Source organism: Corynebacterium sp. 5QC2CO (assembly GCF_024580435.1).
Taxonomy (GTDB): Bacteria; Actinomycetota; Actinomycetes; order Mycobacteriales; family Mycobacteriaceae; genus Corynebacterium; species Corynebacterium jeikeium_D.
The window spans coordinates 1-57,671 of sequence record NZ_JANIKI010000007.1; the positions used below are offsets into that span (position 1 = coordinate 1).

Here is a 57,671-nt window from a genome sequence, read left to right on the forward strand (position 1 = left end):
CAGGACGACCAGCCCTCTACGACAACGCTATCGACACCGACTACACCCACTCAATCGGCATCCAGAAAGGCCAAATCTAACCCCCGCGCGACACGCCGAGCCAGACACACATTTTGTCGTTTAACCCAAAAAAACCAAAGAACCCCAGGGCAGAAAACTTCCTGACCTGGGGATTTAGAGCCGGAAACGGGACTCGAACCCGTAACCTACTGATTACAAATCAGTTGCGCTACCAATTGCGCCATCCCGGCAACTTTAAAGCGACCCTTTTGGCGTTAGCCGTCGCTGGCTCGAAAGAATCAGAGTCAACCTGAGAATCGAACTCAGCTGTGCCGCTGACAGGCGATTGTACAGGTTGGCAAGCAGAAGTTAAAAACGACACCACAGGAATACTGCAACCGTACTTCTTGAACACTTTTCTGCACACTAAAAGCCCCGCTCAGATAGGTAAATTCACCGCACCGAAAACGAATTGAGATTCTCCGTCACCGACGGGGTAGTGTGACTATCGCTAAACCACTGGGAGCTATGCGTCAGCAGCGTCTCTAGAACTCGTCTTTGCAATATCGTTGCAACGCACCCCAGGCAGTATCGGGGAAAGGAAGTGTCGACATGCCATTCGATGGCGGCAACAAATCCAACGCCGAAGAAAACTCCGCCGCGAAGGATGATGCCTACGATGCCGAAGCCACTATCGCTTACGACGCTGACCCCACTGTCGCCTACGACGACACTCCGCAGACCCAGTTTCCTGCAATCGAAGGTCAGTCCACCTTCAAGCAGCGCGTGATTGATTTCGTTTCCGGCCCAACGGCAACTGTCGACCTAGTGCACTCGACTACTACCCCGCTGCCGCTGGCACCGATCGATTATTCCGACCCGAGTCAGGTCACGGCCGTACTCGATCTCGCTGCTCGCATCGGCGGACTGTTGCTGGCATGTGGCTCGGGCAACCGCGATACCGAGCTGCAAATTAAGGCCGTGACCTCAGCCTATGGCCTCACCCAGATTCAGGTCGATATCACGTTGACCTCTGTGACGGTCTACCACCTCATCGGCGCGCGCCGTACCCCTATTACCGCGATGCGCGTTGTCACCGCACCAGTGCCCGACTTCGAGCGCTTGCGTCACACCGACCGTGTCATCCGCCGAATTCGCGCGGGCCACCTGAGCTTGGAGGAGGCTATTGAGGCTATCGACAAGGTCGAGCATGAGCCCGCAAAATATCGCCTCCGCGTCATCTACGCTGGCTGGGCATTGCTGGCCTCATCCGTGACAGTGCTGCTCGGTTCGAGTTTCGAGGTCGCCCTCATCGCGGCTGCCGTCACACTGGCCATCGTCATCGTGATTGGTGAACTCGCTGCCCGCGAGTTGCCCACATTCTTCCAGAACGCAGTCGGCGGTCTCATCGCCACACTCTCCGCTGCTGTACTCAATGCGGCGCAGGCGTATCTCCCCTTTGAGATGCAGCCATCCAGGCTGATCGCCTCGGGAATTATCGTGATGCTCGCCGGCCTAACCCTCGTGCAAGCACTGCAAGACGGCATCACCGGCGCACCTGTGACTGGCTCCGCGCGCTTCTTCGACACCATGTTGTTGACCGGCGGAATCGTCGCTGGCATCGCAATGGGCATCGAGTTTTCCGGAATGCTGGGCATTCCGCTTCCCGACGTCATCGCGGGCTCCGACCTCAACCTGGCACAGGCGACAGTGAGGGTGATAGCGGGAACTACCGCCTCAATCGCATTTGCGTTGGCCTCGAATGCTGGGTTCACCGCGCTGTCGGTGTCCGGAACGGTCGCCCTGCTGGGGTCGATGACCTACTACTACGTGTTGACTCCACTGGGAGTTCATCCGGTGACCAGCGCAGGTGCGGCAGCAACACTGATTGGCCTCATCGGTGGCCTGCTGGCACGACGTTGGTCCATCCCGCCGCTGATTACGGCAGTGGCAGGCGTAACCCCGCTGCTTCCGGGTATGACGATCTACCGCGGTATGCACGCACTGCTGCACGACCACCCGACCAAGGGGTTTACGGCGCTGGCCTCAGCGCTAGGCATTGCGACGGCACTAGCTGCGGGTATTGTCCTCGGTGAATGGATGGCGCGCAGACTCCGTCGCCCTCGCGCACTGCGCGAAGACAGTGGCCTGACCCGTCCAATCCGGGCTGGTATGCGTCGCATCCGTCCTGTGAATCCGCGGAACAAGCCTCGCCGTCCACGCAACTACCGCTTCAAGGGCGGTATGAACCCGCGCGTGGACTAGCCGCTGCGTGAACTGGTCGCTTCCGGAACCAGGTTGTCCACGCCGCGCGACCTATCAACAACGTGGTAGAATTAGGTTTTTGAATTGTAAGTAGCGCTTAAAGCTGAAACTGCGTCATCACAATCCCATTCCTTCTCCACTGAACTCCGTTGAGCTCAGTGACGGGAGCGTGTGGTGAGATGGCTGGCAGAAGTAGGTGTATTGGGCGCAATTAAGGCCATGCTTGCCAGGAGGATTCGTGCCACCGAAGGTCACAGACACTCGCACTGCTCAGAACGAGGCTCTTCACAAGGTCGAAGAAAAGACCGCTGCTGGCGCACGGCGAATTGTGGCTACCTTCGCCGAGGATTTCTACGATGCCGTCACTCTGATGTGCATGCTCGGAGTGGAGAAGGAAGGCCTGAGCTTCAAGAAGGTTCACGAGGAGTACGAGAAGGAAAACGCTCCGAAGACCGCAAAGCGCACACGCAAGTCCACTAAGAAGACTGCGAAGAAGTCGGCCAAGAAGGCAGCAAAGAAGACCACTCGTAAGACGGCAAAGAAGGCTACAAAGAAGGCCGCCAAGAAGACGACGAAGAAGGCTGCTAAGAAGACCACCAAGAAGGCAGCTAACTAACGGGGTCACGCAGCATGGGTCTGAGCGGGAAAAAGGCGGTTGCCGCAGTAGCTGTCGTTGCGGCAGTGTCCATGACGGCTACCGCATGCCAGGCAAAGCCGGCAGCGGAGATCGTCGGCAAGCAATGGCAGATAACCGCGATTTTTGATGACCCAAACCTGCCCCACGGTGTGCCGGACGGAACTCAGGCACCGACTATTACGCTGGGGCAGACAACATATACCTTCGCTGATTCCTGTGGCAACGGCTCTGGTTCGCTGCAGTGGAAGGGCGAGGCGGTCGAATTCGGCGCCCCGGAGCAGACTCGCAGTTTGGACTGCTCAGACCAGGCGCAGACCTATTCGGAGCGTTTCCACAAGATTGTTGCGGGCGAATTCGTCTACACGCAGGACAACAATGGTCTGCGCATGCGAGAGATGAAAGACACCAAGCCAGGCGAGGATCGCCGTGGCTGGACTGCGACAACCTCGGGTTACACCGAGGGGCGCTGACGCCACTTCTGATCAACAGGCGCATCGGTGCCGGGGTGAGAAACCCGTGCGTAAGAACCGCGGTGGTAAATGAGCGGATTGATTTCTTCACGCTTGCCGATAGCCGCAATATCCGCCGTCACAATCCAGTGATCGCCGCCTTCGTAAACATCGACGACGGTGCAATCAATCCACACGGAGCAGCCGTGCAGTAGTGGATTGCCCAGCTCAGAGCGGGCCCACTTCCCCGTCTTGAACTTTTCGCCATTACTGCGGCCGAAGGCTGCCGAGATATCCTCCTGATCCTCAGCCAACACATTGACGGAGAAGCGTCCAGCGTTCCGTATATGCGGCCAGGACCGCGAGGTCTTCATGACAGTAAACAGAACCATCGGTGGAGTGAGGCTCAGGGAGGAGAAAGACTGGCAGGCAAAACCGTACGCCTCGCCTTCATCCTCGGTGGCGATAATGGTCACGCCAGTGGTGAACTCACTCATCGCGCCACGGATAGACATTTCATCCAATTCGACGGGGCCACCAAGTTCGACATGGTCGTCGCGGGTACCTTCCGGACTATTGAGAGCCGCAGCTGATTGGTCGGTGCTCGAATTTGTTGAATCTGTCATGTAATAGACCTTAATCTGAATCCGAACACAGTAAAGACGAGGTGGGGTTTACCACCCCAAGAGCCCCCGATAGCGCCACGATGTTGTTACCCTCGTCGGCCCGCTACCCGGCTGACGGTGCCGACGGCGCTGCGGTTGTCGATCCAACGACAAACTCAGTCTCCAACAAGACGCAAGGAGCGCGACCGCGGTCCTCGCGTGCGGCCTCAAGTTCCTCGGCCAGCGCGCGGCCGACGGCAATGCCCTTCTGCCTATTCGGCTGAATTACAGTGGTCAGCTTGTGGAAGAGGGCGCGCTCGATTCCGTCAAAGCCTGTGATGGACAGGTCCTCCGGAACACGAATTCCGTTCTCCTTGGCATATTCCAAGACCGCAATTGCCTGAGTATCCGTGGTACAGACCACCGCCGTGAGATCCGGGTTGTCGGTCAGCAGCTGGCGAGCCGCATCGCGGTTGTTCTCGCGGTCATTGAGGTGACGCTCGATGATAGGCACATCTGCCTGCTGAATACCGGCCTCGGCAAGCGCTTCCAGCGCACCTTCGACGCGGTTCTTCTGCACCTGGTGATGAGCTTCTGCCAGCCGCTTCTCCGTGACATATCCCGAGTTCGGGGTACGCGACAATCGCACTGACAAGATTCCCACCTTGCGATGTCCCAGTTCAGTCAGGTGTCGCACCGCGGGCTTGATGGCCTCACGGTCATCGATGCCCACAAACGGTAGAGCCACCGCATCTGCAGGCTGGTCGCACACGACCGTCGGCAAGCCACGGGCGCGCACGGCAGCGAGGAACGGGTCGTTGTCCGCGACGGAGTAGACCACGAAACCGTCGACCACCGCTTGCCGAATCAGATTGAGATCTACGTCCCCGCCCTCCTCGGAGGAAGCTGGAATGACCAACATGGAGTCGCCCATTTCGCCGAGCTCCTCTGCGAGGCCGGCGAGAAAATCCACCGACGCAGGGTCTTCAAAAGCGAACGGGAGGTGCTCGGTGAACAGCACGCCGATGGCGCCAACCCGGCGCATGCGCAGACCCCGAGCCATTGGGTCCGGCCCCGGATAGCCAAGCCGCTCCGCAGTTTCCAGGATGTGCTCGCGCAACTTCTCCGAGAGCTGGTCAGGACGGTTGTAAGCATTGGACACAGTCGTGCGCGAGACCCCAAGTTCTGCTGCGATGGAAGCCAAGGTGCCACGACGACGCCGACTTTGCACGGAATACCGACCCTTCTTGAAAAACCAACAGTGACTGCCCGCTCAGATATCTTGGCTCAGCTACCTCAGGTAGAAAACCTCAGTTTTATGGAAAAGAACTGCAACGAGCATTACACGCATCTAATCGCGGACAACTTTACCCAACGAATGTGCGCGACTGTCATTTCCGCCACTCCGGCAGAGGTCCGCCTTGTGACTGGGTCTCCGCAGCCCCTACTATGTTCTTTGAACTAAAAGACAACTGTTTTCAATAGCAGTTAATGCTCAGGAGCTGAATAAAAGGAATAATTCAGCCCGCAACAGGATTGGATACATATATGAAGGCACGCTTTTCCACGCGCATCGCGGCGCTAGTCGCCAGCGCCGGCCTCGTCGCAGGTCTCGGCGCATGCTCCAGCAATGATGACAGCGCTACGTCCGCGGGCAAGTCCGAAGACACCATTAAGGTGGTCACCTCCACCAAGGTCTGGGCAGACGTCGCCGACGCAGTCACCGATGACGAGAAGGTCTCCATCGACCCGATTATCGCGTCCAACGACATCGATCCTCACTCCTACGAACCGGCCGCAGCCGACATGGCAAAGGTAGAGGACGCCGATATTCTCGTCGCAGGTGGCGGGCATTACGACGCATGGCTAACCTCCTCTCTGCGTGACGCAAAGGACAAGGTCATCATCTCTGCGCTGCCGCAGGAAGAGGGCCACGACCACGATCATGACCATGAGGGCCACAATGACCACGACCATGGCGACCACGAAGGTCACGAGCACCACCACGATGGCGAGGCCAACGAGCACGTCTGGTACGACACCGATGCGGTTGAAGAAACTGCAGAGCAGCTCGCCGAAGCTCTGACCAAGCGAGGTGCCAAGGCCGACACCAAGGCTGTCGACAAGGAAATCAAGGACATCGAAGAGGCCAAGAGTAAGCTCAAGGCCGCTAAGGTTGCTCAGGTTCACCCGCTGGCCGATGACATCTTGAAGGACACGAAGGTCGAGGACATCACCCCGAAGGGCTACCGTCAGTCCACGCTGAATGAGTCCGAGCCGTCGGCAAGCGATGTCAATGAAATGCTGAAGCTGATCGAGTCCGGCGAGCTCGACTACCTCATCGACGCACCGCAGACCCACGACCAGGTCTCGCAGCGACTCGTCGAGGCAGCCAAGGCAGAGGGCGTTAAAATCGTCGATGTTTTTGAGTCGCCGAGCGGTGACCAGTCGTTCTTTGACCTCTACAAGCAAACTCTTTCCGATATGGAGTCCGCATAACTTTGCCCACACTGACTTTTACTGACGCAGCCGTTGAGCCGCTGTGGTCCGGTCTGAATTTGGATATCGAACCCGGCGAGTTCTTGGCCATTCTGGGGCCGAACGGCGTCGGCAAATCCACGCTGCTGACCACCGCCCTTGGCATGCGGCGGCTGACTCACGGTTCAGTAAAAGTCGACGGGAACCTGGGCTACATTCCGCAGCAGCGGATGTTCGAGCCCTCGCTGCCCATTCGGGTTCGCGACCTCGTCGAGCTGGCGGCCGGCAAGAACCGCTCCGCCACCGACGAGATGCTGGAGTTTGTCGGCGCAGCGGGTATTGCGGACCGTCGTGTCGGCACGCTCTCTGGCGGGCAGCAGCAGCTTGTCCGCCAGGCGCAGGCGCTCGTTTCGGCGCCGGATTTTTTGCTTTGCGACGAGCCTCTGCTCTCCCTCGACCCTGCGGCACAACGGACCACGGTCGAGCGCCTGGACCGGCATCGCCGGGAAAATGACACGGCAGTCGTCTTTGTCACCCACGACATCAACCCTATCCTGGGTGTCTGTGACCGGGTGCTCTACCTGACGCCGCATGGACATGCGATCGGATCGGTCGAGGAAATTATCACTTCAGAGACGCTCTCGGAGCTCTACCAAACCAAAATTGTGGTTGCCCGTGTCGAGGGAAAGTTGGTTATCGCCTAATGACCCTACTGGCTCAGTATTTCTCCGACACCGCTGTCCTACTCCAGGTCGGATTCGTCCACAATGCCCTCATTGCAGCGGCACTGCTTGGGCTGATTTCCGGCATCATCTCGCCCCTGATCGTCATGCGGCAGATGAGCTTCACGGTCCACGGCACTAGTGAGCTGGCACTCATGGGCGCATCCGCAGCTCTGCTACTTGGTGTCAGCGTCAGCAGCGGTGCCATCATCGGCTCGGTGCTCATCGCAATAGTCCTGGCGGCACTGTCGCTTCGAGGGCGCCAAGATGCGGTTGTGGGCGTGGTCTTGAGCTTCGGTATGGGCTTATCGGTGCTGTTTATCCACCTCTACCCCGGCCGCACAAGTACCGCGTTTTCACTGCTCACCGGCCAGATCATTGGTCTGACTGACACTTCTCTATGGACAATGGCCATTGTTGCAGTCATCGTCGTCGGCGGCGTTGCCTGGAAATGGCGGCCGCTGCTATTCGCCTCCGCCGACCCCATCATGGCCGCCGCCAGTGGTGTCAACGTGAAGGCGCTATCGATCTACTTCGCGATTCTCACCGGTCTTGTCGCCGCCCAGGGCGTGCAAATCGTCGGCTCCCTGCTCGTCATCGCCCTAATCATCACCCCTGGTGCCGCGGCCGCATTCGTTACTGCCTCGCCGGTGAAGGCCATCATTTTGTCAACCATTTTCGCCGAGGTCGCGGCTGTCGGCGGCATTGTTCTCTCACTCGCACCAGGCATCCCGGTCAGCGTTCTAGTGACGACAATCGCGTTTGCCATCTACCTGATCTGCTACGCCATCGGAACGGTGCAGTCACGCAAGGCAACGCGTGACGACGTCCAAGCTGCCAAGTGGAGCAAATAGACACATACGCTTTTCGGAGTTTCATCGCTTTTCGGAGTGGCTTTTAAAATAACAAAAACATCGGGCAGCCCCTCGAGTGACGATTGCGGAGAAGATGCGTCCACCTTCCCTCTCGCCACCGAGGGGCTGCCCGTATTTTTGCTGGATTCTCTAAAAGCAGACTCCAATACCCCCAGCTCTTTTAAGACTGCGAGACTGCCGAAATGGGGTGACCCGGCAGACAGAAAAACTAACGCTGAGGATGTCGTGGTCTGACATCTCAGTGACCCAAAGCTAGCTGTACAAGCCACCGCTAGGTCCGTGCGCTTCCCTAAACTACGGCCAATTACGCCCCTATTTCTAGGAGCATGATTTGCCCGCCCTCCCCTTCGGGAAACTACGGATAATTTTCTGTTGGAAGTGATAATAACGCTGTTATTTCTGCAGCGCACGCCGGAAATAGAATTATCTTTAAAGCGCTGAACTACTGGGGGTAGCCATAAGTACCGGCCGCAATTTAGAACCCAAAATACCCCACGTAAACGCCATTACTATAACGAATTGGCAATGGCGCCTACGGGGGTATCAAATGCGCTACTGACTACTCTTTGCCCGGCGCTGGCGGGCAAACTCACTCAGAGTCACACCGGCAGCAACGGAAGCATTGAGCGACTCCACCCAACCGGTCATCGGAATGGACATGATGGTGTCACAGGTATCGCGCACCAGGCGCGAAAGCCCCTTGCCCTCGGAGCCGACAACCACAACTACCGGGGTGGTGCCGTCGTAAGTATCCAGAGTGTGGTCGCCACCAGCATCCAGTCCAACGACCTGGTAGCCAGCCTTCTGGAACTGCTTGAGTGAACGCACCATATTGGTCGCCCGCGCAACAGGCAGACGTGCAGCTGTACCTGCAGAGGTACGCCAGGCCACACCGGTGATAGCAGCCGAGCGACGCTCCGGAATCACCACACCGTGACCGCCGAAGGCCGCCACCGAGCGAATGACCGCCCCCAGGTTACGAGGGTCGGTGATGTTATCCAGGCAGACGATAAGGCCCGGCTCCCCGGTCTTGGCCACCGAATCAATCAGATCTTCGACCGACGAGTACTTGTACGGCGGAATCTGCAAGCCGATGCCCTGGTGCATGGTATTGCCAGTCATGGTGTCCAGCTCGTGGCGGGGCACCTCGCGAATTGGGATACCACGGGAGTTAGCAATACGCACTGACTCCTGCAGGCGCTCGTCATTGTCGGTGCCCAACGCCACAATCAGCGCTGCCGCTGGCACCTTCGCATGCAGGCACTCCACGACCGGGTTACGGCCAACTACCAGCTCGGAGCCATCCCCCTTGCGCTCATGACGCCCAGAGTCACGGCGGCGCTTCTCATTCGCCCGCTTATGAGCTGCGTGATAAACGCGGTCCTCTGCCTTCGGGGTCGGCCCCTTGCCACGCAGGCCCCGCTTCTGGCCGCCGGAGCCGCCGACGTTCTTCTTGCTTGCCTTGCGCACTGCGCCACGACGACCGTTGCCTGCCATAGCTACCTGCTTCCTGTTGTTAATAGTTTTCTTTAGCTTTAGTCAGCGACAGACCATGCCGGACCGTCCGCGGTATCAGTTACCTCGATACCCGCTTCCTTCAGACGGTCGCGCACAGCATCAGCCGTAGCCCAGTCCTTCTCTGCACGAGCCCGGGTGCGTTCCTCCAACTGGTGCTCAACCAGCACACCGAGCGCATGCATTGCTGCATCAGAACCGGAATCGGAGGTTGCCCACTGCTCATTCAGCGGATCGAACCCAAGGACTGCGGCCATAGCGCGGACAGCACCGGCAATCTCCTTAGCCTTGGTCTCGTCGCCGTCGGCAAGCGCCTGATTGCCTCCACGAACAGCGTTGTGGATTTCCGCGAGCGCGCGTGGGACGGCGAGGTCGTCGTCGAGCGCGGCTTCGAACGCCGGCGTCCACTCACCGATTTCGATATCGCCGAGCTTATCGACGGCACGGTGCATAAACGCCTCGATACGACGGTAGCCCGCTGCCGCTTCCTGCAGAGCCTCCTCGGAGTACTCCAGCACAGAGCGGTAGTGCGCACTACCGAGGTAGTAACGCAGCTCAACCGGACGAACCATGGTCAAGATATGCGGCACGGACAACACGTTGCCGAGCGACTTCGACATTTTTTCGCCGGCCATTGTGACCCAGTGGTTGTGCATCCAGTAGCGAGCAAAGCCGTCACCGGCTGCGTGCGACTGCGCAATCTCGTTTTCATGGTGCGGGAACTGCAGGTCGAGACCGCCACAGTGGATGTCGAACTCCGAGCCCAAGTAGTAGGTGGCCATGGCGGAGCACTCCAGGTGCCAGCCCGGGCGGCCATTGCCCCACGGCGTCGGCCACGAGGGCTCGCCCGGCTTGGCAGCCTTCCACAGTGCGAAATCGTGCGCACCGCGCTTGCCCGGAGTGTTGGTCTCGCCCTGCTCCATCTCATCGACGCGGTTGCCGGACAAGCTGCCGTAGTCACTACCTTCAGCCTTGGACCACGCATCCACATCGAAATAGACACTGCCATCGACAGCGTAGGCGAAGCCGTTATCCATCAGACGCTGCATGTACTCCACCATCTGAGTGACATGCCCGGTAGCGCGCGGCTCAACGCTCGGCGGGAGAACACCGAGCTGGTTGTAAGCCCAGGTAAATTCGCGCTCAAAGCGGGAGACCCACTCCCACCAAGGGCGGCCGTGCTCTGCAGCCTTGTTCAAAATCTTGTCATCGATATCGGTGACGTTGCGCACAAAGGCGACGTCATACCCCTTGGCGATCAGCCAACGGCGCAAGATATCAAAGGCCACGCCAGAACGAACATGGCCAATGTGCGGCTGAGCCTGCGGGGTCGCACCGCACAGGTAAATGGAGGCATGCCCCTCGCGGAGAGGCTCAAAATCCTTCAGTTGGCGGGTTGCGGTATCGAAGATTTGAAAAGTCACAGCCCCGAGCATAGCGGGGAAATAGATACGGGTGAAAAAGAGAAAACGGCTAGCGCACACGGGCAATGTGTGTGCGCTAGCCGTTAACCGGAAAAGTGCAGAAAATCCCTACTGGAAGGAACCGGGGAAGGGAAACGACTTATGCGTCAGCGTCCAGGTCCACCGGCCTATCGTCGGCCTCGTCCTTCTTCTCACCGGCGGCACCTTCCTGTGCCAGCGCGCGGTGACGCTCGATAGTGGCATCGACGCGGGCAAAAACTTCCTCGACCTTGGCCTCATCAACGCCGTCGGCAAGCGCGAGCTCACCAACGAGAACCTGGCGAGCCTTGCTCAACATACGCTTTTCGCCGGCGGACAGACCGCGGTCCTGATCGCGGCGCCACAGGTCACGAACTACCTCAGCGACCTTGTTAATGTCGCCCGAACCCAGGCGCTCCTGGTTGGCCTTGTAGCGACGAGACCAGTTGCCGGCCTCTTCCACGTCGGTCTCACGCAGAACGGAGAAGACCTTCAGCAGCCCCTCTTCACCGACAACGTCGCGGACACCGACCAGCTCGGCATTCTTTGCGGGCACCTGGATATTCAGATCACTCTGCAGAATCTGCAGTACGAGGTACTGAACGGTCTCACCGTTAAGCTCTCGTTCAATGATGTTTTCGATTTTCGCAGCTCCGTGGTGCGGATAAACTACGGTATCGCCAATGCTGAATTCCATGTAATGCACACGCCCTTTCCAACGGCCTTCCACCCTATCATGTCCCCCCATGATTTTACGGGTAGTATGAGAACATCTTAGGAAGACACTAAGGTGTTCTTTAAATACTGAAAATCCTATCGCCCATCCTCAAGCTACTGGAGGAAATCTAGTCATGGCCTTCAAGTCCGTACTCCGCCGCAGCGCCCTCATCACCGTCTCCGCAGCATCCGCAGTTGCACTTGCTGCTTGTGGCGCCGGTCAGATTTCGCAGACCGCAAATCAGCACCCGGCTGTAGACGGTGCGATGAACGGCGGCGAAGATGCTGCCGGCAAGGGTGCTGAGAACACCAACTCGGCTCTTGGCTTCGTCAACATCCGCGACGCTCACATCTTGGTTGACCCGGAGGCTGGTACCGCTGGTCTGAAGTTCTCCGCCAGCAACCAGCAGCGCGCTACCGAGTCGGTCTACAAGCTGAAGTCCGTCACCGTTGAAGGTATCGGCGAGGTTGAGCTGAAGAAGGTCGCTGAGACCCCTTCCTTCGCTAAGGCTGCCAAGGGCGAGAACTCCCTGCCGCGTGAGTGCCAGATCGTTGCCGGCCCGAAGTCCGTCATCGATCCGCTGGCTAAGACCGCCAAGGACAGCACCGGCTGCATCGCGTACTACACCAACGAGCTGGACCCAGCCACCCTGGTTGGAGGCAAGAGCAGCGCTGCCGGCCAGAACCGCGAGGCCACCTTCGAGTTCACTGACCCGCAGGGCCAGACCAACACCTACGACCTGGACATCACCATCTCCGCTGACATTCTGGAAGCTGGCGCACCGAACCGCGGTGCTGACGGCATGATTGAATCCAAGTAAACGCAGCACAGTGGTGTTCCTGCGCTGTTCGCGCGCAGCGCACTTTTAGGCGCTGGTACAGCGCAGTCCTGTCCCGCAAATAACGCGAGGCGCTTCATCGAGCGGGCATGGGCGATTGGTCGCTTGATACGGGTCACGGCAGTACAGTCATCCTTGACACAAGTCATTGACACTGCCCTGGCCCGCTCTCGCGTATCTGGGGTAAATTTTCTCGCGACATTCACCGCATACCGCACAACACACGTTGTGGAGTCTGTCGTGTCCCCTCTCTTGAAGCAAAGGTAGTTGCACCGTGGCCAAGACCAAAGACGAAGCCTACGAATGCTCAGCATGCGGCTGGCAGGTGTCGAAATGGGTTGGCCAATGTCCCAACTGCAAAGAGTGGGGCACGCTAGAGAAGGTCACTATCCGCTCCAGCGGTGGGAAGTCCGCCTCCACACTGGAGGACAAAATTGCCGCACGGGCAGCCAAGCAACGTCGCCGTAGCGCTGCCGCAACGGAGCCCGGCGCGCGGGGTGGTCGTCGTAAAGCATCTTCCACTTCCGTTGCGGCTGAAAGCCAGCGTCTAGCACAGCGCGCGCTTGACGACGAGGCGGAGGAACGTTTCCTCGCCGAGACCTCCGCAACAGATCGAATCCCCACCTCATCCTCCGAGTTGACCGCGATTACGGGGATTTCCGCCAAGGCTGCGCACGCGGTGCGCACGGGCATCGGTGAGCTGGATCGAGTGCTCGGTTCCGGTATTGTGCCGGGTTCGTTGGTGCTCTTGGCGGGCGAGCCGGGAGTTGGTAAGTCGACGCTGCTACTTGAAGTGGCCTACCGCTGCGCGGACGGCGATTTGGGGCCGACGCTTTACGTCACCGGTGAGGAATCAGTCGGCCAGGTGCGGCTGCGTGCCGAGCGCACTGGCGCGCTGTCGGACTCTCTGTACCTGTCGGCGGTGTCGAATATCGAGGACGTCATCGACCTGACGCTGGAGCTCTCCCCCGGTCTGCTCATTGTGGACTCCGTGCAGACGATGCGTGCCGACGTCGAAGGTGCTCGCGGTGGCGTTGCCCAGGCTCGCGCCGTAACCTCTGCTCTGGCGGCGTTGGCAAAGGAGACCGGGACTGCGATTTTCTTGGTAGGGCACGTGACCAAGGACGGCAATGTGGCCGGCCCGCGCACAATGGAGCACCTGGTTGATGTGGTGCTCAACTTCGAGGGCGATAGGCATTCGGGGCTACGCTTCTTGCGCGGCCTGAAAAACCGCTTCGGCAGCACTGATGAAGTGGGCTGCTTCGAGCAGACCGCGGGCGGTATTGCGGAAGTTGAGGATCCCTCGGGGCTGTTTTTGCATCATCGAACGCCGACCTCGGGAACTGCAATCACCGTGGCTATGGATGGCCGCAGACCGCTGCTGGCGGAGGTGCAGGGCCTGGTTATCAATACCGAGGCCCATAATCCCCGACGCAATGTCTCCGGTCTCGACCCGCGCCGCGTGCCGATGGTCGCGGCCGTGCTGACTGAACACGGTAACTTCAAGCAGTTGGCTCGCATGGAGATGTACGTGTCCACCGTCGGCGGTATGACGCTGTCGGAGCCTGCCGCGGACCTGGCAATCGCGCTGGCGCTGGCCTCATCCATGACCAAGCGGACCTTCCAGGATAAAACCATTGCACTCGGCGAACTGGGGTTGGCCGGCGAAGTGCGCCGAGTGACCGATTTGGAGTGGCGGCTTAAGGAAGCTCATCGAATGGGCTTCGACACGGCAATTGTGCCCAGAGGCGCAAAAGGCCCGGCGGGGATGCGGCTGCTGGAAGCAGGCACCGTTGCCGAGGCCATTGAACTTGGGTTGGGAACTAAGCGCTAGCGCATGTTGAACGTGTAGGCGTCAGAGTTGTTGTCACCAATCACGCCGTAGAAGATGTACGACCCGGAGGGCGCTGGGACGCGGTCTTCTTCGGAGCACTTGTTCGGCGCCGAGGTCAAGCGCGACCAGGTGGCGGCATAGTTGACTTCCTCGCCCGGTGCCAATACCAGTTCACCGTGGCCTTCGGAGTCATTGCAGTCCACATCCGACCAGACGCGCTCGTACGTTGCCAGGTCGTACACCTCGAAGCGCAACTGATGCTCATCGAGGTTCACACGGCATTCGCCACCGGTGGGATTGTGGACGGTGATCGCCAGAGTCGGCTGCTCATCGCCGTAGTTCGGCTGATCCGAGGTAGCTGTCACCTGCAGGTCTGCAAGGGTACAGTCCTTTTTGTTCGCAAGCGCCGCCTGAGCGTCATCCTTCGCGGAATCCCCGTCTTCCTTGTCGCCCTTCTTGGCGTCCGACTTGGCATCCTTGTCAGACTTGTCGTTCTTCGAGCCCTGGTCAGACTTAGGCGCGTAAGGTTCCTTAGGCTGTTCCGGAGGGGTCACTTCTTTCCCGTCATCCCTGGTGACATTCACCGGTTCAGAATCCTCGCTGTCCCGGTTTACCAGTGCGGAAATACCCCAGCCCAGGAGAACGAGGATGATAACGAGCAACACCGCCGCGGCGATACGCCGACGCCGGTAGATTTCTGGAGGCAGCTTATTGGTCACACATTTAGGTTAGCGGGTTCTCGCTGACTCCATGGGTAACGACGGTCTCAGCGCGTCCGTCCTCCAAGCGGTACCGCATACCGACAACGCCCACCTCGCCGGTCACCAAGCGCGATGAAATCTCTGGCGAGCGATCAATAATATGATTAACAATCTCGCGCACGTGGCGCCGCTCAAATTCGTCGATTTCCGTCTCGCCATCTTTGCGAGCCGCCAACAGCGACGGGGTGACTTTCTCAATCAGCACACGCTGGAAACCACCCGGCAGTTCGCCACCGTCCAGTGCATTCTTCGCCGCAGCCACAGCGCCGCAGGACTCGTGGCCGAGAACAATCACCAGCGGAACTCCCAGACCATCAACTGCGAATTCCAGCGAAGCCAGCACCGACAGGTCGGTGATCTCACCGGCAGTACGAATCACGAATACATCGCCCAGGCCCTGATCGAAGATAATCTCCACCGGTGCACGGGAATCCGAGCAAGCCAGCACAACGGCCTTCGGCTTCTGCCCCTGCGTCAGCTGCTTACGACGAACCAAGTCCTGACGGGGATGCGCAGTCTTGCTCTCACAGAAGCGGAGGTTTCCGCGCACCATCGATTGCCATACACTCTCAGGAGTCCTCTCAGAATTGCTCATAGCTATATTGTGCAACGACTCCGCTGTTTATGGGAAAGCGAGAATGTAGATTGACCTCTGCAATTAACCAATCCGACGACTTCGACGAACACGTCGATGCCGCCTTACGTGATTGGTATCGCGCCAACATGCGGCCACTTCCCTGGCGCGAAGAAGGCACTTCACCATGGGCTGTGCTCGTCAGCGAAGTGATGAGTCAACAGACTCCCGTCGCCCGGGTAATCCCCTCGTGGCGCGCCTGGCTGGAAAAATGGCCCACCCCAGCCGATCTGGCAGTCGCCCCCAAAGATGAAGTCCTGCGTATGTGGGGAAAACTCGGCTATCCCCGACGTGCACTCCGGCTGCGTGAATGCGCAGAAAAGATCGTCGAAAAGCACGACGGCGAAGTGCCGAGCGACGTGGACACGCTGTTAGCCCTTCCGGGGGTAGGAGACTACACCGCTCGGGCGGTAGCGGCGTTTGCCTTTGGCGCGCGCACGCCGGTGGTGGACATCAACGTGCGCCGCGTACTCCGGCGACACCGCCAGGGCACGTACTTACCCGGCATCGCCAAACGCGCCGACATGGCGCTCGTCGAAGAGTTCCTACCGCTCGACCCCACGACTGCAGCCGAGACTTCCGTCGCGCTCATGGAACTCGGCGCTACCGTCTGCCGAACGACACCCGAGTGCGAGGCCTGCCCCATCGCCACCAGTTGCGCCTGGATTGCCGCCGGTCGCCCCGAACCCGAAGACCACGAAATCGCCGCTGCTAAACGGCGTGTGCAGAAGTTCGAAGGCACCGACCGCCAAGTCCGGGGCTTGCTTCTCGACGTGCTCCGCGCCGCCGACTCCCCCGTCGAACAGGCCGCTCTCGATGCGGTCTGGGATGATGCACACCAACGTTCCCGAGCACTGTTTTCCCTGCTTGACGACGGACTTGCGGAGCAAACCCCCGATGGCCGCTTCCAGTTGCCCCGTTAAACCCGAGGCAATGCTCCAGTAAAGACCAGATTCGAACAAGTGCGTTGCCTAGAATTGGGAACATGAATGCCTCGCTCCATCAATCTCAGCGCCAACGCTGTCTCTTTGGGGCTAGTAAGCGCAGAATTGCGCTGAGCATGGTGCTCGGAATTTCTCTGATTGGCACTAGCGCGGGCGGGCTCAGTGGTTGCTCAGCGGTGGATGGGCTAGGTTCGATCGACTTCGGCTCCTCGGATTCTGACTCTTCTGCGGTGAAGCGATTGCCTCCGGGGCAGGTAATTACGCAGACACCATTTCCGGTCAATGCGCCCGCACGCGCACAGCGGGTCGTGTTTTCCTCCACAGGTGCACGCGACCACCGCCAAACAGCGGTGTCTGGTACCGTATTGCAGCCCTATGCCCGCTGGTCGGAGAAGTCCCCACGGCCTCTGGCGGTGATTGCGCCGGGGACTCTCGGGATGGCTGATAACTGTGCCAGTTCGGTTGCGCTGCGCTACGAAGCACCTCCGACGCCTCCGGCACCTCAGTTGCTGGCACAGGGATGGAATGTTGCCATCGTGGATTACCAGGGGCTCGGCACGCCCGGGGTACATCCGTATCTCAACCGTGAGGTTGCCGGGAATAACACGCTCGATATGGCGCGAGCGGCTATTGAAACTTTACAACTACCTGCAGATACTCCCATTGCGCTGTTCGGCTACTCACAGGGCGGAGGTGCCACCGCTGCAGCCGCCGAGCTAGCCGATGAGTACGCCTCGGAGCTGAACATCCGCGCTGTTTACGCCGGGGCTATTCCGGCCGATCTCACCGACACTGCGCTGCATATTCGCGGCTCGGCGCTGGCGGGGCTCGTCGGTTACTTCATGAACGGCTTGATTGCAGAGTACCCAGAGACAAAAGAACCAATCGAGCGCATGCTGAGCCCGCTCGGGCAGGACTTCCTGAAGCTCACAGCCGATGAATGCATTGGCGCCACTGTCGAACGTTGGCCTCGCAATGACACCAAGGCATTTACGGCCAATGACTTGGGGATAGCGGAGAATCTGCGTTCGCCGGAGCTCTCCCCCGTCGTTCGACGCCACGTGGACGAGCAGGCTCTGGGCACAAAGACTCCCAGTTTGCCCGTGTTCGTTACCCATAACGCATTGGATGATGTGTTACCCGTGACGTCGGCACGCGAGCTTGTGCAGAAGTGGCAAAAGGCCGGCGCCGACATCACCTACGTGGAGGTCGACACTGACCTCGGTGATGGGACGCACGGCCTTGCCTACGTGCTCACCCACGAAGAGATGCTTGCCTGGGTGAATCAGAAAATGGGGTACTAGCGTACTAGCTGTGCGGGCGGTGGAATGGCCACCGCCAGCCACCAGCCGCTAACTACTTCTTCTTCCAACGACCGCGGAAGGTCAGGCCCTTGCCCAGTCGGACGGTGTAACCGCCACGGCTGTTAATGGTCACTGGACCGATACGCTTAGAACCAGAGACTCCCGAACCCGAGTAATTCAGCCACGTGTCCTTGTCCAGGTTCTGCTTCTTGCGAAATTGGAGACCCATTTAGTTCTCTCCCTCGGAGTTATCGGAGTCGACCTCTGCCTCGGCAGTGGCCTGGTCAGCAGCACCTTCGATGTCGTCGGCTTCAACGCTCAGGGTGCCGTCAGCATTTCCGAGAACGTCCTTGTCTTCCTCGGACTCACCCAGAGCACCGCCGTCGGCATCAACGTTACCGACCTTGCCCTTGTTGGTGAAGGTGAACTTCGCCTTGTCGACGTCCTTGGACTCGCCATCCCAGCCTTCGACATCGATGAAGACGGTCTCGCCGAGACCAACCTCACCGTAGAGAATCTTCTCGGAGAGCTGATCCTCAATCTCGCGCTGGATGGTGCGACGCAGCGGACGGGCACCGAGCACCGGATCAAAGCCACGCTTGGCCAGCAGGTTCTTGGCGCGGTCGGAAATCTCCATGGTGATGCGCTTCTCGCCGAGCTGGTCGCTGACGCGGGCCAGCATGAGGTCGACCATCTGGACAATCTCGGCCTGGCTCAGCTGCTTGAAGACCACAATCTCGTCGATACGGTTCAGGAACTCCGGACGGAAGTGCTTCTTCAGCTCGTCGTGGACCTTGTCCTTCATCCGCTCGTACTTGCCGTCTTCATCGGCCTCGCCGACACCCGAGAAGCCCATACCAACAGCCTTGGAAATGTCGCTGGTACCCAGGTTCGAGGTGAAGATCAGGACCGTGTTCTTGAAGTCCACCACTCGACCCTGCGAGTCAGTCAGACGGCCGTCTTCCAGAACCTGCAGCAAGGTGTTGTAAATCTCCTTGTGGGCCTTCTCAATCTCGTCGAAAAGCACGACGGAGAACGGCTTGCGGCGCACCTTCTCGGTGAGCTGACCGCCCTCTTCGTAGCCGACGTACCCGGGAGGAGCACCGAAGAGACGCGAAGCGGTGAAGCGGTCATGGAACTCACCCATATCAATCTGAATGAGTGCGTCTTCCTCGCCAAAGAGGAACTCGGCCAGGGCCTTCGACAGCTCGGTCTTACCAACACCGGACGGACCGGCGAAGATGAACGAACCGGACGGACGCTTCGGGTCCTTCAGACCAGCGCGGGTACGACGAATAGCGCGGGAGACAGCACTGACAGCCTCTTCCTGACCGATGATGCGCTTGTGCAGCTCATCCTCCATGCGCAGCAGACGCGAGGACTCTTCCTCGGTGAGCTTGAACACCGGAATGCCCGTCCAGGAAGCGAGGACCTCCGCAATCTGCTCCTCGCCAATCTCAGCGATGGTGTCGGACTCGCCCGCACGCCACTTCTTCTCGCGCTCGCGGCGCTCTTCACCCAGCTTGCGCTCCTTGTCGCGCAGACCAGCTGCCTTCTCGAAGTCCTGCTCGTCGATGGCGGCTTCCTTCTGGCGGCGCACATCGGCAATCTTGGAGTCAATCTCCTGCAGGTCAGCCGGGGCAGTCATGCGCTTGATGCGCATACGAGCACCAGCCTCATCAATAAGGTCAACAGCCTTATCTGGAAGGAAGCGGTCGTTGATGTAGCGATCCGAGAGGGTAGCTGCGGCAACCAGTGCCTTGTCCGAGATGGAGACACGGTGGTGAGCCTCGTACTTATCGCGGACACCGCGCAGAATCTCGATAGTGAGATCCACGCTCGGCTCCGGCACGTTCACCGGCTGGAAACGACGCTCAAGAGCGGCATCCTTCTCGATGTGCTTACGGTACTCATCCAACGTGGTAGCACCGATGGTCTGCAGCTCACCGCGAGCCAGCTTCGGCTTCAGAATCGAGGCCGCGTCAATTGCGCCCTCTGCAGCACCGGCACCGACCAGCGTGTGAATCTCGTCAATAAACAGGATGATGTCACCGCGCTGGTTAATCTCCTTGAGCACCTTCTTCAGACGCTCCTCGAAGTCACCGCGGTAACGGGAGCCCGCAACCAGCGAGCCCAGGTCGAGGGAGTAAAGCTGCTTATCCTTCAGCGTCTCCGGCACGCGGCCGTTGACAATGTCCAGCGCGAGACCCTCCACAACGGCGGTCTTACCAACGCCCGGCTCACCAATCAGCACAGGGTTGTTCTTGGTACGGCGAGAAAGAACCTGCATAATGCGCTCGATTTCCTTCTCACGGCCAATAACCGGATCCAGCTTGCCCTCACGTGCAGCAACGGTCAGATTACGACCGAACTGATCGAGCACCAGCGAACCGGACTGGTGGTTACCCTCCTGCACACGAGCGCCGGAAGTAGCACCGACCGGACGCTGCTCCGGAGAACCATCGGACTCATCGCCCTGGAAACCGCTGAGCAGCTGAATAACCTGCTGACGTACGCGTGGCAGGTCAGCGCCGAGCTTAACCAGAACCTGAGCGGCAACACCTTCGCCCTCACGAATCAGGCCGAGCAGCAGGTGCTCAGTACCGATGTACTTGTGCCCCAGCTGCAGAGCCTCGCGCAGAGAGTACTCCAGCACCTTCTTTGCACGCGGGGTAAACGGCACGTGACCGCTCGGCGGCTGGGAGCCACGCCCAATAATGTCGACCACCTCAGAGCGCACAGCGTCCAGAGAAATACCCATGGACTCGAGCGCCTTGGCAGCCACACCGTCGCCTTCACTAATCAGGCCGAGCAGGATGTGCTCCGTGCCGATGTAATTGTGATTGAGCTCGCGTGCCTCATCCTGTGCCAGGACGACAACGCGACGTGCTCGGTCCGTAAACCTCTCGAACATCACTGCCCTTTCAAGTGTCTATTTTTGCCGTAATTCAATAAAGGTTGTTTCACCTAGCTTAAACGCGACGCGACGCAGATTAATCCCTATAGCCGTACGCCAGTAGCGAACAGTCTGGTCAAGAGAGGTACAACGGCAGTTTCATCCTGGAACGGACGCCTAGTTATTCACGCGGTCGTCATCATCGTCGTGTCCGTCATCCCAGTCGTCGCCATCATCGTCGCCATCGTGGACGTCACGATCATCATCTCGGTCGTCATCATCGTCGTCGCGGTCGTCATCATCGCGATCATTGCGATTGTCGTCCACGCTCTCGGTCGAAGTCACCGTAGTGGTCTCGACAGGTGCCGGATCGACGTCATCACTATCGCCACATGCTGCAAGACCGAAAGCCGCACCGGTTGCGACTGCGCCGACTACGGCAACTCGGGCTGTCGAAACGCGTAGGAAAGTTTGATCTTTGAGAGTGGACTTCATGGGTTCCCCTAAGTCATAACGAATGGCTTCACCCTCCACTACGGCGACGAGGGCGCAGTTGGATTGGAACATCTTTCAAGAACTTTTTCTAGAGAAATCACCTCAAAACGGAGGCTCTAAGTGCGGCGACAACATCTCTCGAGACAGAAAAAGCCCCGCATCTTGAACGTATTCCCTGGTCACGCTGCATATCTTCACAATCATTCGTTTCTGATAAAAAATTTTGCAAAAAGCTACACAAAAGTGACCTAGGACACTTATTCTTACTGTAAAAGAAACTAAATCGGCGGTCCTACCGATGAGGTTTCGCCTGATTAGGCCTCTCCGAAGACCACAGGACATGAACCACGGAAGATGAGTGACTATGACATCTGATCCACAGACCTCGATTCTCAATAAGGTGCGCAAAGCTTCGCGAGCTACCTCGGACCTCGTTCTCGGTCTCGCACCGGTGACGCAAGCTGGTGTCCTCGGCTCGATGGGACCCGGCGCGGCTGGTAAGGCATTAAATTCCATCTACCGCTGGGACTTCCTGCCAGCTGGTCTCCTCGGCATCGCCGCCGGCCGCGATCCGCACCACACCGCGATTATTGATGACGGCGGCTCGCTGACCTACGAGGAGCTGCACGAGCGCTCCACTGCCCTGGCGCGGGCACTCCGCCACGGCGATATTCAGCAGCGCAACCGCATCGGTGTGCTGGCTCGCAATCACCGCGGTTTCATTATGGCTCTGTGCGCCCACGGTCGCCTCGGCACCGACCTGGTGCTGCTCAATACTGGCGCCGCTGCCGAGCAGACTCTAGCTGTAATTCGCGAGCAGAAGATTGACTTCCTGTTCATTGATGAGGAATTCACTCACATGCTGCCGGAGGACTTCGATGAGTGCCCGGTCGCAGTGTCGTGGTTTGAAAACTACGGTGATACCTCCTGTGTTCGCGAGGGCTGGACCTCCATGCAGGAGATGCTGAAGACTGCACCGCCGGCAAAGTGGCCGACCGCCGAGCTGCCAAGCCGTCCGCGCCGTGGCCGCGTTATTATTCTGACCTCCGGAACCACCGGCACTCCAAAGGGAGCCAAGCGTCCGGAGCCGCGCAGCTGGATGCCGGCATCTTCCATCATGAGTCGCATTCCACTGCGTCAGCGCCGCCCGGCTTACCTTGCGGCTCCGCTGTTCCACACCTGGGGATTCGCAACTGCACAGCTGTGCATCGCACTGCGTTCCACCATGATTATGCGACGCAAGTTCGATCCAGCTGACAGTCTCCGCATTATCGAGCAGCACTCTCCGCACACCATCTTCCTGGTGCCGACCATGCTGCAGCGCATGATTGAGATTCTCCCAGACAACTACGACATCGGTGCGACATCGCTGAAGGTCATCGCATCCTGCGGCTCGGCCATTCCGGAGGGAATTGTCACCAAGACCCTCGAGCGCTTCGGACCGGTTCTCTACAACCAGTACGGCTCCACCGAGGTCAGCTGGGCAACCATTGCTACCCCGGATGAGCTCAAGGCAAATCCGACCACAGCAGGTCGCGCACCGCTGGGCACTCGTGTCCAGATTCTCGACGAAGACGGCAACCGCGTTGCCGACGGCGAGACCGGTCGAATTTTCGTGGGCAACAACATGTTGTATGAGGGCTACACCCGCCCCGGCGCGGACAAGCAGGTCATTGACGGCATGGTCTGCACCGGTGACCTGGGTCGAATGGAAAACGGCCTGCTCTACATCTCGGGTCGCGAGGACGACATGATTGTCTCCGGTGGCGAGAACGTCTTCCCACGTCAGACCGAAGATGCGCTCAGCCAGCTCGAAGGCATCCGCGAGTGCGCAGTCGCAGGTGTTCCGGATGAGCGCTTCGGCCAGGCCCTGGTCGCCTGGGTTGTCCGCGACGATTCCCCTGAGGGTCGCGCCCTGACTAATGAGCAGATTCGCACATACGTCAAGCAGCGCCTCAGCCGGTTCGCTGTTCCGCGCGAGACCGTGTTCCTCGATGAACTGCCACGTAACGCAGTCGGCAAGGTTGTTCCTCGCCACCTGCCGAAGCCGTGGGAGAACGCCACCGAGGAGAAGGCGGCCTAGGGCGCAGGGACCGTCGTAAGGCGAACGGCAGACACGAAAAGGACGCGGTAGAAACTTCCATTGTGGAAGCTACCGCGTCCTTTTTGTGTGCTCAAGGAAGAACCAGCGCTGACTAGCCTGCGTTCAAAACACCGTAGTCCGTGACGGGTTCCCGGAAAATTTCCTCGCCGTCCTGGGTCACGGTTACCGCATTCGGAGTGACGGTATACGTGTAGCCACCATTCTTCGCGACAGCACGGTTCCCGGAGAAGCTATCTACTGTGTATGCATCCGGACTATCCGAAATCTCACCGAAGTCACCGATGTAATGGCGCTGCTGGCGGTTATTGGAATTCTCGCAAATCACGGCCTTACCCGACGACGTCTCCGCCAGCACACGCGCGTAATACCCGCCCGAGCAGCGAGCGGTACTGCCAACCCAACCTTTGGCGTCGATATCATCGCGATCCATACCGAACGCGCGGAGGCCAAAATTTCCCCTCTGCGTAGTGGTAGGAGCGCTGCTCTCCGGCTGCTTCGTCGTTTCCGGCTCGACGGTCTGGGTATAGGTTTCCGTGTACGTCTCCACCGGCGCCGGGGACGCAGTGCTTGACGACGAGTCCCCTGCCGCAACCGTATCGGGAGACTGCGGGGAATTTTCGGAGGAATTATTCAGGTAGTACGCGCCACCGATACCGGCGACCGCTGCAAGTGCGACACCGACGATGCCCAAAACCACGTACAGACCGTTGTTGCTCTTCTGCTCAGGCGCCGGAGCCTGCTGATAAGCCGGATATTGCTGGGGGTAACCGCCCTGGTTCGGCTCCTGCGCCTGGTACTGGTACTGGCCTTGAGCACCGCCCTGCGGCTGCTCCCAGGCAGATGTTGCATAACCGTCCTGCTCCCAATCCTGCGGGGAGGACGAACGCGGGTTGTACTGGTCGGTCATCGCTAAATTCCTTATTACATCAGAGCCACACTTGTGCTCGGCCAATAACGTGGCGGCTTGCGGCTACGCCCCACAGCGGAACTTGCCACTACGTATTTTCCATTAACACTATGCATTGCCCAGCGTACCCTGCTTGAAGCTAGGACTAGCTCAGAGCGGCACTTTGTTCTTGAAGAAATTGACGTAGTTCCGATCGGAGATCTTTCCCAGCATAAACTCTGGCTCCAACCCGAACATCGACCAACGAGTCTTCGTTGACCAGGACAGCGACTGCGGTGTTGTAGTGCGGTGGTAGCTAATTTGGTAACCGTCAGTGTGAATTCGAATCTGCGTGTATCCACCCGGATAGCCGAGTGCCGCACCCCGCTCACAGAAGTCCGTATCCCCGTAGTCAGCGATACCACGGCGGCTGCGGTGCGTATGACCAGCGAACACGCCTTTGGCACCCGGCGTGGCGGCCAGAATCTCCTGGAAAATCTTGGCCTGCTGCGCCTCGACCATGAATGCCTCACCACCGAAATGCGAACGCACCGCATCCTGAGTAAACGGGTGATGCGCAAACAAAATTGTCGGACGCTCTGGATCGTCTGCGAGTTCGGCACGCAATGCACGCATCTGACGCTCATTAATACGTCCACCTGCATAACCAAACTCGGCGGTATCAACACCGATGAGGCGCACTTCGCCGACGCGAGTCGACCAGTGCTGCTGCGTTGGCACAAGACGCTGGCTGAAGTAATCCGGAACCGCGGTCTTGCCCTTGCGGATTCCGCGTCCCCGGAAACCATTGATATTGGGTAGCCCGGGCGGGTGCACATCGTGATTACCACGGGTAACAAACCAGTTTTTCCCAAACTCACCGAAAGTATCCAAAACCCTGATGAGCTCGTCATACTCCTCAGGGCGGTTGCTATCCGTGCAATCTCCATTGATGACGAGAGTGTCTAACCCGGCAGCCTTTACCGTGTCCACCAGACCCTGCAATTGCATAGAGGCAAAAGGCTGCTCCCCCGGATCGGAGGAAAGACCGAGGTTGCCAATGCGAATGCCGTCATGATTGGGCTTACCAATGTGTGTGTCATTCGTCAGCGCGAACGTCGCCAAATGTGCACCCTCCAACGCTGGCAGAGTGCTTACGACGCCTGTCTTCTCCGGTGCCGTTTTGCTCATGGTGATATTCAGCGACGGAACCGCGCGGCAGTTGTGTGACCAGCACTCAAAGCGGTACTCCCGTCCCGGCTCCAACCCGTCAATGACCACATGGTGGTAGCCCGACTCTGAGTACCCCTCGTGCACGAGCTCTAACTGCGTTGAATCCGCTGGACCAAGCAACACCCGCTCATCCGAAGGAACGGTCGGCTTAATGAAGCCATACGCTGTCTGCACTCCCGGAGCATATGTTGCCCATGTAAATGCCACTGACGTGTCTGTGACAGTAATGACCTCCAAGTCACTAGCCAGTACCTGCCACGACTTGGAATCCGACTGGGTAAGCCCCAGACCCGACGTGACGTACTCAAGGCCGTACGCTCCCGAGGTTTTCGCGACGGCCATTGAACTTGCAGCAAGAGTTGCAACAGAGAGGTAGGCCCGGCGGGAAATGCTCATGGCAAATAAGCCTAGAACCTAAAGATGAAAATTAGATGAACTCTCCCTCTAATCTCAGAAAAATAGGAACGCAACGACAAAAGACACACGGCTAAAACAGCGCAAAATAAAACACCGCCCTACCAAGTCATGGCAGGACGGTGTTTTAAGAAATGTGGCTTGAGCATCTTTGTGAGCTTTTACCGGCTCACCAGTATGTAGATTGCTCTGAAACTGTAACTACTTCAGTTCCTTGGAGGACAGACCCAGGGTGCGGCGAGCAACGACCAGCTGCTGAATCTGCTGGGTACCTTCGAAGATGTCCAGGATCTTGACGTCGCGGGACCACTTCTCCAGCAGGTTACGCTCAGAGTAACCGAAGGTACCTGCCAGCTGAACGGCACGGAGGCAAATCTCGGTGCCTGCACGGCCAGCCTTGGCCTTACACTCGGAAGCTTCCAGAGTGTTCGGCTGCTTGTTGTCAGCCATCCACGCAGCGCGCAGAGCCAGGAGGTATGCAGCCTCCCAATCGGACTCCAGCTTCAGGTACTCAGCTGCAGCAGCGCTCTGGGTGTGTGCCGGTGCATCGTAGTCAATCTCGATGCCAGCCTCTTCCAGGATGCGACGCAGCTCTTCCAGCGAAGCACGGGAGACACCGATGGCCATACCCGCAACCAGCGGACGAGTGTTGTCGAAGGTCGCCATTGCGCCGGCGAAGGACTTCTTAACATCAATGTCCGGGGAACCAAGCAGGTTCTCCTTCGGAACGCGGACGTTGTCCAGGCGGAGCACTGCAGTATCCGAGGAACGAATACCCAGCTTCTCTTCCAGACGCTCCACGGTGAAGCCCGGAGTGCCCTTCTTCACCAGGAAGGACTTGATGGCAGCACGGCCCTTGGACTTGTCCAGGGTCGCCCACACAACGACGGAGTCGGAACGCTCACCAGCAGTGACGAAGATCTTCTCACCGTTGATGACGTACTCGTCACCATCGAGCTTGGCGGTGGTGGAAACTGCGGAGGAGTCAGAACCAAAGGACGGCTCGGTAATTGCCATGGAAGCCCAGGTCTTACCGAAAGCTTCCAGCTGCTCATCAGTAGCAACAGCTGCGATGGCTGCGTTACCCAGACCCTGGTACGGCAGGGACAGGGTCAGGCCCACGTCACCCCAGCAGGTCTCAATAACGTTGAGCAGCGAAGCCATGTTGCCACCGTTCTTTACACCGGTGCGCTTCGGCTTCTTATCGTCACCACGTCCACCGGAAGCACCGGAGAAGCCACGGCCACCATCTGCCATGCCGTCCATCATGGAGGCAAGGGTGTCGAGTTCCTTCGGGTACTCGTGCTCAGCGAGATCGTACTTACGGGAAATCGGTCGGAAGATCTCAGCGGCGGCCTGATGCGACTGGGACGCGCCCGCCTTGAGGAACTTCGGCAGTTCGAGGTTAATCATTTTCTTTCCTCTTAATTCTTTTCGGCTGAAGTATCTAGCGGTTTACAGAACGACGATGCCTTCGGCGACACCAATTGCGCGGAGGTCACGGTACCAACGCTCAACCGGGTGCTCCTTGGTGAAGCCGTGTCCGCCGAGCAGCTGCACACCGTCGGAACCAATCTTCATACCCTTTTCAGTGGCGAAGGTCTTAGCCAGAGCTGCCTCGCGAGCGAAGCCGCGCCCCTGGTCAGCGCGGGAAGCACCGCGGAGGGTAATCATGCGGAGACCATCGAGCTCAATCTTGATGTCGGCGACCATGAAGGCCACTGCCTGGCGGTGGGAAATCGGCTCGCCGAATGCCTGACGCTCGTTGACGTAAGGAATGACGTAGTCGAGAACTGCCTGAGAAGTACCCATTGCAAGAGCTGCCCAGCCGAGGCGGGAACGACGCAGAATGTCGAGGTATGCCTCTTCGCGATCTGCAGCCGAGGTGCTAGCGCCGCCGAGAATGTTCTCAGCCGGAACCTTGACGTCCTTCAGGATGACGCGCCCCATTGCGGCACCGCGCAGACCCATGGACGGGTCAGCCTCAACGTGGAGACCCTCAGTGTCGGACTCAACGATAACCAGAGCCGGCTTACCCTCGAGCTCAACACCGATGATGAACAGCTCAGCTGCGCCGGCGTTCGGAACGAAGGACTTAACACCGTTGAGGACCAGCGAATCGCCCTCGCGCTTTGCGGTGGTTTCAGGCTTGCGTGCGTCGAAAAGCGGGCGCGGCTCTGCGAGCACAACAGCGGCAGCCGGGACGTTCTCGCCAGCGAATGCCGGCAGGTAGGTCTTCTGCTGCGAGTCGGAGCCGTGAGCGGTCAGGGTGGCAGCGACACCGGCCGGAGCCAGCACTGCCAGAGCCAGACCCATGTCACCGTAGGACAGAGCCTCCGCGACCAGCGCGTTGGTGGTGACGTCCTCGCCGGTAGCGATGCCCTCGAAAGCCTCCGGGACGTTGATCATAGTGACGCCCAGCTCAGAAGCCTCAGAGACGAGGTTCTCCGGCGGAGTTGCCTCGTGGTCGGACTTGTAAGCAGCCTCGCGCAAGCGAGACTCAGCAAACTCCTTAACCGTCTCGACGATCATCTGCTGATCCTCGGTCGGGGTGAGGTCGAAGAGCTTCTTTGCCTTCTCCTCGGCTGCGGCCTCCTGTGCAGCCTGGGCTTCCTCAGCCGGACGCTCCGGCTTACCGGAACCGGAAATCTTCTTAAACTGACGGTTCGCGGCACCAAGGGTCTTAAAACCGGACTTGGTGGACTGGTACACCACGCGGTCGATCTTTGGCTGAAGGTCGTACTTCTGGGCGAAGTCCGAACCAGTAATCGACGTGATGAACCGCATTGCCGCTCCGATAGCGTCGCGACCAGGGTTATTGCGGCCGACAGTCGAATCTTCGCGGTTCTTCTTCTCGCTCATGTGATCATGGCCTTTCGAGTCAGAACTATTACTGGCATAACAATAAAACAATCACGTGACCGTTGTCACAAGAATTGAAAAAACATTGCTAAGTAACAGAAAACTTTCAGGCTTCTAACTTGTCAGGCGATAACGCGGTTAACAACGTAGTTGCGATCAGAGAGCTCACCAAGCAGAGCCTCGGGCTCGAAACCGTACATCGCCCAACGGGCACGCGCAGTCCACGCAAGCGCATCTTCGCTGCTCAAACGGTGAAAGTTAACCTGGTAGCCACCGGAGTAGACATGCAGCAGTGTGTAGCCACCGGGGTATGCTTTGCACGCGCCGGCCTCCAAATAATCAACGCCGGCCCCAACATCACCGCGAGTACGCTTTGCACGGTGGGTGTGACCTGCCCCCGCGAAGAATACACCCGGAGCGTCGTTAAGCATCTGCTGCAAGCGTCGTGCATCAGCACTGTTGAGAATGAAGGTGGGGCCGGCAGCATGTGTCCAACCAGCCTCGGAAGTAATTGGGTGATGAGCCAGCACAACCGTCGGCTTGCTGGGGTCGCGCTGCAATTCCCGCTCCAGTGCATCGAACTGTTCCGGGCTAATTTCGCCGCCGGACTCATCCAACTTCGATGAATCCAGACCGATGACGCGGACCGGCCCCTGCTGAGTGACCCACAGTTCCTGCCGCGGACGCCCCAGGAGAACACCGAAGGGATCGCGATGATTCTCGGTACCCTCTAAAACCGGGAATTCGTCGTAGCCAGCAGACGAATCGGCATCCGGCTTATGCGGACGATCATGATTGCCGCGGGTGACAAACCAGTGCCGCTCCTGAGCACCAAAAGTATTCATAATCTCGGCAAATCGACGCACCTCCGCCGGACGTGCTTCCGACGTGGCATCACCGTTGACGAAAACTTTATCAATACCCATCCCGCGCAGCTCGGCGAGCGCAGCCGTCAGCATGACCTCGGGGTACGGTGCGGCACCCGGTTCAGAAAAGATAGGAGCGGGGAAATCACCGGTGATAATACCGTGCCCATTTTCGCCAATATGCGCATCATTGAGGATGGCAATCGTGGTCAGGTACTCCCCTGCCGGAGCGACCAACGTCGTGAACTGTCCAGTTTGCTCGGGTGTATTGGGGAGGTTTCGGGTAATTAATCCCGGCTCGGCGACCAGCCCATTCGATCGACATTCGAAACGGTACGTGGTTCCAGGCCGCAGCTTATCGACGGTCACAAAGTGGTAGCCAACCTGCGTCTCGTCCTTATGTACCACGGGTAGCTCGCCGCCCTCATCGGCATCGACTGGCACTAGCGCAACTTCCGTGTCGGCCGGTGCCAGTGGAGCCAGCTTCCCCCACGCTGGATGTGGGCCTGCATACGTCGCCCACGAAAATGTTACCGACGTATCGGTCACGGTCACGACTTCCAGGTCCGTCACAACAAGCCCACTGGTCAAACCAGTGAATGGAAACGGCACCTGGTTCGGGGCCGCCGATGCAACTGCTCGCGTCCCGACGCTATTGACGGCAACCGCTACGGCACCCGCACTCGCTACTGCTCCCGCTGCTGCTCCCAAGCGCAATACGGATCGCCGATTAACTTTCTTATTCCCATTTACCGAAGTCACGGGTGAAGAAATTACGGGATAAAAATAATCCCGGTGATAACACCGGGATAACTACACATGAATTCGCCGGCCAGCCGTGGTTTTCCGGCTGGCCGCTACTTGAATAACTTCAGGCTAGAAAGAAGCGCCGCTTACGCTTCCGGCTTCACAATCGGGAACAGCACGGTTTCGCGAATACCGAGGCCGGTCAGGGCCATCAGCAGGCGGTCAATGCCCATGCCCACACCGGTCGTCGGCGGCATGCCCTGCTCCATTGCGTGCAGGAAGTCCTCATCCAGAACCATGGCCTCGTCGTCGCCGCCGGCGGCCAGTCGCGCCTGATCCTCAAAGCGCTCACGCTGGACAACCGGGTCAACCAGCTCGGAGTAGCCGGTAGCCAGCTCGAAGCCACGGACGTAAAGATCCCACTTCTCAGTCACGCCTGGATTGGAGCGGTGCTGACGAGTCAGCGGAGAGGTCTCGACCGGGAAGTCGCGGACAAAGATAGGACCGTCGAGCTGGTCTTCACAGAGCAGCTCCCAGATTTCCTCGACCAGCTTGCCGTGGCCCCAGCCGCCCTTTTCCGGAACCTCAAGTCCAATCACATCGGCAATTGCCTTTAGCTCATCGACGGTGGAGTCGATGGTCACTTCCGGCTGACCAGGGAACTTGCGAGCAAGTGCCTCGTTCAGCGACGGGTACATCTCAATCTGCTTCCACTCGCCGCCGAAGTCGAACTCCGTGCCGTCGGCAAGCGTGACAGTCGTCGAACCGAAGACCGCGACACAAATTTCCTGAATGACCTCGCGGACGGTGCGAGCGGAGTCATCGTAGGTGCCGAATGCCTCGTAGTACTCCAGCATCGCGAACTCCGGGCTGTGCGAGGAGTCGATGCCCTCGTTGCGGAAGTTACGGTTGATCTCAAAGACTCGCTCCATACCGCCGACGACGCAGCGCTTGAGGAAAAGCTCCGGCGCGATACGCAAGTAGAGATCGATGTCCAAAGCGTTGGAATGAGTCACGAACGGACGTGCAGCTGCACCGCCGTGCAGAGTCTGCAGCATCGGAGTTTCGACCTCGAGGAAACCGCGACGCTCAAGAGCGTGGCGCAGCTCGCGGATGACCTTGATGCGAGTCAGTGCATTAGTACGAGCCTGCTCACGCATAATCAGGTCCGTGTAACGGTGACGCACGCGACTGTCCTCGGACAAATCAGCGAACGACACCGGCAGCGGACGCAGAGCCTTCGAGGCCATCTGCCACCTGGTAGCCATCACGGACAACTCGCCGCGGCGCGAAGAAATTACGCGGCCAGTAATAAGGACGAAGTCGCCCATATCTACGTCCGACTTCCAAGCAGCCAGGGCGTCCTCACCGACCTCAGCCTTGGAAAGCATGGCCTGCAGGGTCGTGCCGTCACCCTCCTGCAGAGCGGCAAAGCAGAGCTTGCCGGTGTTACGAATAAACATGACACGACCAATGACGGTCACGACATCCTGAGTCTCCTCGCCGGCCTCGAGGTGGCCCCACTCTTCGCGGACATCCTTGAGAGAGTGAGTACGGGGAACCTCAACCGGGTACGGCTGAATTCCAGCCTCAAGCAGGCGGTCACGCTTCTCTCGGCGGATGCGCAGCTGCTCAGGAACGGTGGCGGTGTTTTCAGGGGTTTTCTTCGCGTCAGTCACGGCTATAAAGGTTAGCCGACTACACCGCCGACCTGCTACTCGCCCGCCACTTTGCGAAATACTCGGCTGACTACTCCCCCGCCTGCCGCCAACCTCGACGAATGTCCTCCACAATTCGAGGATGAGCAAGTGTCGATGGTTCCAATTGTTGCGGACCGTTATCGGCACCGAACACGGTCGCAGCTCGGGCCACGTCAGGAGTGAGGAATTTCAGCGGCGGGGCGCCGTCGTGAAGCTCGAGCGTAGGAGACTCAGGCTCGGCCTGCGCGAGTACAAACCCCCAGTCCCCGAAGGTGGGAACATGCACGTGGTACGGAGTGGTCGACCAGCCTGCGGCGCGAATCGAGCTGTCGGTGCGCCAGAAGGCCTGGGGCGTCGAAAACGGCGAACCCGACTGCACCACCAGCTTCGCGCCCGGCGCGGCCACCGTGCGGATCAGCCCGTAGAACTCCTGAGAGTAAAGCTTGGCTAGCACTGCGTTGTCGGGATCGGGAAGGTCTGCATAGATGGCGTCGAACTTCTGCACCTGCGCCCTACCACGTGCCTGATCGTGGAGCCATGCGAAAGCATCCGCAGTAATCTTCTTCACTCGGGGATTGTCCAGGCTGCCGCGGTTGTCTTCCCGCAGCACAGTGCGGGCGACCTCGATGACGTCCGGATCCAAATCGACCTGAACAATGCACTCGATGTTGGGCATCCGCAGCAGCTCCCGGGCAGCCAACCCATCACCTCCGCCGAGGATCAACGCCGACTTCGTTTCTTTATCCACCGCCGGGTAGACCAGCGACTCGGTGTAGCGGTACTCGTCACGACTGGAGTACTGCAATCCCCCGTCGAGATAAAGCCGCCGGTCCCCGCCAAATCGAGTGACGACGATGTCCTGATACTTCGAGTGCTTGGCAAAAACAATGGGCTGGGCGTAGAGCGACTGCCGGGCGGTCGCCTCAATATCCCGGATTCCGGCCAGTAACGCTACCAACCCAACCAGCGCCGCGACGAGGGCGGCGACAGATGCGACAAGTGCCCGGCGAGACAACATCTGCTTCAGTAGCAGCGCGGCGATTACCAATGCCGCGGTGACGTTGATCAGTCCAGCGATGGCAGTGGCCTTCAGCATGCCCACCGTAGGCAGGAGCACAAACGGCCAGATTAAACCGCCGACCAATGCTCCGAAGTAGTCCGCAGCGTTGAGATTCGCCAGCACGCGACCCGTATCCTCGGCGGAGGACGTCCGACCGGTCTGCAGAAGTGTCATGAGTAACGGCACCTCGGCACCAACCAGCGTTCCGATTATGAAAGTGGCGGCGACCAATGCTCCGAGGCTCTCACCTGTAACCGAAAATACCCAGTACAGGGCTGTTGCGGACACACCGCCGAGCAAACCCAAAGCGCACTCGATACCGAGGAAAGACAACGCGGCACGGCGCACAAACGGCTTCGCCGCCACGGCGCCAAAACCCAGCGCTGCGACATAACCGGCCACAATCAGGGAATTCGCAACGACGTCGCCGCGGCCAAGAGAAGCCGACAGCGCCAGTAGTGCCAGCTCATAGACCAGGCCACAAGCAGCACAAGCCGCCACAGAGCCCAGCAGGAGAGCCCTCCAGCGCCGGGAAGTTGTGGTGGTCTCCATCTATGACAGCGCCACCGCGTTAATCACACCAATAACGATGAAGGTGGTCGCGGCCAACACCGCTCGGGGGCGTACCTTCGCGTCCATCACGACATCGCGGAAGCGCCCCGGAATCAGGGCTTCCAGCACCAGCAGCGATGCTGCCTGCAGCACAATGCCGAGGGCACCATAGACGAGGGTCTCCCCCAGGCCAATCATCAGGGCGTCGTCGGATGCGCGGATTACTGAAACGACAATGCAGGCCAGCGCAATCTGCTGTGAGCCCGCTATCATCGCGGCGCCCGCACGGTTTTCGAGAAACACCAGGTCGCGCAGTTTCCCAGGGGTAATCAGATCAAGGACAATGAATCCGACTACGAGCACTAGGGCACCCGCAAGGAAGTAACCGATGGTGGCCGGCACTCCGACGGCCAGATGCTCGCCCACTGTTGAGGCCACGACCGACTGCGCTGTCTCTGATGTCTCCGACTGCGCCGTGAGGATAGCCGTCCCGGTGGTGGCCGTGTACGTTACTGGTCCCATGTTTATTTCGCTCCTCCAAAAGATCCGGCCGATCCACCCGAACCGCCGGAGGGGGCGGAGGGACCGAAACCGGGGCCGAGATAGATGAAGTGCCCACCCGAATAGCGGCCACTAAGTGATTCTCTGGTTATCAGGCACGTGTCCTTCGCCCCTGCCTCAGGGGTCTGACGCGAAACGATGAACAGGTGCTTCTTCGTCCTCAGGTACGCCGCCCCGCCATCTTCGTTGTAAGCCTGTGGCTTGATCTCTTCTTTCAGCTCACGCCCCACCTCAATGGGATCGCGGTCGCCACAGGTCCAACGTCGATCAATTCCGCTACTGACCTGCGTCGCAGATGCTGCGCCGGGCGCGGACTGATAGCGCTCGCTAATCCTCTCTTCCGCAGATTTCCCGCCGACGAAGAAACCGGCCAGCGTGACCATAATGCCGACAACGATCAGTGCGTAACCAATACTTCCGCGTCCCATAGACTCAGGAACCTCCCTTTACGCGGTCTGCCTCAGCCCCATGGTTATCAGCAACGGCAGTCCAACTATTCGATGTCCACACGAGCTGCCTCGGCGGGTAGCCGTGCCACGTATCCCAGCGATACCCCTGCTCAATCGGCTCCGCAGACAACACAGTCAGCGCGCCGGGAGAACCGGGAAACTCTGCGACAACCGAATGGGGATGCCCCGCTCCGAACTCACGCCGTAAAGCATTTGTGCGCTGAGCGAAGGCTTCTGGCGAGAGGTTCTCCACACGAGCTTTCACCATCACTCCCGCCCCGCTCAGGGGCACACCGTGTGCCGCGGTACAGGAAATCTCCTCGGTAAAGCACGGGTTCTCCCGCTTACCGACGAAAACCACATGCGACGCTCCGAGGACTCCGAGCGTCAACGACGGTGTCGTGCCGTCGGGGTGAGAGATAACCGCCTCGCAGAGGGTGTCCGGTACTTGGCCGTCAAAAGCAACGCGGAGTTGCTCCGCAGCGGTGTCTTTGAACGGCACATCTAGAATTGCCAGCGACATAGCGACCGTCACTAGCGATTGTCCGTGTCCGGATTATGGTCCGGCGCTGCCATAACATCGATCTCACCGGGGAGAATCCTAATACCGGTGGACGCCTCCCACATCGAGTCACCGTAGCGTTCCAGTCCGAGCAAGCGACCGTCACCGGACTTGTAGTCGACGAAGTCCGTAGCCCCCTCGGGCGGCAACCCAGTGGTGCCAATCGCGGTGTAGCGGGCGGTCCCCCGCTCTTCCTCCCAGTACTCCACACCGTCGACAACGATGGGATTAGCTGGTTCGAAGCTACCTGGAAGCTTGCGCCACCAGGTGAGGATGACTTCACCCTCATCTTCCTCAACGCCGAACCAAGAACCATCTGCCCCACCGTCGACAAGATGCTCCCACCAGCGGAACGGCCCCTGAGAGAGCTCAAGTGATCCGCGCACAACGTGGGAGGCACCACCGTAGTTCAGGATTGCGCCCGGCGCGACAGAGGTTGGGCCGTACTTGCGGTATTCATCAGTCATCAGCGGATCGACGAAGCGCTCGCGATCAGAACCCGGAACCTGAGTATTCCGACGCGCTACAACAACGACGATGATGCCGATGGCAACGAGGATGATGCCGATTATGACAATGCTGTTCACTAAGATTAATCCCATCGATAGTGTGGTGGCGCTGAGAAAACGCCCGATTACTAACTTTCTACCGAATACAGTCGCGGCGCGTCGTCGAACATTATTTTCATTCGAGACGCGCCGCGATAAGTCTACGCGCTAATCCGCGCGTTTTGCTTAGCTCCTTGCCAAGGGCAACCTACACACCAATCTTCTTGCCATCAGTGCGTACAACCTGAACGACTGCCGGGCGTGGCTGCTCCTTGCCACCATCCGGCCAGTGCGAGGTCGGGTTGGTGGTCGGGTCCGGGTTGTCACCGACCGGATGACCCTGATCCGTCTCGATTTCGCCCGGGTGCTGGACGTTGACCATCACGCGGTTGGAGAAGATCTGCGGACCGCAGGTCTCTGCAGCAACCGGAACAGTCAGGAAGCACTTGGTCTCACCACGACGCTCGCCTTCGACAGCCACGGCGAACAGGCCGTCGTTGGAGTCCAGGGCGTTGCCGTCGGTGGAAACCCACAGGTTGCCGTACTCGTCAAAGGCGACGTTGTCCGGGCAGGAAATTGGCGAGACCGATTCCTTGTCGAAGCCACCGAAGTAGGTGTAAGCCTCGTTCGGGTCACCACAGACCAGCAGGAGGTTCCACTTGCCCTTGGTGCCGGCGTGGTCATCTTCCATCTCCAGAACAAGGCCATTCTTGTTCTCGGTGATTGGTGCGACCTCAGTCGCATCCTCGTAGGGTCGCCCTGCACCATCAGTCTTCTTGGCGGCCTTGTTGTCCTGAGTCTTACCAGAGCTATCCGGGCTCGCCTTACCGCGGTACTTATTGTTGGTCAGCGCCGCGTAGACCTTACCGGTCTTCGGGGATGGCTCGATATCCTCTGGACGGTCCATGCGGGTCGCACCGACCTTGTCACCGGCGATGCGGGTGTAGATGCAGACCTCTTCGGCGGTCATGCCATCAACGTGGGACTCATGCTTGCCGTCTGCCTTGGCGGTCATCAGCGGAAGCCACTCAATGTCACCGTCGAAACGGCCGTCCTTCGGCAGCTCACCGGAGCCGTCAATCTCGGACTCGGAATTGCCGTTGAACTTACCGACGTAGAGCGTGCCCTCGGACAGAATGCCCATGTTGTGCTTGAGGTCCCCTTCCTTAATCTTGCGGGAGGAGACGAACTTGTAGATGTACTCAAAACGCTCATCGTCGCCGGAGTAACACACAACCGTGCCGTCGTCGGTCACGTAAATCTGACCGGCTTCATGCTTGAAACGGCCCAGTGCGGTGTGCTTGACTGGGGTGGAGTTCGGGTCAGATGGATCAATCTCTACCAGCCAGAAAAAGCGGTTCGGCTCATTCGGTTCCTTGGAGACATCGAAGCGGTCATAGTACTTCTCCCACGCGCGGTCGGACAGCTCTTCGTTCTTGACCGAGTAGCGCTTGAGCTTCTTAACTGCGTCCTCGTCCTTGAGCTTGCCAACGTTGCCGAAGTACTGGTCAACGTTCTCCTCACCGGACAGGTAGGTACCCCACGGAGTGACGCCGCCGGAACAGTTGTTCAAAGTTCCCTCGACCTTCATACCGGTCGGGTCAGCCTTGGTCTTCAGCAAATCGTGACCCGCAGCCGGGCCGTCGACTGTGAACTCGGTGAAGCCGGTGATACGACGGTTACGCTTATCGCTCAGAATCGGCTTCAGGAATCCCTTGTCATCCTCTTCCACAGCAAGGATGGTCTGACCATGGGCAGCCAGCCCAATGTCGACCTGCTCCTTAGTGGCGTCTTCCTTCTTGTAAGCACGGAACATCATCGGCTCGGTGGTGTACTCGTGCGAGCAGACGTACAACAGTGTGCCGTCTTCAGCCTTAATCAGACCAGCGAAGTCATTGTTGAAGCCGAACTGCTTCTTCTGGTTCTCCGGAGTCTGCTTGTCAAAGTCGAACTCCGGGCCACCCTCGTGGATTGGGTCGCCCCAGCGAATCAGAACATTCTGCTCGTAACCGTCCGGGATAACAACCGCGTCTTCCTTATTCGGCTTGACGACGTCGAAACGCATGCCCTCCGGCGATTCGCCCTTGCTGTCATCACCAGCAGCTGCGGTACCGGAGACATCGGAGCCACCTGCGGCGCTGCCCGAACCGTCGGAGGAACAAGCGGCCAGCACGGCGCCACCGCCGACGGCAAGAGCACTAGCACCAGTGACCTTCAGTGCAGCGCGACGGGAGAATGCGCGCTGGGAGAATGCCTGCTTCGCAACATCACCGAAGTACTCGTTGTCAGAGAACTCATTCGGGGCATCGTCAGCACAAGCATTACCACACTTGTAAGTACAGGTCAGGGAGCTGCGTGAGGTAGCAAAAGAATTCGTCAGCAGATTCTTGCCAATGCGAACCACGGGGAAACCGCCTTTGTATAGCTTCGACTAGGTGAGGAAATGGAAAACTAAAACTTTTAGATCCTCTAAGAAGCTAAGGACGTTGCGTTACCTTTCGGTTTCTAAAAATTAACTCAAGAATGAGCTTTAGCTGACGGTCTAATGGCTTAAGCTTTAACGCAAAGTGAACACCCTGGTGCTGTGGTTTTCCAGCTCGTTTTTCTCTCCAATTACGCAGTCGAGCCCTAGCTCTGCGGACTACGTTGACTAGCCCTGGTTCTCCGGGCTACGCGGATTCTTCAAATCAGAACCCTCCGGCACATCCGCCGGGTCATTGCCACTTTCCAGAATCTTGTTGTCCTCATCGACGAAGATGACATTCGGCTTGTAAGTACGCGCCTCAGTGTCATCCATCATGCCGTAGCCGATGATAATAACCAGATCACCCGGCGAAATCAGACGAGCAGCGGCACCATTGATGGAAATGATGCCTGAGCCGCGCTCTCCGGTAATGCAGTAAGTGGTAAGCCGGTTGCCATTATTGATATCGACGATATCGACGGCTTCACCTTCAAGCAGGTCGGCCGCTTCCATCAAGTCGGCGTCAATCGTGCACGATCCAACATAGTGAAGATCAGCCTGAGTCACCGTGGCACGGTGAATCTTGGACTTCAACATAGTGCGAAACATGAAAAAGGTAGGTCCCTTCCTGGATTCGTCCCCTGGATGCTTGCCTACCGCGGCACCCCTTAGCGTGGCAGGTTGTTAGTCGGCACACTATAATACGACAACTTCCCAGCCACGAAAAACTACTTCGAAAAGCCGTCCTACTCGCTGTCCTGTTCAACGCCAAAGCCAGCGTCCTTCAGGTTTTCTCTGCTGGACTCATCTTTCAGGCGGGCATCTCGAGCAGCACGGACCTTTTCCTGCAGCTCAGCCAACTCAGCGGCCTCTTCCTCAGTCAGCTCGCCGTCCAGCCCCGCAGCCGACAGGGCCGCCGACGCAATTTCGGCGTCCTTCTGCCCGAGCTGACCGAAACCGGTAGCCGAATCCGGGCGCGGCGCACCCAGAATCAAGCCAACATTATCAATGAGACGAGTAGTGCCGACCTTCGCAGCAACCAGTAGGCGAGCTTCAGTCTCCTGACCGTCGCCGCGCAACGCCTCGTCGGAAAGCGGGGCGAGCGCAGCGTCACGCAGCTCCAAGTAATCCAACTCGACCTCAGGCTGGCTGGCGAGCACACCACGCGCGGTTTCCAGCACAGCATCCGCACCACGGTCCGCGACAAAAGCACCGGCAGTCAGCGCAGCGGACAGGGTAACCGCAAGATTGCGCTGCTCCTCGGACAGGTAGCGGTTGCGAGAGCTCATAGCCAGACCGTCGGCCTCGCGAATCACCGGTACACCGTGCAGCTGCACCGGCATATTCAGGTCAGTGACCATCTGCTGCATCAGGCACAGCTGCTGGTAATCCTTCTCACCAAAAACGGCATCAGTGCAGTTGGTGATGTTGAACAGCTTGTTGACCACCGTCAACGCACCGGCAAAGTGCCCCGGGCGAGTAGCACCTTCGAGCTCCGAAGCCAGCGGCCCCGGCTGCACCGTCGTGCGGAAACCGTTGGGGTACATCTCCTTCGCGTTCGGAGCAAAGACCAGCTCAGCACCGACAGCGCGGAGCTTCTCTACGTCTTCGTCCAGAGTGCGCGGGTAGGCATCAAAGTCCTCCCCCTCACCGAACTGCAGCGGATTGACGAAAATCGACACCACCACAACAGCGCGCGGCAGCGTCTTCGCGGCCTGTACTAGTTCAAGGTGCCCCTGGTGTAGCGCACCCATCGTAGGTACGAGCACCACCGGCCGCCCGGTCTTCCGCAACGCACGGGTGACCTGCGCGATTCCAGCAATAGTCTTGTGAACAGTTGTCTCTCCGGCGGTATACCCCGTCATGTTTCCTCCGCGTTCAGATCTACCGGACCAAACTTTTCGCCCGACGGCAATACCTTACGCCACCTCCCGGATGACCAGAACAGCCAGTCTACTCAGTTCATCGGCGTAGGTACCGCAAAACCTCGTTGGCGCCGCGTAGCTCGGCGATGCGCTCGGCAAGGGCCAGGTAGGCGGTTCCCATTTCCGGCGCCACCGCTTCAATTTCACGCTCGTGCTTGACGACGGTTCCAAGGTCGTCCCGCGTCACCGGGCCAGTCAGCCCCCGGGACCCCCACCTCAAGGCATTGTCCAATGAAGCTTCCAGCAGTGGACGGAGCAGCTCGGCGGCCTGGCCTCGACGCAGCTCAGCTATGTCGGTGTCTTCGGCTGCTGCATCTCCGCCGATAGTGGTTGCCAGCATTTCTACTGCATCGACCACAACTGCGCCCAGACCGTTTGAGCCGTGGGCCATAGCCGCGTGATAGAGGCCGCGGTGACGTTCGTTGATGAACACCGGACGACCGCCGAGTTCACCAATGAGCAGTTCACTGACTGTTTTCGCGAGCTCGTCCCCGACCGTGATACCCCAAGGGCAACCGGTCAGGAGCTCGGAGTCGTCGTCAAGCCCTGCGAACGTCATTGCGGGATGGGCGGCGATGGTCAGCGCGCCGGTGAGCGCGACCGGATCGAGCACAGCCCGCCCGAGGGAACCAGAAGTATGCATGACGATGCGTCCGGGGCCGACATGGCGGGCGACTTCCTCGGCGACCTCTGCGATGGCGCGATCCGGCACAGCGATGACGATGAGCTCGCAGGTGGAAGCTGTGTCGGCAATGCTACTGACCTGTGCGTTCGGGAGACGTAAATGCGCGCGTGTGACAGATTCTGGTGAGCGCGCGACCACGTGAGTGACACGATGCCCACAGCGCTCTAACGCTTGGCCGAGCGCAACCCCGACCTTTCCGGCAGAAATAATCCCCACCGTCAACCGCGGAGCGGTTGTCCGATGGGGATGGGAATCAGGCTGGCTTTGCGTCATGACTGACTAGGTTAGACCAAACCAGCTATGTGCGGTGAGTAAGCCGCGCACACTCGGTAAGCGACTAGGCTTCTTCGTCCTCGCGCTGCTCCCTCTTCTTGCGCATCTGCGCCATCAGCTCGGCGACCGTCAGGCTGCCCTTGTTGTCCTCCGCACGGCGCCGACCGTGGCTTGCAGGCTCCTGCTCAGGAGCCTGAGCTGGCTCTTCTGCGAGGTCCTCATCGCGAATAGTCTGCAGCTGGCGAGTCGGAGAGTCCGAGGCGTCGTCCGATTCCGGCGCAGCGAATGGGTGCCGTGCATCGTGTGCCTCGTGAGCACCGCCCTGAGAATCATCCTCTGCGGCGTCCTCAGCCGGGGTTTCCTGCCAGTTGATGGCGCGGAAAGAGTTAGTGGAGAACTTCTCCTTGGAAACGGTTTCGTCATCCTTGGAATCGGCGACTTCGTGGACGTCAACCGGCTGGCCAGACGGCGAGAATGTACGACGCATGTCGGTGGCCTCGGCATCTTCAACCGGCGAAGCGGAGGATGCAGAGCCCGTGCCGCCGTGCTGGGTATGAGCGCCGACAGTGCCGTTAGCGGTCATCTCAGCGCGGTGGGAAGTCGCGCGTGGTGTCGGCCGGTCGTGACCGGTCGGATCCTTCATCGGTGAGGCCTGCTGTGGCGAGTCGAGCTCACGCAGACGCTCGGCCTGGGCGCGAAGAGCCACCTGCTCGTCGTCGAAATCCTCCCCCATGAACTCAGCAAGCTGGGCGCGCAGTGCAAAGACCTCAGCGCGCAGCGCCGCAATGTTGTCATCGTTGTTGCCCTCAAGCGAGTCCAGGTAGTTCTGCTCGAGAATCAGTTCCTGCTCACGGTGAGTGGCCAGCTCGCGGTCAAGCTCCACCTTGTGCAGCTCCTCGATTGTCTCCAACCGCTTGCGCTCCAGCGCAATGGTCTTGCGGTATCGAGTCACCAGCACAGCTCCGATAACTGCCGACCACAACGCCAGCAGCACGGCAACCTTCATCCACCCGGCAGAGGAGGCAAAGAGCATGACGATACTGGCAATCACCGCGAGCACCAGCAGCACAACCATGAGAATGACGGCGGTTTTCTCCGTCATACCATCGGTAGAACTAAATTTCGTCACATCATTGCTCTGCTCATCTGCATATGCCGCATCAGCCCCGGAGTTAGCCCCAGCGGAGTAGCTTTCGAAGGCTGAAGAAGGCGACGGAGACGGAGACTCAGCCATATCCGACGAAGTAGCTGCCGCGTCGCTCTGAAAATATGCGGCATCACCCGAGCGCTTCGGATCATTACCGGCGTTGGAGAGGTCAGTCATAACTCCCACCCTACCGAGTTAGTTCCCATTTCCCCGCTAGGAGGCGAAGAATTTTCGCCATCAGTTGGCAATTGGCAAACTTTTTCCAGCCACAGCCCCGCCGCAGCGAGCAAAATGCCGGATACTGTGCCGACAATCATGATCGGCCCGTCGGCCTGTGCGGCCGCAAGTTCCGTCCACTTCGGCAAGGCCCACAGCACGCCTCCGGCGTACAGTCCTCCGAGAATTGCACCCAACCATGCGGATGCCGTACCGACCACCAGCCATCGCGACAACGTTAACGGCTGAACCTGGCTGCGATCCTGCCCGACCTTCCCCTCTTTCAGCACCGACTTAATCCACCGCGCTGCCGCCACACAGACAGCTGTGAGCAACCAGGGAAACCCCAAGTCCCACCAACTTCGCGGCCCGAGCGCACCGAAAAACTGTGCCAGGATCATCCATGACGCCAGCGCGAGAACCAGCGCAGATGCTGCCAACGTAATCGGTGAGGTCGGTTTCATCTCTAGGCCTCTTCTCCATCCGCGCTGTCTGCTAGGCGCACCGCGTTTTGGTCTTCAGGTGCCAGCTTATCGACGAGTTCCGCGACCCGAACTCCCTCCAATTCGGCATCCGGGTCGGCATCGAGCCACGGCACCAGCACAAAAGCACGCTCGGTTGCCCACGGATGTGGCAGGGTCAGAGTCGAATCGTCAGAGATAATCTCCTCGCCGGTGTTCTTGTCGATGACCTGCACAATGTCCACGTCGAGCGCCCGTGGCCCCCAGTGAATTTCGCGCACTCGACCAGCGTCATTTTCCAGTTTCCAACCAGCTTCCAGCAGCTCCATTGGTGTCCGGGAGGTATCGACAATGAGCACGGCATTGAGGAAGTCACCCTGCTCTACCCCACCCCAAGGTGGGGTGGCATAAATTTTTGAGGCTGCGACCAATTCATCGGCGAAGAAGGCCTGCACACCAGTTAGGTTTTCTCGCGCGCGGTCCATGTTCGCGCCGATAGAAAGAACTGCGCGAATCATGCCAACCGCTTCTTCCGCGAACGGCGGGCTGTCACCGCAGCGTCATCAAAGTCGAGCGGAATGGGCGCATGCGGTTTGTGAATGGTCACTTCCACCGCATGTAACAGCGGGGACAATCCGCGTTCGGCGCGGCCATCGTCGTCGGCAAGCACTGCTTCGGCAATCTCGGTCGCGACAGTTTCGATGAGGTTGCGCGGAGTGCCGGTCAAAATTCCGTGCGCTGTGGCTGCGATGTCGGCGTAGTTGACGGTGTCGTCCAGCTCGTCGCTGGCAGCGGCACCGGAGAAATCCAGCCACAGGGTGACGTCACAGATGAAGTCCTGGCCATCGCGGCGCTCGAAGTCGAGACAGCCGTGGTAGCCGCGGGCTTTCAGACCTTTGAGTTCAATGCGATCAGCCACTGTGTTTACTCGTCTCCTTCCAGAGCCGACTCGGCTGACGATTCAGCAGTCGACTCGTCGTGCTGCGCAGCGCGGTTAGAGCCACCTTCCGGATAGTCGCCAGCTGCGGTGTAACCGGTCAGTGAGCGGCCAAGGTTCCATGCCTGCGCCACCCGCACTGCGTCGAGGTTGTCGGCCACATTGTGAACTCGAACCGCCCATGCGCCCGCCGCTGCGGACAGCGCGGAAATTGCGGTAGTCGCAGCATCAGCCTGCTTTGGTGCGCGTGCCTCACTGCCGACGGCGGCGGCGAAACGCTTGCGGGAGGCACCGACCAATACGGGGAAACCGAGGTCAATAAGCTCCGGCAGGCCGTGGAGGAGCGCCCAATTGTCATCGGCGTTCTTGGCAAAGCCCAGGCCTGGGTCGAGGACAATATTTTCCTCGACGATGCCAGCGCCCATGGCACCGTCGACAAGCTGAAGCAGGTGCTCACGGACATCGGCGACAATGCCGTCCGGGTGAGTTTCGGCGCGTCCAGAAGCGGAGCCGAAGCGATCGGTCTTCCAGTGCATCAGACAGATGGGCACATCGGCATCGGCGCAGACTGCGTACATGTTGGGGTCTGCGAGACCGCCGGAGACATCGTTGATGAACACCGCGCCCTCGGCGATTGCTGCCTCTGCGACACTTGCGCGCATAGTATCGACGCTGACCAGGTGCCCGCTTGCCGCGAGCTCGCGGACTACCGGCACGACCCGGGCAATTTCCTCATCCTCGGAAACGCGGTGTGCGCCGGGGCGAGTGGACTCGCCACCGATGTCGAGAATATGTGCGCCTTCAGCGAGCAGCTCGTGCGCATGGGCAATCGCCGCGTCGAAGGTCTTGTACAGGCCGCCATCGGAAAAGCTGTCCTCGGTGACGTTGACAATGCCCATCACTTTGCAGAGCTGATTCTCGATACCCATCTCCGCCTGCTGTCCTGCCTGCGCTTGCAAGGGGGATTCAGTCACCTTGTTGTCCAGCCTTTCCAATCGACCATTTAACTGTTGCGTTAGCTCTTGCGGATCAGCGCCATTGCCTCTGCGCGCGAACGGGCATCCGTCTTGAAGCCACCGCGGACGGCTGACGTCACCGTGCGCGCGCCCGGCTTGCGGATACCGCGCATGGCCATGCAGAGATGCTCCGCTTCAATAACGACAATCGCCGAGGCCGGATCCAGCCGCTCCACCAAGGCATCCGCAACCTGACTGGTCAGCCGCTCCTGCACCTGCGGGCGCTTCGCATAGCCATCGACCAGACGAGCAAGCTTGGACAGACCCGTCACACGACCGTCCTTGCCCGGAATGTAACCAATGTGGGCAACGCCGAAGAACGGCACCAAGTGATGCTCACAGGTGGAGTAAATCGGGATGTCCTTGACCAAAACGAGTTCCTGGTGATCCTCGTTGAAGGTCTTCGCCAGCACCTCAGACGGATCTTCAAACAGGCCCGCGAAAACCTCACGGTAGGCTCGCGCCACTCGCGCCGGTGTCTCCTTCAGGCCTTCCCTGTCGGGATCCTCACCGACGGCAATCAACAGTTCACGAACCGCAGCCTCGGCTCGCTTCTGATCGAATTCGCGCTCCATGATGTGTACTTATCGCTCCTCGTTGGTGTCCGGCTTGTCCTGCCAGGCGCTGTTGTCTTCGTTTCGCTTGACGACGCCGTCTTTATCCGAATCGTGCATCTGTGCACCCTTGTCATCGGAGTTGTCGGCGTTCTTCGCGTTTTCCGAACGTTCTGTGTGTTCCGGCTGCTCGTTATCCGGCAGGCGGAATCCGCGCAGCTCCTGCTGCTGTCCCGCCGACGGCATCACCGTAGTCGGGGTGGCATCGCTGCCAGAGTTTTCCTGGCGGTGACGTCCACCCTGCCTGTCCCACGGCATCTTCGGAGGGGCAGGGATATTCGCGGGGCCGTTGCCACCGTTGCTACCAATACCGGTTGCCTTCGAGCCGAAGTCCGGGGAGCCTGCCGGGTAGTTAGCAGTGCCCGGGTGCTGGCCACGCGCGTTGCCCTGGCCATCCTGCGAACCCGGTTGGCTCTGCCCCTCCGGGCGAGGAGCCGGTGCCGGTGCCGGTGCGGGAGCCGAACCGTGCGTGCTGCCGGTATCCTTCGGCGGCCAACCTGGTGCGGTCCAACCAGCCGGCGGTGGGGTGCCACCGTAAACCGGAACATTCGGTCGGTCCTGCTGGGCGCCCGGCAGACCCGGAGCACTAGCATTACCGGCACCAGCGGAGCCTGCTGGCCCCTGACCATTGCCGTTGTTGCCCGCGTCCTGGTTCTCCGGTTCGCGGCGACGCACCGGCGCGAAGATGTTGACACGCTTCGGCGGTTCCTCACCGCGCTCGATTGCCAACTCCACCGGTGTCTTCACCGGCTCGCGGCCATCGGCCGGGTGTTTGGTGTCGCTATCGAAGAAGTTCAGACGCTCACGCGGAACGACATCGGTGAAGATAACTTCCAGATCCGGACGACGCAGGGTCTCCTTCTCCAGCAGTTTCTCAGCCAGAACATCGAGAGTGTCGCGGTTTTCCTTCAAGATGGCGTAGGCCTCGTCATGAGCCTTATTGATCAGCAAACGAACCTGCTGATCAATTTTCGCCGCCACATCTGGCGAGTAGTCCAGAGTGCCGCTGCCACCACGGCCTACGAACGGATCGCCCTGCTCCTCGCCGTACTTCACCGGGCCGAGCTCTGGCGACATGCCGTACTCGGTCACCATGGCGCGAGCAATTTTGGTGGCCTGTTCAATATCGGCAGAAGCACCGGTAGTCGGCAGCCCGAAGACCAGCTCCTCGGCAGCGCGACCGCCCATGGCGAAGACCAGACGAGCGAAGAGCTCTGGCAAGTTGTACATGCCCTTGTCATCCTCGGGGACAGTCAGCGCATGACCGCCGGTGCGACCACGAGCGAGGATAGTGACCTTGTAAACACGCTCGATGTCCTTCAGCGCCCACGCAGCCAGGGTGTGGCCACCCTCGTGGTAGGCGGTGACCTTCTTCTCCTGCTCGGAAATCACCTTGGAGGTACGGCGCGGACCACCGATAACTCGGTCGACTGCCTCTTCCAGCGCATCCGCAGTAATGATATTGCCGTTGACGCGAGCGGTCAGCAGCGCAGCTTCATTCAGCACGTTCTGCAGATCAGCACCGCTCATACCGGCGGTGCGCTTGGCCAGCGACGTCAGATCCGCATCCGGCCCCAGCGGCTTGTTCCGAGCGTGGACCTTCAGAATTGCCTCGCGGCCCTTCAGGTCTGGTGCACCCACCGGAATCTGTCGGTCAAAACGGCCCGGGCGCAGCAGCGCCGGGTCGAGAATATCCGGACGGTTGGTCGCAGCCATGATGATCACACCTTGACGATCACCAAAACCATCCATTTCCACCAGCAGCTGGTTCAGGGTTTGCTCACGTTCATCATGGCCGCCGCCCATACCGGCACCACGCTGGCGACCGACGGCGTCAATCTCGTCGATGAAGATAATGCACGGGCTGTTTTCCTTGGCCTGATTAAACAAGTCACGGACACGAGAGGCACCGACACCGACGAACATTTCGACGAAGTCCGAACCCGAGATGGTGTAGAAAGGAACTCCTGCCTCACCAGCGACGGCGCGGGCCAGCAAGGTCTTACCGGTACCGGGAGGCCCGTAGAGCAGAACACCACGCGGAATCTTCGCGCCGAGCTCCTCGTAGCGAGCTGGGTGCTGCAGGAAATCCCTAATCTCGTCGAGCTCCTGGACGGCCTCATCGGCACCAGCAACATCCTCGAACGTATTGGTCGGGGTCTCCTTGTTCAGCAGCTTGGCGCGATTGCCACCAAAGCCGAACATGCCGTTCTTGCCGCCTTGCATGCGACTGAAGAAGTACATGATGACGAAGAAGAAGATCACCATCGGCAGCAGGAAGCCCAAGGTGGACATCAGGAAGGAATCCTGCGTGACCTTGGTATCGAACTTCTCCATGCCCTTGGCGGCAGCGACCTTGTCAAAGACCTGGTCGGTCGCACGCGCTGGATACTTGGTCATCACCTTCGTGACGTCCTCAGTACCCTCGACCTCCACGCCCTTCTTCAGGGTGAGGCGAATTCGCTGTTCGCGATCGTCAATCTGAGCTTCCGTGACATTGCTCTTATCCAATTGGGTCAGGGCAACGGACGTATCCACCTCGCGGTATTCCCGGGAATCATCCGCCAGCTGAGTAATAGCAAAGAGGATAATCAGGATGATGCCGGCAACGGTGGCAAACCGGAACACCTTTTTCTTGTCCATACAGTGGGTTCGCTTTTCGCTCTCTACATCTATTAGTTGCTTTTATTAATTGTACGCATCAACGAGTTCTTCTCGAAGACACATCAATGACACAACGTGGGGCCAGGGCTCATGGCACCTGACCCCACAGTAGGCATAACGCATCGCAACCGAAAAAAGTTTCCAACTCCTACTGTTCATAGCTAGAACACAGCTAGAACAGCGTGAGGGTGCGCGCGCAATGCCCGTCGTAAAGCATCGGCACTGTGCAATAAGCGCCGAAGACAGACCTAGCCCTGGTAAACGCGCGGGTGCAGCGTCCCAACATACGGCAGATCGCGGTAGCGCTCGGCGTAATCCAGGCCGTAACCGATGACGAACTCGTTCGGAATATCGAAGCCAACATCCGCAACGTCCAGTTTGGTGCGCACAGCCTCCGGCTTACGCAGCAGCGTAATGACCTCTAGGGAGCGCGGATTACGGTTGCGCAGGTTCTTCATCAACCAGGACAGGGTCAGACCGGAGTCAATGATGTCCTCAACGATCACGACATCGCGTCCCTCAATATCGCGATCCAGATCCTTCAAAATACGCACCACGCCTGACGACGAGCTGGAGTTTCCGTAACTGGAAACCGCCATAAACTCCATCTGGCTGGGAATGCTGAGCTGACGGGCGAAGTCAGTCAGGAAGAACACCGCGCCCTTGAGCACTGCGACCAGAATCAGATCGCTGTCGGCATCCTTGTACTTCTCATTCACACGATGCGCCATCTCGGCAATGCGAGCATGCAGCTCCTCTTCGCCAATGAGAACTGCCTCTACCTCATCGCCGTAGGGGTTTGCGGGGACGTTGAAATCCTTCACATCATGCATCGCATTTCCTTTCCGCACTTCTATTGCGGCGTGTCGATGGAGCGTAACTGCCCCAGTGCAAGTTCAGGGTTATGGCAACCGATAGTTCTCGGCCGCCGGAAGTTGGATTGCGGCACCTTTTCTTAAGACACCGCGGGACGATTCATTACCAATTGTAGAGTGCCATCTTTTCGCTCAACGACCAACCTGGCATTTCTGTCAGCACCATCGCGCCCGCGGGTCACCGGCACTTCCCCCTGGCCGTGATAGCGGTGCACGAGCGCCATAACCATGTCGATCTGTTTACTACTGGGCTCCGCACCCGCCTGCCTCAACCAACGAGCGAGGACGCGCACCGCGATGGCGTCGTCAAGCTCAGCGACCCCTCGCACAGACAGGCTCCCGCTTGCCGACGCCACTTCCTCCCCCAGCAGCGCATCCAGAGCCGACTCGGCGTGAGCGTCCAAAAAGTCATTGTCGACTGCTGCAATCCCCGCAGTCTTAGCGAGATTTTCCGCAACTCCCGGCCCCAGCTCCTGCTCCAGCAGCGGCAAAATCGTCTTTCGAACCCGGACGCGGGCGTAATGGTCGTCCTGGTTGTGTGGGTCGTGCCAGACCTTTAAGCCCAGCTCTTCACAGCAGCGCTGAGTGTCGGTGCGTCGCACACCGAGCAGCGGACGCAGAATCCGAGTCCCGTCCGACCACGTGAGGTTGTCTCGGATAGCGGACAGCGCCTGCGGTCCGCCCCCTCTGGCCAGCCGCAGCAAAACTGTTTCCGCCTGGTCGTCCAACGTGTGGGCGAGCATCAGCGCCGCACCCCGAGATTGGGCGATCTGCCGTAGGACTCTGTGTCGAGCCAAACGCGCCTCGTATTCGGGACCACGGTCGGAATCGTTATTGATATCGACCGCGATAACCTCGGCCGTAGCCCCCATCCCTCGAGCTATGTGGGCGGCGCGCTCAGCGACTTCTGCAGAGCCCTGCTGAAGCTGATGATCAACGACGACGGCGTGAACGTTGCGGCCGGCCAGTGCCCCCTTGGGCCCGAAAGCTTCCGCACAGGCCCCGGCGGTCAGGGCGAGCGAATCCGCACCGCCGGAAAGCCCAATGACGATACCGCTGCCCAACTCCTGCCCCACCTGCTGCACTATCGCGCGGACAGCTTGGCGAATGATGAGGAAATGAGGGCTGCGGTCCGGCCAAAAAGGTCTAGCCAACGCGCCCACCACTTGCGATGGTTTCCATCGCGGTAAGCAGAATTCGCTCCTGAGTCGGGCGGGCAATCAGCTGCACCGGCAATCCAGAAGTCGGCTCCACAACGATGCCGGCCGGGAAACCCAGGTAATTCCACGTCGAAACGTAAGGGGTGAAGCGCAGATTGGACAACAGGTTCACAATCCAGGGCATGCGATGCCATGCGCGGATCCGCGGTGGATTCTTGGCCAAAGCTGGGGTAATCAAAATGGTGTCCCCCGGCAGCTCACGCTCGATGCGGGCGCCATCGCGTGCCACTTGGCGGCCATTGATTGTGAAACGCAGCAAGCGACCAATGCCGGCGTGGACTCGGTTGCGCCACTCCAGGTGATCAGGGCGCGGCTCGTCGCGAAGCTGATCCGCCACCCCCGCAGTCCAGCGCGCGAGCATCGGCAGTGGGTTCAGCGGGTACGGCATGTTCTTTTCCGTGACGGCAAAGCCCTTGTCCGCGAATACTCTCGCCGCCTGTTGTGCCGCATCGACGTACTCCGGTGCAGCCTTTAAACCGAATACGGGCGCAGTGGTGTCCACGCTGACGGCGAAGTTTTCAGGCAGGGTCTTCGCCGGATCCTCCGCATCCACCATGCCATTTGTGAGGATCTTCGTAATCAGGCGCAAGTCCTCGTTGTTGACTGTGAGCACCCCTTGGACAGACATTCCGTACCAGTCATTGCCGCCCACGCGCCCCGGCATTGTTCCCGGGGTCGCCTTCAGGGTCGAAAGCCCGCAGCACGCTGCAGGGATACGCAGTGACCCCATGCCGTCGTTGCCCTGCGCAAACGGAACCATCCCAGCGGCGACAGCCGCTGCGGATCCGCCGGAGGACCCACCCGGAGTGTGCCCCGGCAGAATCGGATTGTCGACGGCCAGCCCCGGCAGCGTCGTCGTCCCCCACGTACAGAACTGCGGATTCACCGTAGTTCCCACCGCGATTGCACCGGCGCTAGTCAACTGCTGGACAAACGGGTTCTCCAGAGCAGTGTTTTCCTTCAGCGCGAATGGCACACCTGCGAGCGGCAACTCCGAGAGGTTCTCGCTTTGCTCGAGTTCCCGCGCAGCCTGCAGAGCCCTATCCGCCCACACTTCACGGAAGGCATGAATTCCCCCATCCAGTCTCGCAATGGCGTCGAGGCTGCGCTGCACGCTGTCCACCGGGCTTAGTTTTCCCTCGCGGACCTGCGCCGCAATCTCGTGGACGGTGGGCAAGTTCCTGATGGCGGAAGTGTGAGAGGTCAAGGCGGATTCATCTCCTCGAGGTATTTTCAGTGGCAAATGAATCCCAGTCTAGATATTCGCCAGTGCGCTCGCTGCTTTATCCGCCGCAGCTCTTGCTGGCAACAGGCTCGCTTCATTGGAAATAAATGCGAACGTCAGCACCTGCCCCGACTTCGTCACCACATACCCCGCCAGCGCCGAGGCCTTATTCAGTGTGCCGGTTTTCGCACGTACGATGCCCGCTCCGGGCTGGCCAGCAAAGCGCGTCGCCAGAGTGCCGGACACCGCCGCCACCGGCAGGCTATCCAGCAGTGGGCGCAACGACGTGCTTTCCGACGACTCCTGCGACTCCGCCAGTCCCCCCTGCTCGGCCGATTCCACCGGCCCCGCGGCGGAATTGAGCACCTCGGAGAGATGCTGCGGAGAAATACGGTTATCCGTGCTCAGGCCGCTGGAGTCCGACAGCACCGCACCATCGAGAGGAAAACCGTGCTCCGCGAGAGTGTCACGCACGGCACGTGCGGCCCCCTCAAAGGTCGGCGGCAGACCGCGAGAGATAGCCACCTCACGGGCAATGGACTCGGCGAGCACGTTGTCGCTGTAGTTCATCATCTCGTGCACACGGGTAACTAGCGGAGCCGACTGCACGAGCGCAACAATGTCTGGGTCCAGAGGTAGTGACTGACCATCCTTGGCTGTATCCCTCAGGCTGCCTCCGTTTTCCGCACCAAGCGCCTTGGCCAGTGCATCAGCGGCATCCGCGGCGGGCGTGGCGCTGCGCTGCGATTCTTCATTCGTCGGATCGATACGACCGGCGTCCATCATCACCGACTCCACCGGTGCGATGTAGCCGTCCTCCAGCCCCGCGCGCTCCCAGGTCTCGTGGAAGCTCTCGGTAAATAGGGAGTTGTCGAGATAAACCTTGCCGACCCCCTCCGGAATGACCACGGAAATCTTTTTCGCCAACTCAGCGATTGAAGCCGAGTCCTGGAAGAACCCTTCCCCGTCCTTGCTTAAGGTGGGGTCGCCCCCGCCGTGCAAAACGATGTCATTAGTCCCCGTGACCCGGGAGACGCGGGTGGAAACCCGATGATCTTCACCTAAGTCCAACAGTGCGGCAGACGCAGTGAGAATCTTCATGCTGGACGCCGGCATGGCCAGCGCGGTGTCATTGATCCCCCACAGTTTCTGGCCGGTCGTAGCATCGCTGACAATTCCATGCAGCTCACCGAAGGCTGGATCGGCCGCAGCAGCGTCCATGATGGCGCTGACTTTTTGGGCCAGAGCGCCGTCGTCAAGCGAAGACTGCGCAGCCGTCACAGGAGCAGAGACATGACTGACCGCGGGCGGCGCATCGACAACAATCTGAAGATTGTTATTGACGACAACCGCTACGCCGCTGCCCGCTGCGATAACGAGAACACCGGCGATGGCACCGCCGATTTTCAGTCCGCGCGACTTCTTGGATTTGCCAGATTTTACGGAACTGGGCGATTTTTGCGTGCCCTTAGCGGCGGTTTTGGAGCTGTCAGAGTCGGTACTACCCACGGTCACAAACACCTTCTTCCTGGAAACAAAACCTCACTTAAGGTGCACAAATAAACGGTTTTGAGCGGGTTTCGCATAAGATAGCCGTCAGAGAAGTGTACACCGATTATAAGGAGTCATCGCCGTGAGCGTTGAGGTCACTATTGAGATCCCGAAGGGTCAGCGCAACAAGTACGAAGTCGACCACGAGACCGGCAAGGTCTACCTCGACCGCTACCTGTTCACCCCAATGGCCTACCCGGCCGACTACGGCTTCATCGATGAAACCCTCGGCGAGGATGGCGACCCGTTGGACGCTCTCGTGATCCTGCCGGAGCCGGTTTTCCCGGGCGTTATTGTCAAGGCTCGTCCGCTCGGCGTTTTCAAGATGACCGACGAGGCCGGCGGCGATGACAAGCTGCTGTGCGTCCTGGATGATGTCCGCTTCGACCACTACCAGGACATCGATGATGTTTCCCAGTTCACCAAGGACGAGATTGAGCACTTCTTCGTCCACTACAAGGATCTGGAGCCAGGCAAGGAAGTTTCCGGTTCGGGTTGGGGCGACAAAGCTGAGGCTGAGCGCATCCTGGCTGAGGCTATCGAGCGCCACAAGTAAGAGCCACAAGTAAGAATTGCGCTAGCCAATCCCCCTTCCTGGGGCTCGCACCTTTGACGCAGTTCCTGTGATTCAGCGCTACGGCCGTCGGAGTTTTCCTCCGGCGGCCTTTGTGCTTCCGGCGATAAGGCCAGATTGCGTATAGTGCGCACTATGGAAACCGTAAACGTATCTGAAGTACCCGAAGACGCACAGATCATTGATGTCCGCTCACAGATGGAGTGGGATGACGGCCACGCCACCGGCGCCGTTCACATCCCCATGGAAGAGATTCCGTCCCGCTACGGCGAGCTGGATCTGGATTCCGACATTTACCTGATGTGCCGCTCCGGTGGACGTGCCGCTCAGGTTTCTTCCTGGTTGGAGAAGAACGGTATCGACACCATCGTCATCACCGGCGGCATGATCGACTGGGAGCACTTCGGCCGCCCGATGGAGAAGGCCAACTAAATCAACTACAACTGCCCTGCCTACCTGCAGGGCAGTTTTTCATTTATTTACCCACCCCAAAGCACCGATCTTCTAACAATCCGCAGGCAAACAAGGGCATTATTAGTTGGCCATGTCCCATTATTGATGGTTCCCCAGATTGTCTAGTATGGGAAGTATGTCTGATTCATCCGTACTTTCCTCGGCGGACTCAGCCGACACCAGCGGTGGTGTGGCAGCCGACGTAGGCGCGAAGGTGCCTGCTGTCGACGCACAGAGCGGCACCAAGGCGAAGAAGGCTCGCAAGGGGGCGAAAGCCAAAAACAAGGCCAGTGCTAAGGCCAGAACTAAGTCCAAGTGCAAGCCCGGCTCCGCAAGCGAACCCGCCGTCGCACCGGCGGCCCTGCGCAAATCCGCGTCCTGGTGTCTGGCACAGCTCGACGCGGCTGTCCGTACCAGTGTCAACGCGGCTCTTGGCCGCACTCAGATTGAGTCGATTTCCATCCGCGGATATTGGGTTCTGGAGGCCATCGCCGATGGCGGCGACATGGCTCAAACCGAGCTGAGCGCACTGCTCGGCATGGACCGCTCTGACATGGTTCGCCTAATCGACTCTCTGGAGTCGGCAAATCTAGTCGAGCGCACCCGAGACTCCAAAGATCGTCGCCGCCAGCTCATCGCACTGACAGAAACGGGCAACACTACCCGCGCATCTCTGCGCCGCTCACTCCGCAGAGCCGAGCGCGCCGCCGTCGCCGAATGCGCACCCGAGGTACGCGCGCTGCTCGCATCGCTTGCCGACGACTCCACTGCAAGCCACGAAGCTGACACCGGTACTCCGCTTTCTGACAATGCCGGCGCGAAGACCCCTGAGACCGCTACCCCAGAGGCCACGGCCACTGAGACAGACACCAAGGGCATGGCGGAGAATAAGACGCAGGCGACGTCGTCAAGCGATGCCCAGCGTCCAAAACGGAAGAAGTCGAAGAAGAAGAAAAAGCGCAAGAAGAAGAATAAGAAGGGGTCTTCTAAGTGACAACCACTGAAGCGAAGTTCCTACGCGCTACGGAACAGCCGCTTGAGCGCACACTCATTGACATTGTCCGGGCGACCGCGCGAAGGTTCCCCGAGGCTGAGGCCATCGATGACGGCGAGGTTGTCGTCACGTATGCGGAGTTGATCAACGAGATTGATTCCACAGCTACGTGGCTCTACGAACAGGGCATCCGTCGTGGCGACCGCATCGGCGTGCGGATGCCGTCGGGAAGCCGCGAGCTCTACCTGGCAATTTTGTCCATCATGGCCGCCGGTGCCGCCTATGTTCCGGTGGATGCGGATGACCCCGACGAGCGTGCAGAAATGGTCTTTGGCGAGGCCGGTATCGCCGGTTACTTCGATGCTGAAGGCCTGCATCTGGCTGGCTCCACGGCACGTAATCGCCCCCGCCCGCTGGACTCCGATGCCGACTCCGACGAGGACGAGACGGAACCGACACCGCCGAGCGCACGCGAGATCATCTCGCAGGAGCCCACTCCCGACGACGACTGCTGGATTATTTTCACCTCTGGCTCCACCGGAAAGCCCAAGGGCGTGGCGGTCACCCACCGCAGCGCCGCCGCTTTTGTCGATGCGGAGGCCCGCTGGTTCTTGGCCAACCACCCGGAAGGACCGCTCGGCCCGGATGACCGCGTTCTCGCCGGCTTGTCCGTCGCCTTCGATGCCTCCTGTGAGGAAATGTGGCTGGCCTGGCGAAATGGTGCCTGCCTGGTGCCGGCCCCCCGTTCGCTGGTGCGCTCCGGCGTAGATCTGGGTCCATGGCTGATTTCCCGCCACATCACCGCTGTTTCCACAGTTCCGACGCTGGCCGGCCTGTGGCCCGCCGAGGCGCTCGACAGCGTGCGCCTGCTCATCGTCGGCGGCGAGGCCTGCCCGCAAGAGCTGGTCGAGCGCCTGTCCACCCCAGAGCGCGAGATGTGGAACACCTACGGCCCCACCGAGGCCACCGTCGTGGCCTCTGGCATCGAACTGAAGCCCGGCAAGCCCGTGACCATCGGTTTCCCCCTGGACGGCTGGGACCTCACCGTCATCGACGAGGAGGGCAACCCCGTCCCACCGGGCACCAAGGGCGAGCTGGTCATCGGCGGTGTGGGACTCGCGCGCTATCTGGATCCGGAGAAGGACGCCGAGAAGTACGCACCGCTGCCAGCCCTCGGCTGGGAGCGTGCGTACCGCACCGGCGACCACGTCATCATGGACGAGGCTGGACTGTACTTCACCGGCCGCGTCGACGATCAGGTGAAAATCGGCGGTCGGCGAATTGAGCTCGGCGAGGTGGAGGCGCACCTGGCTGCCCTCCCCGGCGCTACTCAGGCGACTGTCGTGGTTCAGAAGACCGGTGCTGGCGACTCCATCCTGGTCGGCTACGTCGGTGCCGGTGGCGACGCCGCAGCCATGGACTACGACAAGTGCATGGACACTCTCCGCGATGCCATGCCAGCCGCGATGGTGCCACGCCTGCACATCATGGATGAGCTGCCGGTTCGTACCTCCGGCAAGGTCGACAAGGCGGCGTTGCCGTGGCCACTGCCTGCGCGTGCGGGTGAGGGCGACGTCGACAAGCTGAGCCCTGTAGAGAAGTGGCTGTCCGATATCTGGGCGGACGTGCTGTCCGTACCTGCGCCCGGCGCGGCCTCGGACTTCTTCGCCCTGGGCGGCACGTCCCTGGCGGCGGCGAGCGTCATTGCACGCATTCGCCAGCGCGCCCCGCAGGTCGCCGTACGCGATCTCTACGACCATCCGCGCCTGGGCAATCTCGCCGAGGAGCTGATCGCTCGCGGTTTCATCAGCGACGACATGCTTGCCGACGAGACCAGCGCCCCCACCGCCCACCTGGAAAAGGTGCCCGAGCCGACGCCTGTCTCCCGCAAGACCCGTTGGGCGCAGGTCGGACTCATGGTGCCGCTGCAGTGGGCACGTGGCATGCGCTGGGTAACCTGGCTTGCGATTATCAACTGGGTCATCGGCGGGCCGCTGGCACTACCAGGCTGGTTGGTGGCCGTACTGGCCGTGTTGTTCCTGACCCCGCTGGGGGTCATGCCCATCAACGCGGCGACGACACGCCTGCTCACGCGCAACATCACCCCGGGTGATTACCCGCGTGGCGGTTCGGTGCATCTGCGCCTGTGGGCGGCTGAACGTCTGGCAGAGAGCTCCGGTGCCCACTCAGTAGCGGGTGCTCCGTTCGTGCTGTGGTACGCCCGCATGCTGGGTGCCCGCATTGGTAAGGGTGTGAATCTGCACGCGCTACCGCCGGTGACGGGCCTGGTCAAACTGGATGATTACTGCTCGATCGAGCCTGAGGTAGACCTGTCCGGATACTGGGTCGATGGTGATGTTGTCCACGTCGGCGAGGTCACTATTGGCAAGCACGCCCGCATCGGTGCCCGTTCAACGCTGC

The 57,671-nt window shown here is 59.6% G+C and carries 51 protein-coding genes and 1 tRNA gene (1 of these 52 running past the window's edge); 15 read left to right on the top strand and 37 right to left on the bottom strand.

Annotated features, from left to right (window positions below; translation table 11 throughout):
* Nucleotides 1-178: 178 nt before the first annotated feature.
* Nucleotides 179-251, bottom strand: a tRNA-Thr gene (locus NQ014_RS07020).
* Nucleotides 252-612: 361 nt separating this feature from the next.
* Between NQ014_RS07020 and NQ014_RS07025 the strand changes: the two genes are divergently transcribed.
* The 3 genes from NQ014_RS07025 (at nucleotide 613) to NQ014_RS07035 (ending at nucleotide 3,372) form a co-directional block, all read left to right on the top strand.
* Nucleotides 613-2,265, top strand: a complete 1,653-nt coding sequence (locus tag NQ014_RS07025) for a threonine/serine exporter ThrE family protein (protein WP_257074483.1) — start codon at nucleotides 613-615, stop codon at nucleotides 2,263-2,265.
* Between the two features lie 238 nt (nucleotides 2,266-2,503).
* Nucleotides 2,504-2,881 (top strand): hypothetical protein, encoded by a 378-nt coding sequence (locus NQ014_RS07030; RefSeq protein ID WP_257074484.1) that lies wholly within the window; start codon nucleotides 2,504-2,506, stop codon nucleotides 2,879-2,881.
* Between the two features lie 14 nt (nucleotides 2,882-2,895).
* Complete coding sequence (locus tag NQ014_RS07035) at nucleotides 2,896-3,372, top strand: META domain-containing protein (protein WP_257074488.1); 477 nt, start codon at nucleotides 2,896-2,898, stop codon at nucleotides 3,370-3,372.
* On the opposite strand, the gene NQ014_RS07040 is transcribed toward NQ014_RS07035, so the two are convergent.
* On the bottom strand, nucleotides 3,354-3,977 hold the full coding sequence (locus NQ014_RS07040) for a flavin reductase family protein (protein WP_257074489.1): 624 nt from the start codon (nucleotides 3,975-3,977) through the stop codon (nucleotides 3,354-3,356). The genes NQ014_RS07035 and NQ014_RS07040 overlap by 19 nt on opposite strands.
* Nucleotides 3,978-4,080: 103 nt before the next feature.
* Nucleotides 4,081-5,187 (bottom strand): LacI family DNA-binding transcriptional regulator, encoded by a 1,107-nt coding sequence (locus tag NQ014_RS07045; RefSeq protein WP_257074490.1) that lies wholly within the window; start codon nucleotides 5,185-5,187, stop codon nucleotides 4,081-4,083.
* Nucleotides 5,188-5,504: 317 nt separating this feature from the next.
* Between NQ014_RS07045 and NQ014_RS07050 the strand changes: the two genes are divergently transcribed.
* Genes NQ014_RS07050 through NQ014_RS07060 form a run of 3 tightly spaced genes read left to right on the top strand, consistent with a single transcriptional unit; the run spans nucleotide 5,505 to nucleotide 8,010 of the window.
* Nucleotides 5,505-6,455: a metal ABC transporter solute-binding protein, Zn/Mn family gene (locus tag NQ014_RS07050; RefSeq protein ID WP_257074491.1), complete on the top strand. Its 951-nt coding sequence runs from the start codon at nucleotides 5,505-5,507 to the stop codon at nucleotides 6,453-6,455.
* 2 nt (nucleotides 6,456-6,457) lie between these two features.
* A complete protein-coding gene (locus tag NQ014_RS07055; protein WP_257074492.1) occupies nucleotides 6,458-7,138 on the top strand; it encodes a metal ABC transporter ATP-binding protein in 681 nt (226 codons plus the stop codon).
* The gene (locus NQ014_RS07060; RefSeq protein ID WP_257074493.1) at nucleotides 7,138-8,010 is read left to right on the top strand and encodes a metal ABC transporter permease; all 873 of its coding nucleotides are present in this window, start codon (nucleotides 7,138-7,140) and stop codon (nucleotides 8,008-8,010) included. The genes NQ014_RS07055 and NQ014_RS07060 overlap by 1 nt, the downstream gene beginning before the upstream one ends.
* Before the next feature lie 573 nt (nucleotides 8,011-8,583).
* Here NQ014_RS07060 and rlmB read toward each other — a convergent pair.
* The 3 genes from rlmB to NQ014_RS07075 form a co-directional block, all read right to left on the bottom strand.
* Nucleotides 8,584-9,528, bottom strand: a complete 945-nt coding sequence (rlmB, locus tag NQ014_RS07065) for a 23S rRNA (guanosine(2251)-2'-O)-methyltransferase RlmB (protein WP_069358976.1) — start codon at nucleotides 9,526-9,528, stop codon at nucleotides 8,584-8,586.
* 38 nt (nucleotides 9,529-9,566) lie between these two features.
* Complete coding sequence (gene cysS, locus NQ014_RS07070) at nucleotides 9,567-10,970, bottom strand: cysteine--tRNA ligase (RefSeq protein ID WP_042388940.1); 1,404 nt, start codon at nucleotides 10,968-10,970, stop codon at nucleotides 9,567-9,569.
* A gap of 139 nt (nucleotides 10,971-11,109) precedes the next feature.
* Entirely contained in the window at nucleotides 11,110-11,685 is a 576-nt protein-coding gene (locus NQ014_RS07075; RefSeq protein WP_257074494.1) for a CarD family transcriptional regulator, read from the bottom strand.
* A gap of 154 nt (nucleotides 11,686-11,839) precedes the next feature.
* Here NQ014_RS07075 and NQ014_RS07080 point away from each other — a divergent pair, with 154 nt between their 5' ends.
* The gene (locus NQ014_RS07080; protein WP_257074495.1) at nucleotides 11,840-12,526 is read left to right on the top strand and encodes a hypothetical protein; all 687 of its coding nucleotides are present in this window, start codon (nucleotides 11,840-11,842) and stop codon (nucleotides 12,524-12,526) included.
* Between the two features lie 292 nt (nucleotides 12,527-12,818).
* On the top strand, nucleotides 12,819-14,378 hold the full coding sequence (gene radA, locus NQ014_RS07085) for a DNA repair protein RadA (protein WP_016421451.1): 1,560 nt from the start codon (nucleotides 12,819-12,821) through the stop codon (nucleotides 14,376-14,378).
* Here the strand turns inward: radA and NQ014_RS07090 are convergent.
* The gene (locus tag NQ014_RS07090) at nucleotides 14,375-15,097 is read right to left on the bottom strand and encodes a hypothetical protein (protein WP_257074496.1); all 723 of its coding nucleotides are present in this window, start codon (nucleotides 15,095-15,097) and stop codon (nucleotides 14,375-14,377) included. The genes radA and NQ014_RS07090 overlap by 4 nt on opposite strands.
* A 4-nt stretch (nucleotides 15,098-15,101) precedes the next feature.
* Nucleotides 15,102-15,734, bottom strand: coding sequence for a carbonic anhydrase (locus tag NQ014_RS07095; RefSeq protein ID WP_042388218.1), 633 nt, complete (start codon nucleotides 15,732-15,734; stop codon nucleotides 15,102-15,104).
* Nucleotides 15,735-15,763: 29 nt separating this feature from the next.
* On the opposite strand from NQ014_RS07095, the gene NQ014_RS07100 reads away from it, so the two are divergent.
* A complete protein-coding gene (locus NQ014_RS07100; RefSeq protein WP_306438529.1) occupies nucleotides 15,764-16,696 on the top strand; it encodes an A/G-specific adenine glycosylase in 933 nt (310 codons plus the stop codon).
* Between the two features lie 62 nt (nucleotides 16,697-16,758).
* Nucleotides 16,759-18,021: a lipase family protein gene (locus NQ014_RS07105; protein WP_257074497.1), complete on the top strand. Its 1,263-nt coding sequence runs from the start codon at nucleotides 16,759-16,761 to the stop codon at nucleotides 18,019-18,021.
* A 52-nt stretch (nucleotides 18,022-18,073) separates the two neighbouring features.
* Here the strand turns inward: NQ014_RS07105 and NQ014_RS07110 are convergent, their stop codons facing one another.
* The 3 genes from NQ014_RS07110 to NQ014_RS07120 all read right to left on the bottom strand — a co-directional run bounded on the left by NQ014_RS07110 (nucleotide 18,074) and on the right by NQ014_RS07120 (nucleotide 21,412).
* Entirely contained in the window at nucleotides 18,074-18,250 is a 177-nt protein-coding gene (locus tag NQ014_RS07110) for a hypothetical protein (protein WP_162837151.1), read from the bottom strand.
* Nucleotides 18,251-20,935 carry an ATP-dependent Clp protease ATP-binding subunit gene (locus NQ014_RS07115; RefSeq protein WP_257074599.1) on the bottom strand — a complete coding sequence of 895 codons (2,685 nt, stop codon included), beginning with the start codon at nucleotides 20,933-20,935 and terminating at the stop codon, nucleotides 18,251-18,253.
* 159 nt (nucleotides 20,936-21,094) lie between these two features.
* On the bottom strand, nucleotides 21,095-21,412 hold the full coding sequence (locus tag NQ014_RS07120) for a hypothetical protein (RefSeq protein ID WP_257074498.1): 318 nt from the start codon (nucleotides 21,410-21,412) through the stop codon (nucleotides 21,095-21,097).
* Nucleotides 21,413-21,776: 364 nt separating this feature from the next.
* Here NQ014_RS07120 and NQ014_RS07125 point away from each other — a divergent pair, with 364 nt between their 5' ends.
* Entirely contained in the window at nucleotides 21,777-23,495 is a 1,719-nt protein-coding gene (locus tag NQ014_RS07125) for an AMP-binding protein (protein WP_257074499.1), read from the top strand.
* Between the two features lie 112 nt (nucleotides 23,496-23,607).
* Here the strand turns inward: NQ014_RS07125 and NQ014_RS07130 are convergent, their stop codons facing one another.
* From NQ014_RS07130 to dacB, 26 genes are all read right to left on the bottom strand, one after another.
* Complete coding sequence (locus NQ014_RS07130) at nucleotides 23,608-24,423, bottom strand: hypothetical protein (protein WP_257074500.1); 816 nt, start codon at nucleotides 24,421-24,423, stop codon at nucleotides 23,608-23,610.
* A 150-nt stretch (nucleotides 24,424-24,573) separates the two neighbouring features.
* A complete protein-coding gene (locus NQ014_RS07135; protein ID WP_257074501.1) occupies nucleotides 24,574-26,031 on the bottom strand; it encodes a metallophosphoesterase family protein in 1,458 nt (485 codons plus the stop codon).
* Between the two features lie 219 nt (nucleotides 26,032-26,250).
* Nucleotides 26,251-27,462, bottom strand: a complete 1,212-nt coding sequence (locus NQ014_RS07140) for an acyl-CoA dehydrogenase family protein (RefSeq protein WP_016421475.1) — start codon at nucleotides 27,460-27,462, stop codon at nucleotides 26,251-26,253.
* 42 nt (nucleotides 27,463-27,504) lie between these two features.
* The gene (locus NQ014_RS07145; protein WP_048731769.1) at nucleotides 27,505-28,911 is read right to left on the bottom strand and encodes an acyl-CoA dehydrogenase family protein; all 1,407 of its coding nucleotides are present in this window, start codon (nucleotides 28,909-28,911) and stop codon (nucleotides 27,505-27,507) included.
* A 122-nt stretch (nucleotides 28,912-29,033) separates the two neighbouring features.
* A complete protein-coding gene (locus tag NQ014_RS07150) occupies nucleotides 29,034-30,539 on the bottom strand; it encodes a metallophosphoesterase (protein WP_257074502.1) in 1,506 nt (501 codons plus the stop codon).
* Nucleotides 30,540-30,670: 131 nt separating this feature from the next.
* The gene (gene lysS / locus NQ014_RS07155) at nucleotides 30,671-32,203 is read right to left on the bottom strand and encodes a lysine--tRNA ligase (RefSeq protein WP_257074503.1); all 1,533 of its coding nucleotides are present in this window, start codon (nucleotides 32,201-32,203) and stop codon (nucleotides 30,671-30,673) included.
* Nucleotides 32,204-32,273: 70 nt separating this feature from the next.
* Nucleotides 32,274-33,836, bottom strand: a complete 1,563-nt coding sequence (locus NQ014_RS07160; protein ID WP_257074504.1) for a polyamine aminopropyltransferase — start codon at nucleotides 33,834-33,836, stop codon at nucleotides 32,274-32,276.
* Entirely contained in the window at nucleotides 33,837-34,358 is a 522-nt protein-coding gene (locus tag NQ014_RS07165; RefSeq protein WP_257074505.1) for a DUF350 domain-containing protein, read from the bottom strand.
* Between the two features lie 2 nt (nucleotides 34,359-34,360).
* On the bottom strand, nucleotides 34,361-34,825 hold the full coding sequence (locus NQ014_RS07170) for a DUF4247 domain-containing protein (RefSeq protein ID WP_257074506.1): 465 nt from the start codon (nucleotides 34,823-34,825) through the stop codon (nucleotides 34,361-34,363).
* A gap of 4 nt (nucleotides 34,826-34,829) precedes the next feature.
* Nucleotides 34,830-35,381: a DUF2617 family protein gene (locus NQ014_RS07175; protein ID WP_257074507.1), complete on the bottom strand. Its 552-nt coding sequence runs from the start codon at nucleotides 35,379-35,381 to the stop codon at nucleotides 34,830-34,832.
* A complete protein-coding gene (locus NQ014_RS07180) occupies nucleotides 35,381-35,995 on the bottom strand; it encodes a DUF4178 domain-containing protein (RefSeq protein WP_257074508.1) in 615 nt (204 codons plus the stop codon). The genes NQ014_RS07175 and NQ014_RS07180 overlap by 1 nt, the downstream gene beginning before the upstream one ends.
* Before the next feature lie 169 nt (nucleotides 35,996-36,164).
* Complete coding sequence (locus tag NQ014_RS07185; RefSeq protein ID WP_257074509.1) at nucleotides 36,165-38,360, bottom strand: PhoX family phosphatase; 2,196 nt, start codon at nucleotides 38,358-38,360, stop codon at nucleotides 36,165-36,167.
* Nucleotides 38,361-38,606: 246 nt separating this feature from the next.
* A complete protein-coding gene (gene panD, locus NQ014_RS07190; RefSeq protein ID WP_257074510.1) occupies nucleotides 38,607-39,029 on the bottom strand; it encodes an aspartate 1-decarboxylase in 423 nt (140 codons plus the stop codon).
* A 137-nt stretch (nucleotides 39,030-39,166) separates the two neighbouring features.
* A complete protein-coding gene (gene panC / locus NQ014_RS07195) occupies nucleotides 39,167-40,285 on the bottom strand; it encodes a pantoate--beta-alanine ligase (protein ID WP_257074511.1) in 1,119 nt (372 codons plus the stop codon).
* Between the two features lie 97 nt (nucleotides 40,286-40,382).
* Nucleotides 40,383-41,303 (bottom strand): Rossmann-like and DUF2520 domain-containing protein, encoded by a 921-nt coding sequence (locus NQ014_RS07200; RefSeq protein WP_257074512.1) that lies wholly within the window; start codon nucleotides 41,301-41,303, stop codon nucleotides 40,383-40,385.
* Between the two features lie 64 nt (nucleotides 41,304-41,367).
* Nucleotides 41,368-42,627, bottom strand: coding sequence for a DUF6779 domain-containing protein (locus NQ014_RS07205; protein ID WP_257074513.1), 1,260 nt, complete (start codon nucleotides 42,625-42,627; stop codon nucleotides 41,368-41,370).
* Nucleotides 42,624-43,130: a DUF3180 domain-containing protein gene (locus NQ014_RS07210; protein ID WP_049171898.1), complete on the bottom strand. Its 507-nt coding sequence runs from the start codon at nucleotides 43,128-43,130 to the stop codon at nucleotides 42,624-42,626. The genes NQ014_RS07205 and NQ014_RS07210 overlap by 4 nt, the downstream gene beginning before the upstream one ends.
* Nucleotides 43,131-43,132: 2 nt before the next feature.
* Complete coding sequence (gene folK / locus NQ014_RS07215; protein WP_257074514.1) at nucleotides 43,133-43,645, bottom strand: 2-amino-4-hydroxy-6-hydroxymethyldihydropteridine diphosphokinase; 513 nt, start codon at nucleotides 43,643-43,645, stop codon at nucleotides 43,133-43,135.
* Nucleotides 43,642-44,046, bottom strand: coding sequence for a dihydroneopterin aldolase (folB, locus tag NQ014_RS07220; protein ID WP_016421486.1), 405 nt, complete (start codon nucleotides 44,044-44,046; stop codon nucleotides 43,642-43,644). The genes folK and folB overlap by 4 nt, the downstream gene beginning before the upstream one ends.
* A 5-nt stretch (nucleotides 44,047-44,051) precedes the next feature.
* Complete coding sequence (gene folP, locus NQ014_RS07225; RefSeq protein ID WP_257074600.1) at nucleotides 44,052-44,993, bottom strand: dihydropteroate synthase; 942 nt, start codon at nucleotides 44,991-44,993, stop codon at nucleotides 44,052-44,054.
* An 86-nt stretch (nucleotides 44,994-45,079) separates the two neighbouring features.
* Nucleotides 45,080-45,655, bottom strand: coding sequence for a GTP cyclohydrolase I FolE (gene folE / locus NQ014_RS07230; protein ID WP_257074515.1), 576 nt, complete (start codon nucleotides 45,653-45,655; stop codon nucleotides 45,080-45,082).
* A 9-nt stretch (nucleotides 45,656-45,664) separates the two neighbouring features.
* On the bottom strand, nucleotides 45,665-48,337 hold the full coding sequence (gene ftsH, locus NQ014_RS07235; protein ID WP_257074516.1) for an ATP-dependent zinc metalloprotease FtsH: 2,673 nt from the start codon (nucleotides 48,335-48,337) through the stop codon (nucleotides 45,665-45,667).
* Between the two features lie 269 nt (nucleotides 48,338-48,606).
* Nucleotides 48,607-49,191, bottom strand: coding sequence for a hypoxanthine phosphoribosyltransferase (gene hpt / locus NQ014_RS07240; protein WP_070566002.1), 585 nt, complete (start codon nucleotides 49,189-49,191; stop codon nucleotides 48,607-48,609).
* A 122-nt stretch (nucleotides 49,192-49,313) separates the two neighbouring features.
* The gene (gene tilS, locus NQ014_RS07245) at nucleotides 49,314-50,387 is read right to left on the bottom strand and encodes a tRNA lysidine(34) synthetase TilS (RefSeq protein ID WP_246816242.1); all 1,074 of its coding nucleotides are present in this window, start codon (nucleotides 50,385-50,387) and stop codon (nucleotides 49,314-49,316) included.
* Nucleotides 50,380-51,660, bottom strand: a complete 1,281-nt coding sequence (locus tag NQ014_RS07250; protein WP_257074517.1) for an amidase family protein — start codon at nucleotides 51,658-51,660, stop codon at nucleotides 50,380-50,382. The genes tilS and NQ014_RS07250 overlap by 8 nt, the downstream gene beginning before the upstream one ends.
* 48 nt (nucleotides 51,661-51,708) lie before the next feature.
* Nucleotides 51,709-53,187, bottom strand: coding sequence for a D-alanyl-D-alanine carboxypeptidase/D-alanyl-D-alanine-endopeptidase (dacB, locus tag NQ014_RS07255; RefSeq protein WP_257074518.1), 1,479 nt, complete (start codon nucleotides 53,185-53,187; stop codon nucleotides 51,709-51,711).
* A gap of 124 nt (nucleotides 53,188-53,311) precedes the next feature.
* On the opposite strand from dacB, the gene NQ014_RS07260 reads away from it, so the two are divergent.
* The 4 genes from NQ014_RS07260 to NQ014_RS07275 all read left to right on the top strand — a co-directional run.
* On the top strand, nucleotides 53,312-53,785 hold the full coding sequence (locus NQ014_RS07260) for an inorganic diphosphatase (protein ID WP_005510088.1): 474 nt from the start codon (nucleotides 53,312-53,314) through the stop codon (nucleotides 53,783-53,785).
* 153 nt (nucleotides 53,786-53,938) lie between these two features.
* Complete coding sequence (locus NQ014_RS07265) at nucleotides 53,939-54,235, top strand: rhodanese-like domain-containing protein (RefSeq protein WP_016421494.1); 297 nt, start codon at nucleotides 53,939-53,941, stop codon at nucleotides 54,233-54,235.
* Nucleotides 54,236-54,392: 157 nt separating this feature from the next.
* Nucleotides 54,393-55,250, top strand: a complete 858-nt coding sequence (locus NQ014_RS07270) for a MarR family winged helix-turn-helix transcriptional regulator (RefSeq protein WP_257074519.1) — start codon at nucleotides 54,393-54,395, stop codon at nucleotides 55,248-55,250.
* A protein-coding gene (locus NQ014_RS07275; protein WP_257074520.1) for a Pls/PosA family non-ribosomal peptide synthetase crosses the window boundary here: on the top strand, nucleotides 55,247-57,671 show its 5' portion. Its footprint extends 1,625 nt past the window's final position; the window shows 2,425 of its 4,050 coding nt (coding positions 1-2,425); it begins with the start codon at nucleotides 55,247-55,249; its stop codon lies off the right edge, out of view. Before NQ014_RS07270 ends, NQ014_RS07275 begins: the two co-directional genes overlap by 4 nt.

Excerpts from the sequence above, each read along its gene's own strand:
- panC (WP_257074511.1), bottom strand. The coding sequence starts at position 40,285 with ATGACGGGGTATACCGCCGGAGAGACAACTGTTCACAAGACTATTGCT.
- NQ014_RS07160 (WP_257074504.1), bottom strand. The coding sequence starts at position 33,836 with ATGGAGACCACCACAACTTCCCGGCGCTGGAGGGCTCTCCTGCTGGGC.
- NQ014_RS07210 (WP_049171898.1), bottom strand. The coding sequence starts at position 43,130 with ATGAAACCGACCTCACCGATTACGTTGGCAGCATCTGCGCTGGTTCTC.
- folP (WP_257074600.1), bottom strand. The coding sequence starts at position 44,993 with ATGGGTATCGAGAATCAGCTCTGCAAAGTGATGGGCATTGTCAACGTC.
- NQ014_RS07060 (WP_257074493.1), top strand. The coding sequence starts at position 7,138 with ATGACCCTACTGGCTCAGTATTTCTCCGACACCGCTGTCCTACTCCAG.
- NQ014_RS07265 (WP_016421494.1), top strand. The coding sequence starts at position 53,939 with ATGGAAACCGTAAACGTATCTGAAGTACCCGAAGACGCACAGATCATT.
- NQ014_RS07100 (WP_306438529.1), top strand. The coding sequence starts at position 15,764 with ATGGGAAAGCGAGAATGTAGATTGACCTCTGCAATTAACCAATCCGAC.
- NQ014_RS07040 (WP_257074489.1), bottom strand. The coding sequence starts at position 3,977 with ATGACAGATTCAACAAATTCGAGCACCGACCAATCAGCTGCGGCTCTC.
- NQ014_RS07075 (WP_257074494.1), bottom strand. The coding sequence starts at position 11,685 with ATGGAATTCAGCATTGGCGATACCGTAGTTTATCCGCACCACGGAGCT.
- hpt (WP_070566002.1), bottom strand. The coding sequence starts at position 49,191 with ATGCATGATGTGAAGGATTTCAACGTCCCCGCAAACCCCTACGGCGAT.
- NQ014_RS07135 (WP_257074501.1), bottom strand. The coding sequence starts at position 26,031 with ATGAGCATTTCCCGCCGGGCCTACCTCTCTGTTGCAACTCTTGCTGCA.
- NQ014_RS07035 (WP_257074488.1), top strand. The coding sequence starts at position 2,896 with ATGGGTCTGAGCGGGAAAAAGGCGGTTGCCGCAGTAGCTGTCGTTGCG.
- NQ014_RS07050 (WP_257074491.1), top strand. The coding sequence starts at position 5,505 with ATGAAGGCACGCTTTTCCACGCGCATCGCGGCGCTAGTCGCCAGCGCC.
- NQ014_RS07095 (WP_042388218.1), bottom strand. The coding sequence starts at position 15,734 with ATGAGCAATTCTGAGAGGACTCCTGAGAGTGTATGGCAATCGATGGTG.
- NQ014_RS07025 (WP_257074483.1), top strand. The coding sequence starts at position 613 with ATGCCATTCGATGGCGGCAACAAATCCAACGCCGAAGAAAACTCCGCC.
- NQ014_RS07165 (WP_257074505.1), bottom strand. The coding sequence starts at position 34,358 with ATGGGACCAGTAACGTACACGGCCACCACCGGGACGGCTATCCTCACG.
- NQ014_RS07205 (WP_257074513.1), bottom strand. The coding sequence starts at position 42,627 with ATGACTGACCTCTCCAACGCCGGTAATGATCCGAAGCGCTCGGGTGAT.
- NQ014_RS07110 (WP_162837151.1), bottom strand. The coding sequence starts at position 18,250 with ATGGGTCTCCAATTTCGCAAGAAGCAGAACCTGGACAAGGACACGTGG.
- NQ014_RS07080 (WP_257074495.1), top strand. The coding sequence starts at position 11,840 with ATGGCCTTCAAGTCCGTACTCCGCCGCAGCGCCCTCATCACCGTCTCC.
- NQ014_RS07170 (WP_257074506.1), bottom strand. The coding sequence starts at position 34,825 with ATGGGACGCGGAAGTATTGGTTACGCACTGATCGTTGTCGGCATTATG.
- rlmB (WP_069358976.1), bottom strand. The coding sequence starts at position 9,528 with ATGGCAGGCAACGGTCGTCGTGGCGCAGTGCGCAAGGCAAGCAAGAAG.
- NQ014_RS07140 (WP_016421475.1), bottom strand. The coding sequence starts at position 27,462 with ATGATTAACCTCGAACTGCCGAAGTTCCTCAAGGCGGGCGCGTCCCAG.
- folK (WP_257074514.1), bottom strand. The coding sequence starts at position 43,645 with ATGATTCGCGCAGTTCTTTCTATCGGCGCGAACATGGACCGCGCGCGA.
- folE (WP_257074515.1), bottom strand. The coding sequence starts at position 45,655 with ATGGAGCGCGAATTCGATCAGAAGCGAGCCGAGGCTGCGGTTCGTGAA.
- NQ014_RS07115 (WP_257074599.1), bottom strand. The coding sequence starts at position 20,935 with ATGTTCGAGAGGTTTACGGACCGAGCACGTCGCGTTGTCGTCCTGGCA.
- NQ014_RS07105 (WP_257074497.1), top strand. The coding sequence starts at position 16,759 with ATGAATGCCTCGCTCCATCAATCTCAGCGCCAACGCTGTCTCTTTGGG.
- NQ014_RS07270 (WP_257074519.1), top strand. The coding sequence starts at position 54,393 with ATGTCTGATTCATCCGTACTTTCCTCGGCGGACTCAGCCGACACCAGC.
- NQ014_RS07145 (WP_048731769.1), bottom strand. The coding sequence starts at position 28,911 with ATGAGCGAGAAGAAGAACCGCGAAGATTCGACTGTCGGCCGCAATAAC.
- ftsH (WP_257074516.1), bottom strand. The coding sequence starts at position 48,337 with ATGGACAAGAAAAAGGTGTTCCGGTTTGCCACCGTTGCCGGCATCATC.
- NQ014_RS07120 (WP_257074498.1), bottom strand. The coding sequence starts at position 21,412 with ATGAAGTCCACTCTCAAAGATCAAACTTTCCTACGCGTTTCGACAGCC.
- NQ014_RS07125 (WP_257074499.1), top strand. The coding sequence starts at position 21,777 with ATGACATCTGATCCACAGACCTCGATTCTCAATAAGGTGCGCAAAGCT.
- NQ014_RS07200 (WP_257074512.1), bottom strand. The coding sequence starts at position 41,303 with ATGACGCAAAGCCAGCCTGATTCCCATCCCCATCGGACAACCGCTCCG.
- NQ014_RS07130 (WP_257074500.1), bottom strand. The coding sequence starts at position 24,423 with ATGACCGACCAGTACAACCCGCGTTCGTCCTCCCCGCAGGATTGGGAG.
- panD (WP_257074510.1), bottom strand. The coding sequence starts at position 39,029 with ATGTTTCGCACTATGTTGAAGTCCAAGATTCACCGTGCCACGGTGACT.